Source organism: Streptomyces sp. LHD-70 (assembly GCF_031157275.1).
GTDB lineage: Bacteria > Actinomycetota > Actinomycetes > Streptomycetales > Streptomycetaceae > Streptomyces.
The window spans coordinates 56,370-105,236 of the sequence record NZ_JAVIFW010000026.1 but is presented as its reverse complement, the minus strand read 5'-3'; the positions used below and the strand labels follow the sequence as shown (position 1 = coordinate 105,236).

The 48,867-nt window shown below is 69.1% G+C and carries 49 protein-coding genes; 19 read left to right on the top strand and 30 right to left on the bottom strand.

Going from position 1 to position 48,867, the window contains the following annotated elements; translation table 11 throughout:
• Positions 1-329: 329 nt before the first annotated feature.
• From RCO28_RS34725 to RCO28_RS34710, 4 genes are read right to left on the bottom strand one after another with little or no spacing between them, the layout of a single operon-like run.
• Entirely contained in the window at positions 330-614 is a 285-nt protein-coding gene (locus RCO28_RS34725; RefSeq protein ID WP_308945350.1) for a hypothetical protein, read from the bottom strand.
• Complete coding sequence (locus tag RCO28_RS34720; protein ID WP_308945349.1) at positions 611-901, bottom strand: hypothetical protein; 291 nt, start codon at positions 899-901, stop codon at positions 611-613. The genes RCO28_RS34725 and RCO28_RS34720 overlap by 4 nt, the downstream gene beginning before the upstream one ends.
• Before the next feature lie 50 nt (positions 902-951).
• Complete coding sequence (locus RCO28_RS34715) at positions 952-1,461, bottom strand: DUF6573 family protein (protein ID WP_308945348.1); 510 nt, start codon at positions 1,459-1,461, stop codon at positions 952-954.
• A 57-nt stretch (positions 1,462-1,518) separates the two neighbouring features.
• Positions 1,519-1,923 (bottom strand): DUF3846 domain-containing protein, encoded by a 405-nt coding sequence (locus tag RCO28_RS34710; RefSeq protein ID WP_308945347.1) that lies wholly within the window; start codon positions 1,921-1,923, stop codon positions 1,519-1,521.
• A gap of 867 nt (positions 1,924-2,790) precedes the next feature.
• On the opposite strand from RCO28_RS34710, the gene RCO28_RS34705 reads away from it, so the two are divergent.
• Positions 2,791-4,185: an exonuclease domain-containing protein gene (locus RCO28_RS34705; RefSeq protein WP_308945346.1), complete on the top strand. Its 1,395-nt coding sequence runs from the start codon at positions 2,791-2,793 to the stop codon at positions 4,183-4,185.
• 151 nt (positions 4,186-4,336) lie between these two features.
• On the top strand, positions 4,337-5,908 hold the full coding sequence (locus tag RCO28_RS34700) for a hypothetical protein (protein WP_308945345.1): 1,572 nt from the start codon (positions 4,337-4,339) through the stop codon (positions 5,906-5,908).
• A 97-nt stretch (positions 5,909-6,005) separates the two neighbouring features.
• On the opposite strand, the gene RCO28_RS34695 is transcribed toward RCO28_RS34700, so the two are convergent.
• The 4 genes from RCO28_RS34695 to RCO28_RS34680 all read right to left on the bottom strand — a co-directional run bounded on the left by RCO28_RS34695 (position 6,006) and on the right by RCO28_RS34680 (position 9,482).
• Entirely contained in the window at positions 6,006-6,632 is a 627-nt protein-coding gene (locus tag RCO28_RS34695; RefSeq protein WP_308945344.1) for a hypothetical protein, read from the bottom strand.
• Between the two features lie 297 nt (positions 6,633-6,929).
• Positions 6,930-7,955 (bottom strand): DUF6292 family protein, encoded by a 1,026-nt coding sequence (locus RCO28_RS34690; RefSeq protein ID WP_308945343.1) that lies wholly within the window; start codon positions 7,953-7,955, stop codon positions 6,930-6,932.
• 155 nt (positions 7,956-8,110) lie between these two features.
• Positions 8,111-8,359, bottom strand: coding sequence for a hypothetical protein (locus RCO28_RS34685; RefSeq protein WP_308945342.1), 249 nt, complete (start codon positions 8,357-8,359; stop codon positions 8,111-8,113).
• Positions 8,360-8,798: 439 nt separating this feature from the next.
• On the bottom strand, positions 8,799-9,482 hold the full coding sequence (locus tag RCO28_RS34680; RefSeq protein ID WP_308945341.1) for an ATP-binding protein: 684 nt from the start codon (positions 9,480-9,482) through the stop codon (positions 8,799-8,801).
• Positions 9,483-9,562: 80 nt separating this feature from the next.
• Between RCO28_RS34680 and RCO28_RS34675 the strand changes: the two genes are divergently transcribed.
• Positions 9,563-9,811 carry a hypothetical protein gene (locus tag RCO28_RS34675; protein ID WP_308945340.1) on the top strand — a complete coding sequence of 83 codons (249 nt, stop codon included), beginning with the start codon at positions 9,563-9,565 and terminating at the stop codon, positions 9,809-9,811.
• Positions 9,812-9,821: 10 nt separating this feature from the next.
• On the top strand, positions 9,822-11,600 hold the full coding sequence (locus RCO28_RS34670; protein ID WP_308945339.1) for a zeta toxin family protein: 1,779 nt from the start codon (positions 9,822-9,824) through the stop codon (positions 11,598-11,600).
• Here RCO28_RS34670 and RCO28_RS34665 read toward each other — a convergent pair.
• Positions 11,587-11,868 (bottom strand): hypothetical protein, encoded by a 282-nt coding sequence (locus RCO28_RS34665; protein WP_308945338.1) that lies wholly within the window; start codon positions 11,866-11,868, stop codon positions 11,587-11,589. The genes RCO28_RS34670 and RCO28_RS34665 overlap by 14 nt on opposite strands.
• 116 nt (positions 11,869-11,984) lie before the next feature.
• On the opposite strand from RCO28_RS34665, the gene RCO28_RS34660 reads away from it, so the two are divergent.
• The 3 genes from RCO28_RS34660 to RCO28_RS34650 all read left to right on the top strand — a co-directional run bounded on the left by RCO28_RS34660 (position 11,985) and on the right by RCO28_RS34650 (position 16,544).
• Entirely contained in the window at positions 11,985-14,636 is a 2,652-nt protein-coding gene (locus RCO28_RS34660) for an ATP/GTP-binding protein (protein ID WP_308945337.1), read from the top strand.
• A gap of 127 nt (positions 14,637-14,763) precedes the next feature.
• Positions 14,764-15,393: a hypothetical protein gene (locus RCO28_RS34655; RefSeq protein WP_308945336.1), complete on the top strand. Its 630-nt coding sequence runs from the start codon at positions 14,764-14,766 to the stop codon at positions 15,391-15,393.
• Positions 15,394-15,677: 284 nt separating this feature from the next.
• Positions 15,678-16,544, top strand: a complete 867-nt coding sequence (locus tag RCO28_RS34650; protein ID WP_308945335.1) for a hypothetical protein — start codon at positions 15,678-15,680, stop codon at positions 16,542-16,544.
• A 111-nt stretch (positions 16,545-16,655) separates the two neighbouring features.
• Here the strand turns inward: RCO28_RS34650 and RCO28_RS34645 are convergent, their stop codons facing one another.
• The 4 genes from RCO28_RS34645 to RCO28_RS34630 all read right to left on the bottom strand — a co-directional run bounded on the left by RCO28_RS34645 (position 16,656) and on the right by RCO28_RS34630 (position 19,936).
• The gene (locus RCO28_RS34645; RefSeq protein WP_308945334.1) at positions 16,656-17,267 is read right to left on the bottom strand and encodes a hypothetical protein; all 612 of its coding nucleotides are present in this window, start codon (positions 17,265-17,267) and stop codon (positions 16,656-16,658) included.
• Positions 17,268-17,393: 126 nt separating this feature from the next.
• Positions 17,394-18,668 carry a hypothetical protein gene (locus tag RCO28_RS34640; protein ID WP_308945333.1) on the bottom strand — a complete coding sequence of 425 codons (1,275 nt, stop codon included), beginning with the start codon at positions 18,666-18,668 and terminating at the stop codon, positions 17,394-17,396.
• A gap of 267 nt (positions 18,669-18,935) precedes the next feature.
• Entirely contained in the window at positions 18,936-19,457 is a 522-nt protein-coding gene (locus RCO28_RS34635; protein WP_308945332.1) for a hypothetical protein, read from the bottom strand.
• A 2-nt stretch (positions 19,458-19,459) separates the two neighbouring features.
• The gene (locus tag RCO28_RS34630; protein ID WP_308945331.1) at positions 19,460-19,936 is read right to left on the bottom strand and encodes a DUF6166 domain-containing protein; all 477 of its coding nucleotides are present in this window, start codon (positions 19,934-19,936) and stop codon (positions 19,460-19,462) included.
• Positions 19,937-20,169: 233 nt separating this feature from the next.
• Here RCO28_RS34630 and RCO28_RS34625 point away from each other — a divergent pair, with 233 nt between their 5' ends.
• A complete protein-coding gene (locus RCO28_RS34625) occupies positions 20,170-21,390 on the top strand; it encodes an IS110 family transposase (RefSeq protein ID WP_308945330.1) in 1,221 nt (406 codons plus the stop codon).
• Between the two features lie 152 nt (positions 21,391-21,542).
• Here RCO28_RS34625 and RCO28_RS34620 read toward each other — a convergent pair whose 3' ends face one another.
• The gene (locus RCO28_RS34620; protein WP_308945329.1) at positions 21,543-22,877 is read right to left on the bottom strand and encodes a competence protein CoiA; all 1,335 of its coding nucleotides are present in this window, start codon (positions 22,875-22,877) and stop codon (positions 21,543-21,545) included.
• Positions 22,878-23,155: 278 nt separating this feature from the next.
• Positions 23,156-23,695, bottom strand: a complete 540-nt coding sequence (locus tag RCO28_RS34615) for a hypothetical protein (protein ID WP_308945328.1) — start codon at positions 23,693-23,695, stop codon at positions 23,156-23,158.
• A gap of 293 nt (positions 23,696-23,988) precedes the next feature.
• Here RCO28_RS34615 and RCO28_RS34610 point away from each other — a divergent pair, with 293 nt between their 5' ends.
• The 6 genes from RCO28_RS34610 (at position 23,989) to RCO28_RS34585 (ending at position 27,100) form a co-directional block, all read left to right on the top strand.
• Positions 23,989-24,195: a hypothetical protein gene (locus RCO28_RS34610; RefSeq protein ID WP_308945327.1), complete on the top strand. Its 207-nt coding sequence runs from the start codon at positions 23,989-23,991 to the stop codon at positions 24,193-24,195.
• A 169-nt stretch (positions 24,196-24,364) separates the two neighbouring features.
• Positions 24,365-24,664: a hypothetical protein gene (locus RCO28_RS34605; RefSeq protein WP_308945326.1), complete on the top strand. Its 300-nt coding sequence runs from the start codon at positions 24,365-24,367 to the stop codon at positions 24,662-24,664.
• A gap of 66 nt (positions 24,665-24,730) precedes the next feature.
• Positions 24,731-25,294: a hypothetical protein gene (locus RCO28_RS34600; RefSeq protein WP_308945325.1), complete on the top strand. Its 564-nt coding sequence runs from the start codon at positions 24,731-24,733 to the stop codon at positions 25,292-25,294.
• Positions 25,295-25,502: 208 nt separating this feature from the next.
• Entirely contained in the window at positions 25,503-26,471 is a 969-nt protein-coding gene (locus RCO28_RS34595; protein ID WP_308945351.1) for a hypothetical protein, read from the top strand.
• 5 nt (positions 26,472-26,476) lie between these two features.
• Positions 26,477-26,824 (top strand): DUF6233 domain-containing protein, encoded by a 348-nt coding sequence (locus RCO28_RS34590; protein WP_308945324.1) that lies wholly within the window; start codon positions 26,477-26,479, stop codon positions 26,822-26,824.
• 54 nt (positions 26,825-26,878) lie between these two features.
• Positions 26,879-27,100 carry a hypothetical protein gene (locus RCO28_RS34585; protein WP_308945323.1) on the top strand — a complete coding sequence of 74 codons (222 nt, stop codon included), beginning with the start codon at positions 26,879-26,881 and terminating at the stop codon, positions 27,098-27,100.
• 884 nt (positions 27,101-27,984) lie between these two features.
• Here RCO28_RS34585 and istB read toward each other — a convergent pair.
• From istB to RCO28_RS34565, 4 genes are all read right to left on the bottom strand, one after another.
• Positions 27,985-28,794 (bottom strand): IS21-like element helper ATPase IstB, encoded by an 810-nt coding sequence (gene istB / locus RCO28_RS34580; RefSeq protein WP_308945322.1) that lies wholly within the window; start codon positions 28,792-28,794, stop codon positions 27,985-27,987.
• The gene (locus tag RCO28_RS34575) at positions 28,791-30,131 is read right to left on the bottom strand and encodes an IS21 family transposase (protein ID WP_308945321.1); all 1,341 of its coding nucleotides are present in this window, start codon (positions 30,129-30,131) and stop codon (positions 28,791-28,793) included. Before RCO28_RS34575 ends, istB begins: the two co-directional genes overlap by 4 nt.
• A 283-nt stretch (positions 30,132-30,414) precedes the next feature.
• A complete protein-coding gene (locus tag RCO28_RS34570) occupies positions 30,415-32,106 on the bottom strand; it encodes a hypothetical protein (protein WP_308945320.1) in 1,692 nt (563 codons plus the stop codon).
• A gap of 64 nt (positions 32,107-32,170) precedes the next feature.
• Positions 32,171-32,674 carry a DUF6166 domain-containing protein gene (locus RCO28_RS34565; protein WP_308945319.1) on the bottom strand — a complete coding sequence of 168 codons (504 nt, stop codon included), beginning with the start codon at positions 32,672-32,674 and terminating at the stop codon, positions 32,171-32,173.
• 539 nt (positions 32,675-33,213) lie between these two features.
• On the opposite strand from RCO28_RS34565, the gene RCO28_RS34560 reads away from it, so the two are divergent.
• The 5 genes from RCO28_RS34560 (at position 33,214) to RCO28_RS34540 (ending at position 38,319) form a co-directional block, all read left to right on the top strand.
• Entirely contained in the window at positions 33,214-33,702 is a 489-nt protein-coding gene (locus tag RCO28_RS34560) for a hypothetical protein (RefSeq protein ID WP_308945318.1), read from the top strand.
• Positions 33,648-34,529 carry a hypothetical protein gene (locus RCO28_RS34555; protein WP_308945317.1) on the top strand — a complete coding sequence of 294 codons (882 nt, stop codon included), beginning with the start codon at positions 33,648-33,650 and terminating at the stop codon, positions 34,527-34,529. Before RCO28_RS34560 ends, RCO28_RS34555 begins: the two co-directional genes overlap by 55 nt.
• A 226-nt stretch (positions 34,530-34,755) precedes the next feature.
• The gene (locus RCO28_RS34550; protein ID WP_308945316.1) at positions 34,756-34,992 is read left to right on the top strand and encodes a hypothetical protein; all 237 of its coding nucleotides are present in this window, start codon (positions 34,756-34,758) and stop codon (positions 34,990-34,992) included.
• Positions 34,993-35,583: 591 nt separating this feature from the next.
• Positions 35,584-35,847, top strand: coding sequence for a hypothetical protein (locus tag RCO28_RS34545; RefSeq protein ID WP_308945315.1), 264 nt, complete (start codon positions 35,584-35,586; stop codon positions 35,845-35,847).
• A 354-nt stretch (positions 35,848-36,201) separates the two neighbouring features.
• Complete coding sequence (locus RCO28_RS34540) at positions 36,202-38,319, top strand: tetratricopeptide repeat protein (RefSeq protein ID WP_308945314.1); 2,118 nt, start codon at positions 36,202-36,204, stop codon at positions 38,317-38,319.
• A gap of 46 nt (positions 38,320-38,365) precedes the next feature.
• On the opposite strand, the gene RCO28_RS34535 is transcribed toward RCO28_RS34540, so the two are convergent.
• The 11 genes from RCO28_RS34535 to RCO28_RS34485 form a co-directional block, all read right to left on the bottom strand.
• Positions 38,366-39,034, bottom strand: coding sequence for a recombinase family protein (locus RCO28_RS34535; protein WP_308945313.1), 669 nt, complete (start codon positions 39,032-39,034; stop codon positions 38,366-38,368).
• Between the two features lie 14 nt (positions 39,035-39,048).
• Complete coding sequence (locus RCO28_RS34530; protein ID WP_308945312.1) at positions 39,049-39,438, bottom strand: hypothetical protein; 390 nt, start codon at positions 39,436-39,438, stop codon at positions 39,049-39,051.
• A 101-nt stretch (positions 39,439-39,539) separates the two neighbouring features.
• Positions 39,540-41,705, bottom strand: coding sequence for a hypothetical protein (locus RCO28_RS34525; protein WP_308945311.1), 2,166 nt, complete (start codon positions 41,703-41,705; stop codon positions 39,540-39,542).
• Positions 41,706-42,149: 444 nt separating this feature from the next.
• Positions 42,150-42,398 carry a hypothetical protein gene (locus RCO28_RS34520; RefSeq protein ID WP_308945310.1) on the bottom strand — a complete coding sequence of 83 codons (249 nt, stop codon included), beginning with the start codon at positions 42,396-42,398 and terminating at the stop codon, positions 42,150-42,152.
• On the bottom strand, positions 42,395-42,703 hold the full coding sequence (locus RCO28_RS34515) for a hypothetical protein (RefSeq protein ID WP_308945309.1): 309 nt from the start codon (positions 42,701-42,703) through the stop codon (positions 42,395-42,397). Before RCO28_RS34515 ends, RCO28_RS34520 begins: the two co-directional genes overlap by 4 nt.
• A gap of 262 nt (positions 42,704-42,965) precedes the next feature.
• Positions 42,966-43,385 (bottom strand): hypothetical protein, encoded by a 420-nt coding sequence (locus tag RCO28_RS34510; RefSeq protein ID WP_308945308.1) that lies wholly within the window; start codon positions 43,383-43,385, stop codon positions 42,966-42,968.
• A 52-nt stretch (positions 43,386-43,437) separates the two neighbouring features.
• A complete protein-coding gene (locus RCO28_RS34505; protein ID WP_308945307.1) occupies positions 43,438-44,130 on the bottom strand; it encodes a hypothetical protein in 693 nt (230 codons plus the stop codon).
• A gap of 859 nt (positions 44,131-44,989) precedes the next feature.
• Positions 44,990-45,562 (bottom strand): transcriptional regulator, encoded by a 573-nt coding sequence (locus tag RCO28_RS34500; protein ID WP_308945306.1) that lies wholly within the window; start codon positions 45,560-45,562, stop codon positions 44,990-44,992.
• A gap of 202 nt (positions 45,563-45,764) precedes the next feature.
• On the bottom strand, positions 45,765-47,255 hold the full coding sequence (locus RCO28_RS34495; RefSeq protein WP_308945305.1) for a hypothetical protein: 1,491 nt from the start codon (positions 47,253-47,255) through the stop codon (positions 45,765-45,767).
• Positions 47,256-47,793: 538 nt separating this feature from the next.
• Positions 47,794-47,937, bottom strand: coding sequence for a hypothetical protein (locus RCO28_RS34490; protein WP_308945304.1), 144 nt, complete (start codon positions 47,935-47,937; stop codon positions 47,794-47,796).
• Positions 47,938-48,377: 440 nt separating this feature from the next.
• The gene (locus RCO28_RS34485; RefSeq protein ID WP_308945303.1) at positions 48,378-48,605 is read right to left on the bottom strand and encodes a hypothetical protein; all 228 of its coding nucleotides are present in this window, start codon (positions 48,603-48,605) and stop codon (positions 48,378-48,380) included.
• Positions 48,606-48,867 lie beyond the last annotated feature (262 nt).

Sequence of the window (48,867 nt, the reverse complement as noted above, 5' to 3'; positions counted from 1 at the left end):
TCCGGGGCTCGAATTGCTCCGCAATTCGGCCTGCAGTAATTCGCTCCGCGAATTACTGGGGCTGGCTGTGGGGTTGAGGGTCGCTTGCTTTTCATCTTCCCGCATTTTACTGATAGGCCGTCACAGACGGTCCCAACGGGTTGAATTGAAAGACCCTCAACCCCACAGCCCACTATCGAATTTGATAACCCCCACTATGCCACGGCACTACAGCCCTGACAAGTGGTCACCATAATCCCCTGTGCGCTGTGTTAGGCATCGGGGAACGATGTGCCTTCGTACTCCGGCTCGTGGTGCATCCGTTTGTGCACGTCAGAGGCATGGAAGGGTCAGGCCGGCGCCTCGTGGGCTCGGATGATCTCGAAGGCGTCTCGGTCGACGAGGTCGGCGGTACGGTCGCCGTACAACTCCATGAGGATTACAGCGCCTTCCTCGCCTTCCCAGAGAGAAGCCGGGGTGTGGAATTCCTGAAGCTCAGGAAAGTGCGCTAGAAAGGCGTGCGCAGCGCTTTTGAGGGCTTCAGTGTAGGTGGCTGCTTCGGTGACGATGGCGAACCTTTCGCCTACGAGCGGCGTGGAGTATGTGGCCCAGTCGCCAAGGAATGTGTACTTCATGGGGTCTGTCCTTCGTCTTCTTCCTCTGCCACTTCTTCGTCGAAATGGCCGTGCCCGGCTCGCGTGATGGCCTCTGGTGCTACGTCGTTGCGGCGTGCCAGGTGCAGGAGGTCCGCGACGAGGTCGCCGCTGATCTCGACCAACTCGTGTGGTTCGACGTCGAGTTCGCCGGGGGTGACGTAGCGCTGGCCGGTCTCGCGTCCGAAGGCATCGAGTGCGGCGGTCGCCCACAGGGCGCGGCGGGTGTTGGCTGCGGCTGGGCCGTTCGCGTAGAGGCTGGGGCTCATGCGGTTCCTTCCGGCCGGGGCCCCTCGGCGGGGCCCCGGCTTGTGGTGGCTCAGCTCTCGTCGGGGAGCATCAGGGTCATGACGGGCTCGGCCTGGTCGCCGGGGCCGACCTCGGCGACCAGGCGGGCCAGGGTGGCCCGTTGGGAGTGGCCGTCGCGCGGGACGCGGTTGAGTTCGACGGTGACGCGGTTGCCAGTGCCGGAGCTGCGGGTGATGGCGAAACGGGTCATCCAGAGGACGTCCCACAGGCGCCCGGTCTCGTCCTGGAGGGTCTGTGTCTTGTTGTCCTCGCTGGTCCAGGCGACGCAGTCGGCCCAGGCTGCGGCGGTGAAGGCGAGAGGGACGCGGAATCCCGCTTCGCGCACGATGCCGGTGGGCGGCTCGACGAGTGCGCCGTCGGCGATTGCCTGGGCGCGGGTGTAGGTGTGGATGACGGGGCCGAACAGGTCGGTGAGGTCGTTGTGTTCGGGGCCGTCGTGGTGGGGGGTGTTGCGCATGGCGTCGCTGCTGACGGTGAAGTCGTGGCGGGCGGTTCCGGGCGTGATCGGCTGGTCGGTCATGGTGGGGTCTCCTTCCGGCCGGGCCCCGGTTGGGGCCCGGCCTGCCCTGCGGATGGGTTAGTTGGCGGTGCGCTGGGCGGGGATGAGGAGTGCTCCCGTGAGGTGGTGCTCGATCAGGTCGAGGACCTGGCTGGGGGTGAGTCCGGCGCGGCGGCCGTGGCTGTCGGTGCCGCCGGTGAAGACCGCGTTGCCGTAGTAGGCCTGGGCGGTGTGGCCGTTCAGGGCGTGGAGCTTGGTGGCGTGCATGTTGAGGGCAGCGCCCTTGGCTGGGGCGTCCTCGTCAAGCCACAGGGTCAGGGCGGGGGTGATGGTGACGGGCTCGATCTGGTCGCAGTTGATCGCGGTGTAGATCGCTTCGAAGGGGATGGGAGTGGTCGGCCAGTCCAGGAGCGTGAAGGTGCCGTCGGTGCGGAGCAGGAGCGCGAAGGCGCTGGTGCCGTTCGTGGTCTGGGTGTTGGGCATGACTGTCCCTCAGTTCGTGTGGGTGTTCTCGGGTTTGTTGGTCGGCTGCCACCGCCGACCAACAAGAAAACTGTACCGCATTTAGATGCCTTGTGGGGGATTTTCGGGCAGTTTCCGCTGGTCACCCCGATGGGTGACCAGCGGTGACGCTCCCGTGGTGGGCGGGGCCGGGGGCGCGTCGCCACCCCCTGGCGCGGTGCGCCAGGGGCAAGGCCTCTGGCAGCGCGGAGCGCTCGCGGGTCGCAGCGCGGAGCGCTTCGAAGGGCGCGGAGCGCGGAGCGCTTCGAAGGGCGCGGAGCGCCCGGCCCGCGCCTGCCAGAGGTCGCAGGCCGTGAGAGCGCGGAGCGCTCGCCCCAGGGGCCGCGGAGCGGACCCTGGGCACGGCGGGTGGCGCGGCCCCGGCCCCGCCCACCACGGTCCTGAGAAGGGCATTCCTGCGCCTCGTTCGGCGCCGCGCCCCTGATGGCGGCCTCATGCGCGGCACTGCACCCTGCCGGGCTGCGCATCAGTCGGGTGGTGATGTCCTCGACGGCTACTGCTCCTCGTGTGTTCGCGTCCGCCCTCCGCCGTCGAGGTGTGCGAGCGCCGGCCTGCGCCGTGAGCCGCTGTGCGGGTTCGAGGTGGCCCGGTTGGGTGGTTCATGCCTCGCGTACGCGGGCGTGTTCTTATTCGTGTATGCCCAACTTCGTTTATTTCAGGGGTACTTGACAGCTTTTCAGCATCTCTGCCACGTTCTTGATTGTTCGGCCGGGACACCTGAGGCGCCCGGTATCCGAGTGGGAGGAGCTCGTCGTGTCGGACGTGTCGCAGTCACCGCCGGCCAGGACTTGGTCGGCGCAACAGCAAAGGAGCTCGGCGATGATGCGTGTGAAGGCCGGCACCGCACCGGCGGTGGCGGATGAGGACCTCGCCGAGCGGGGCTCGCCGCGGGGGTACCTCGGCGGGCTCCCGGTGTACGTCTGGGAGCGTGCGCCCCGGTACCTACGCACGAAGACCCAACTCGCCGGTCGGAGGCTCAAGTTGGCACCGGGGCAGGATGCCTTGGCGTATCTGTACATCGCGCGGTATGGGACGTTCCCGCTGTACGACCCGCGGGACGCGGTGAAGATGCGACCGCTGAGCTCTCGCGTGAAGCGTCGGATGACGGCGCGGCGCACCTGCCCGCAGTGCAGCCAGGTGCGGGAGCACATCATGTACGGCGGGCAGTGCGCAGTGTGCCGGGGCGCGGCGCAGCGGGAGCGCGCGCGGCTCGAGGCACGCACGTGCTGGGGGTGCCGGGCAGTGGGGAATCGGCCGCGGCCGGCCGCGCATCATCGCTGCGGCGCGTGTCGCCGGGCCCAGCTCGAGCAGCTGCGGACCAGGGCAGCTGAGTGGATCGAGCGGGTAACCGTCTGCGCCGAGCCCGGCTGCACTGCGGGGGTAGTGACGAAGAAGGAGGCCCGCGCCCAGCAGAAGGCCCAGAGGCCCGGCTTGTGGAGCCGGGCTGTGCACTGGCCGCTGCGGTGCCCACCCTGCACGGAGGTCGAGGCCGAGCGCGCGGTGGAACGGCGGGCGCAGCGGGAACGTGAGGCACAAGACGCCGCGGAAGCGCGGGCCCGTCAGCAGCTGGAGGCGGCCGCGAGGCGCCAACAGGAAGTCGAGAGGCTGCAGCAGTGGGCGCGCTCGGTGCTCGCCGACGATCGGACGGTGATCCTCGATACCGAGACGACCGGCCTGCACTCATCGGCGCGGATCGTGGAGATCAGCGTCATCACCATGCGAGGCGAGGTCCTGCTGGATACGCTCCTCGACCCCGGTGAGCCGATCCCCGCCGACGCCACCGACATCCACGGCATCGGCGACCAGGACGTGTCCGCGGCGCCATGCTTCAGCGCCGTGTTCGACCAGCTCGCCCAGGTACTCAACGGCAGGCGAGTGGTCATCTACAACGCGCCGTACGACACCGGCCGCCTTCGGCACGAGGCGCACATCCACTTCCGCCAACAGAAGTTGACGCTGACCAAGGGCGTTCACCCGCTCGCAACATCCTGGATCGACAGCCTCGACATCGAAGACGCGATGATCCCGTACTCCGACTGGTTCGGTGACTGGCACGACTACTGGGGCAACTACACCTGGCAGCCCCTCGACGGAGGCCACCGCGCTCTCGACGACTGCCGGACTGTGATCACGCGGCTGACGGAAATGGCTGGCCGCCCCCAGTGCCCCGACGAGCATGCGGGGCGTGGCGCGCTCGCCCTGGCCGGCGCGGCCACCACCTGACAGACGCGCGCCGATCCTGCTGCCCAAGGGCGCTGCTTACCTGAAACGGGCTTCGGTCGGGGCGTGTTCGGTGAAACACGCCCCGCCGCCGCGGCGGCTCTGGCCCGCTTAAGGTGAAGTTGGAAAATGCCCTGCAGGAAGACCGGGTGAGATGAGTCAGCCCCACCGCACCGACGCGGCCGCACAGGTTCTGGACGTCCAACCGGAAGATCTTCCGAAGGCGTTGTGTGCCTTCGCCGGAATGCGGCCGGCCGAAACGCCCGAGGCCCTCGCCCTCGTACGTGAGGTACTCGACGCCGTCGACCACGCTGCGTGTGCCGGCATGGCCGGGTGGATGCTCGACCACATCGCCCGCGACTGGCCCGAGCCACCCAGCCCCGCTGCTCCGCTCGCCGACGGTGTGCTGGAGCTCGGGGACCGGCTCGCCGCCTGCGTCACTGCCCGTACCCCAGCAGAGCTGAGCGCCGTCGCGGCCGGTCTCGGCACCCCACGCCACCACATTGCGCGCGGCGTGGCCACGGCGCTGGACACGCTGGCCGCCCAGGAGCGTTGGCTGGAGATGCAGACCGGCGCACCCGCACGCCCATTGCGCGTCTGGGACGGCACAGCGGAGGCCCTGGAGTGGAATCTCCGAGACGACCACATCGAGGACTTGACCACCGCGCTGGCTGCCACCGAGCCGGAGCAGTGGCAGCAGGCCCAGCAGCGGGGCGTGGAGAGCGCCGTGCTGGGCGCCATGTGCACGCTCGCCGGCCACGTCCTCGACCTCGCCCAAGGCCCGCGCCCGCCCCGGATGGACTGGCATCACGAGGACGGCGAGAACGAAGGGCTCGTCGCCCGTGTCAACGTCCCCGGCGGCCTCGAGACGCTGATGGTGCGCGTGCACCCGGTCGAGGCCCAGGCCCGCGTCCGGCCGTTCAGCAGCGGTGAGCAGCGGGATATCAGTGAGGTGGCACCGTTGTGGCCGGGTAGCAGCCTGGATCTGCGGTTGTGGGCGTGGGAGGTGGCATGGCCGGCGCCCGACGGGGAGCTGGTCAACTACGAAGCGCAGCAGGGCTCTTCACGTGAGGCTGGGTGCTGGGCGGCCGGGCAGATCGTCACCCGCATCCTGCAGAGCCCCGCAGAGGTACGCCAGCCGCTGACCAACCGGCTGCTTGTTCCTCGCTCCCCGTCCGCACCGGGTCCCGTGGAGGTTGTGGACCTGAGGATGGTCCTGGAGGCGGTCTATGCGACGTGTGCGAGTGACCTGGACCCGCGGCATACACCGGATGAGGCGACGCAGTGGCCGATGCTGCCGCACTGCGACAGCGACGGGCTCGTCAGCCTGCCCGGCAACCTCATGGACCACCTCGGCCTGCCCTGGCCCCACACCCACGAGAAGGTGGCACAACTCCCCGTCGACCACCCCGAGTTTGCCACCCACCTCGCCTCACACGGCTTCACCCTGACCCCCGCCGCCTGGGCCTACTTCACCGGACTTGCAGCGCCCGGCGACGATCCGCTGCCGCTGCGAACGCGCCATGAAGCAGCGATGACAGCTGTCCTGGCACTGCCGACCACCGACACCGCCCACCTCACCGCCGAACTCGGTCCCCTCCCGGCCGGCATGCACTGGGCGCAGCTGCTCATCCCGTTCCGCCTCAAAGACTTCCTCTACCCCACCGACTACGAAGACGGCGAAAGTCCGGACGACGAGCTGCCGCCCGGTGATGGGGTTCCGTGAAAACGGTTCTGCCCTGAATTCCGTGATTCCCAATGGCTCCGGGATCGACATCACGGGTGGGGGGGCGGCCAGGTGGGCCGCCCCCCAGGGAGAATCTCTATGCCTGTGTCCAGCGCCTTTCCAGGTCGACGATTTCCGGCTCGTGGGCTGCGGCCCACCGCATGGCGGTGGGTTCGGAGGGCCGGGGGTTGTCGGAACACCGCCGCAGGACCGCGAGCAGGAGGTCGCAGGCTCGGGCTGCCGACTCCATGGAGTATTCGACGAACTGTGGGGCGGTGTTCGTGCCCAGAGGGTGGGGCACCGTTTGCCGCGGGCTCTCCTCTGCGTGCGCTGCGGCATCCCGGAGGTTGAATAGCCATTCGAATTCGGTAACCCATTGGGTTTGCACGGGGCCGGTCTCGAAGAAGAGCTTCAGCGCCTCGCGGATCTTCCCGTGTCGCCGAGTGCGCCTTCCAGCCCATTCGTCACGCTGGGCCTGGGGTACGGCCGTGGATCCGTAGAGGGCGTCGAGGGCATGGGCTGAAGCCGCTACCGCGACCAGCGACGCGTCGAACTCCTGACGCATCCGGTGAGACACGTCTGCGCTGTCACTCGCCCGTAGCGCCGCATCACGGGCACGACGTGCCGTGCGCGCCTGATCGAGAGCGACGCCGGCCCAGATCAGCCAGAGGTGGGTCAGTGTCTGGATGGAAGCCCCTTCGGCCGTTGCCGAGGCTTCCGCCACCCCAGCGTGCGCCTGAACGTCTGGGCCGTCGGCTGAGGACTGCTGGACCTCAGCGTCCTGGTGCTCATCTCCGCCTGAACCGCGTCGAATCATGAAAGCACCGTAGTCAGCAGTTACGCGAGGATTCACGGACCTCCGGCCAGAGCGTTTTCGGAGAGCGCCACCACGGGTGACAGACATCGGGGCCGGCCGTCGGACCTGCGGCAGGCTCTGCGTACGGGAGAACGGAGTCGTCTGGGCACGCATGGCCACGACGCTTCTCCGCGACTCGCTCACACGCGCTGGTTGGCGGTCAGGTCACGGGTGCTTGTGACCCCTGCGTCCATCCTGCAACTGGACGACGACGTCATCCGCGTCTGGGGTCGTTCCGGTGCCGAGGTAGCGGATACCGGGCCCGGTCGTGGGTGCACCGGTGTCCTTGCCGATCGGATGCCGACGGTTCATGGCCGTACGCCAGCCGTACCGCTCGTCCCACACCAGTGCCGGCGCCTCGGCCGCGGCGCCGAGCACGAGGGCCGCGGCGACGTGCTGCTCCCCCACCACCTGAAACTCGAGCTCCCCGGCCAACTCAACGCCCGCGGCCTCGAGCGCGGCGGCCACGCCCTCGAGGTATGGGCGCGTCTGGCGGGCGCGCAGCTCGACGGCGGCGGCGGCCAGGGAGCGGCGGTGAGCCGCAGCCGGGTAGCCCAGCTGCAGCGCCGCCTGGCGCGGATCCAACTGCGGTTCGGCTTCAATGAGTTCGGCGATCCTTTGGCCGCGTAGCTGGGCGAGGGCGTTCTGGGCCGTGGCCTGGTGCACGCCGAGCGCGTCGACGACGCCTGCGGAGCTGATCGCCGGTTCCTCGTCGAGGAGTTCGGCGACGCGCTCCAGGAGCTCCTCGCGGGGAATCAGGTCACCGGCCCCCTTCGGCCGGCCAGTTGCCGCGGGCTTACCCGGGCGCGCGCTCTGGAAGGCGTGCACGATGCGGCGGGGCCAGTGCTCGACGCCGCCCACCACGACCAGGTGCTCGCGCAGGGCGGGGTCCTTCTTGTAGCCATCCCAGGTCTTGGCGCCCACGCCGATCTCGGCGGCCGCCTCGTTCCGGTCGAGCAGGTCCTCGTCGCTGTCGATGCTGGGCAGTTCGGGAACGGGCTTGCCGGCGTAGTACGCGTCAGTCTGCTCGCCGTCCCAGAGCTGGACGCGGGCGCCTTCGGAACTGACTGGCGCCGGATGACCTTCCTCGGCATAGGGGCGCTTCTTGCGGTAAGTGCCCAGGCTCAGGCCGCAGCCGACTGCGAGGTCAGCGGTCGTTCGTACGTGTTCGCGGCGGCCGGCGCGGATCATCGAGAACTCCAAAGATGCGTGAGTCGAGCATGGTGGGAGCTGGCACCCGGGGCGGATCATCTGGGTGCACGGTTGCGGGGCGGATCGAGCTCAGGACGAGGCGCTGGCGGGGACGATGCGTACGGCATGTCCAAGGCCGAGCGCCTCCCCAGGGTTCATGTCCTCAGGAGCCGCGCTGGCGGCCGCGGCGGCGAGAACAGGTCCGCCCGCGCGGAGCGCGTGCTCAACGCGGGCCGGGAGCGCGGCCGCTCCCGGCTGTCCTCCGGTGCCGTCGTCACCTTCAGCAGGACCTCGTCGGCTCCCGGCCACACGTCGACTTCTGCGCCTTGACGCAGTCCCGCCGCGCTCAGCACACGTCGTACGTCGCGTAGCGCGGCTTCGGTATGGGTGTCCGTTCCGGGCATGGCCGCTCCTCCGAGGGCGTGATCGGGCCGAGCCACAGTGGAACTCGGTGAACTCGTCGGTGTGCCGAACACGTTGAAGGCACAGGCGCGCACCCACTCCGGCGAGAAAACGCTACCGGCATTACATTACCGACGGCAAGCTGTTCACCCTCAGCCCGGCGATGGCTACACTCGTCGTGGATCACGCGGCTGGTTTTTCTGACGTGTGTGTTCTCGGATGCCGGCGCCCTTGCCACCCGCCTCCCGCGGATTGGGCGCCGGCGTTTTCTTGCCCCTCCCCGCTGCGCCCTCGTGCAGCAGTCCAGCGCTGCGTCACCCGCATACGTACCAACTCAACTTCCTCGCCGGTGAGTTGATCCGCCGCGGTGGGAGTGTGGAGACACGTGAGCGCTCGCAGCTACGAGGGCTGCGGGCGCTCCGTCGTGCGGCCAAGGGCGAGTCAGCCGACGTCGTGCACGGCTGTGAACCCCTCTGCGAGGAGCACCGCCTCGGTGGCGTTCCGCGCGCCGACGTACTGCCAGGCCAGTACGTCTTCCGGGACTCGCCGAGAATCCTGCCGGGCGGCGTTGCGGACCTGGCAGATGGAGAGACCGGGCAGGAATCGCAGCGCGACGACCGTGCGGCCGTGACGCCGGGCCTGCTCGATGAGGCCGGCGCGCACGTGCCCTTCGACGTTGGTCGAGTCGAGGTACACCGACTTGCCCGCGCTCAACGCCTCGTCGAACAGCGCGTTTTGGGCGGCGACGGCGGGCCGGGTCGCGGACTGGTCGCCCGCGTCCCGTCTCGGGCTGACCTCCCGGCGTAGCTCGTCCAGAGAGATCACGGTGTATCCGAGGGCGCGGGCGGCTGCGGCCGCGGTCGACTTGCCAGACCCGGCCGCCCCGATCGCGACGACCGCGCTGCCCTCGTCCAGGCCCCGCAGGAGCTCGCTCACGTCACCGGGCACGGCGTCTCCCATCTCGCGGTCGAGTCTCGCGGTCGAGGTAGGCCCCGGCGAGGGCCACCATCCGGTCGTGCGCGTCGATCGCGGCACGGCGTAGGTCTCATGGTCGGTGCCGGCGGTGAGGTCGGCGGCCATCCTGCGTACTTCGGTCTTCGCCTGCTCACGTGACTCGACATTCATGTGCTGCCCCTCCCTTGGTGGCTTGCCACCAGGCTGCCAGAGTGCTTGCATGGTGGCAAGCCACCGGACAGGATTGGCGAATGACCACAGAAGACGACCGCCGCAGACAACACCGCCACCGCCACAAGCAACGCGTCCTGCGTGGCATCGACGACGAGTTGACGGCGGACTTCGACGCCGCCACGCAGCGCGCGAGCAGTGATCGCAGCAAGGTCACTCGCCAGCTCTGGGAGTGGTACGTCCGCCGCGACGGCGCCGAACTCCCCCAACGACCGGCCGCCCCGCAGCAAGCCGCCGACGGCGACAGCCAAGAGAGAACCAAGGAGTAGAGGCCCCAGAATGACCGACCACGCCGGGCAGCAGGACGTGTTGAGCGAGGAAGAACACCAGGACGTGCTGCATCGGCTCATCCTCCCGGCGGCCACGCGCAACGCCGTACCGCAGAAGCGGCCGGTGGTAGTGGTCGTCAGCGGCCCGCCCGGGGCAGGGAAGACCGAGGTCAGCGACCTGGTTCAGGCGGCCCTGGCACGGCGGGGTGGCGCCGTACGCATCTGCCGCGACCTCTACAAGGCGCCCCATCGCCACTACCCCGCCCTCCTGAGGGAGGACGTCCGCACGGCCGGCGTGCGGGTCCGCCCCGACACGATCCGCTGGCAGGACGAGGTCGAGGAGTACGTCCGAACGCACCGTCTCGACGCGGTGGTCGAGTCCGCGCTCGCCTCCGAGCAGGAGTTCCGCGCCGTCTCGGCCGCCTACCGCTCCTCGGGCCACCGGATCGAGGTCGTGGCGATCGCCACCGCCGAGGCACTGGCCCAGCTCGGCGTCCTCGACCGCTTCCTGGCCGGGGAGTTCCGATACGTGTCGTGGGAGAACCAGGACACGTGCACCGCCGGGATGCTGCGGACGCTCGCGATGATCGAAAAGGAACAGCTAGCCGACCGGGTGTCCGTAGTGCGGCGGGACATGGACCCGGTGTACGACAACGAGCTCACCCGCGGGGGCAATTGGGCCCGGTCGGTTGCCGCGGCCACCACGGCGAGGGCCGAGCAGTTGCGCCCGTGGAGCGCGAAGCAGACCCGCATCTTCCGCCGGGAGCTGACGCGTGCCGAGGTGCTCGTTCACGACGAGCGGCTTCCGGCCGACGCGCGGCTCGCGGTATCGCGGGACACGGAACGCGCAGCCGCGGCTGCCGAGCCGGTGCGCCGCATCGCCCAGCCGCTGCCCGGCTCGCCCGGAACCGGCTACCACCGCCTCAGTACGGCCGAGCACCGGTGGGCCTTCGACGAGCTGATCGCCCCGGTCCACCTGCGGCGCGCAAAGTTCCGTCCGGATCCGGTCGTCGTCTACCTGGTCGGGGAGTACGGGGCCGGGCAGCTGATGGCGGGCCGGATGGTGCGGCGGGCCATGCGCCCGCGACCTGTACGTATCGAGCCAGACCGTCTGCGTGGCGCGCACCCGGACCACTTCCAGCTCGTCACCGACAGCCCGCGCATCGCCGACGAACTGGTCCGCCCCGACGTGGAGGAATGGCAGACCGTGGCCGAGGCGTACGTGCGCGAGCAGCGCAGCGACGCCACCATCGAGGCCGACTACCTCAACGTGGACGACTTTCGTCTCAGCGCGGCCCGGTTCGCCCGTGCCGACTACCGGATCGAAGTCGTCGCCCTCGCCGGTCGGGCGGCGGACAGCAGGCAGAGCACGTTCGTCCGTCACGCCCGCGCCCTGGAACTCGATGTCATGACCACGCTGCCGACCCAGGCCGCGCACGCCCGGGCCAGCCGGGTGGCTGCCGAGGTCGTGGAAGCCGCGGCCGCCGACCCGGACATCGCCTCCGTCACGGTGCTCGACGCCGACCTCCAGGCCCTCGGACGCGACCGCGCAGCGCCGTGGGCGCTGACCGCCGAGAGCCTGCGCCCCTACACCGAGCGGGAGGCCGCCCGCTTCCACTCCGTCCAGCGGGCCCTGCATGGGGTATTGCCGAGGATGAGGGAGGAGATCGAGGGCCTTGCCGTGCAGGCCCGGCCGCTGATGCCTGCCGGGTGGCAGGCCCGGCCGGTGGAGCACCGGCCCGGGCCCGCACGGCCCCTGCTGCCCGCGGCCTCGCTCAGGCCTGCGTGAGCTCCTTGTAGCGGGCGGCGTAGGCGAGGGCGATCTGCACGGTCTCGTCCTCGTCGGCGTCCTCCAACTGGTCCAGATCGTCGGCTGCCTGGTCCCGGCCCGAGCGCCAGGCGGCGAGCTGCTCCGGTTCGCGGTTGCCGGTGCGGGCTTCGGTGAGGCGGGCCTCGTACCAGCTGAGGACCCGCTGCACGAGCATCTCGGCCTGTACGGCGTCCCCGCCCGCTTGGTGGAGCGGCTGGGGGTCTTCGGGAGTGAGCGGGTCGGTCACGGCGGGTACCACCTTCGGGTCGTGCTGGGTGTGTGACCGGCCATTGTCCGTGACACGTCGTCACCTGCTCCGACCTGGGCATAGGTTGGACCTTGTCGATCACCAGGGGGTTTGTCATGGCGGGGCGGGACCTGCGCGCGCTGTTCAGCACGAACGACCGGCAGCTGGAGGCGGGCGAGGCGTTCACCGACCGGCACGGGCAGTGGGAGTTCGTCCAGAGCGCGCTCAGCGAGCACCTGGCCCACGTCACGGCGCCCGGCTTCGACGTGGAAGACCTGGAGGCGCCGCGCACCAACCTGCTCGTTTTCCACGGTGTTGGCGGGATCGGCAAGACGACGCTCTCGCGCACCCTGGAAGCCGCGCTCGCCGACAGTGCCGGGCGTCCGGCCCGATGGGGCGAACCGACTTGGCCGGACCGGCCCGCGCTTCTGCCCGTACGGATCGACCTGGCCCGCTCCGCCGGCACCGACTTCGAGCGGGTCCTACTCACCATCCGTCTCGCACTCGCCGCCCACCTCGGCCAGCCGCTGCCCGCCTTCGACATCGCCCTGCGCCGCTACTGGGAACACCAGCACCCCGGCGAGAGCCTGGAGGAGTACCTGGCCCGCGGAGGCCTCGCCGGACGCTTCGGCAAGTCCCTGCCGCAGCAGGTACAGGCCGCGCTCAGCGACGTGGCCCAGGCGCTCATGCTGCCCGGCAGCATCGGCAGCGCCGTCGGCCAGCTCACCGGCGCCCTCACCCAAGCCCTGCGCGAGCGGCGGCAGACCGTACGGGCCCTGGCCGGCTGCGCCCGGCTCGCCGACCTCCTCGAGGCCGAACCGGACGTCGACGCCCTGTCGTACTACCCGCACCTGCTCGCCTGGGAGCTCGCCCAACTGCCCGCCGACAAGCAGGTGGTGCCAGTGATCCTGCTGGACACCTTCGAAGACGTCGGGACCCGCACCCACCGGGACCTCGAGCGCCTGCTGCAGCGGCTGGTGTGGCTCATGCCGAACGCGTTCTTCATCATCACCGGCCGCGGCCGTCTGCAGTGGGCCGACCCCGCTCTCGCAGGACAGCTCGACTTCACCGGCCCCGCCGCTTGGCCCGGGCTCGCTCAGCAGGCCGTCCCCACCCCACGCACCGCGGGCACCACCACCAGTGGGCGGCAGGCCCTCATCGGCGACTTCAGCGCGGACGACTGCGACGACTACCTCGCCCGCCGCCTCGTCAAAGACGGCCAGCCCCTGATCGGCCCCGAGCTGAGGGCCACCATCACCGCCCGCTCCCACGGCCTGCCCCTCTACCTCGACCTCTCCGTGCTCCGCTTCCTCGAACTGCGCCGCGCCGGACACACCCCCACCCCCGCGGACTTCGACGCCGACTTCCCCGCGCTCATCACCCGCACGGTCGCCGACCTGACCCCCGACGAGCGCCACATCCTGCGCTCAGTCAGCCTGTTCGACGCCTTCGACCTCGACCTCGCCACACACGCGGCCGGCCTCCCCCACCAGGCTGCCGCTGCCCGGCTCATCGAGCGTCCCTTCGTCCGGCACGACCCCTTCGCGCTGTGGCCGTACAACCTGCACGCCCTCATCCGCTCCACCCTGCGGACCGCGGACGACGCCACCGACGACCGGTGGACCGACGCCGACTGGCGCGCGGCCTCCACCCGGGCCCTGGCCGCACTCGGCGACCAGTGGCGAGCGGCGGCCGGCCCCGACCGGCGCCTCCTCGTCGGCTGCCTGCGCCAAGGCCTCGCGATCGCCCGCGACCACCGCCTCGACCTCGACTGGCTCACCGACGCCGCGCACGCGTACACCGACGACTACGTCTGGGAGCCCCTCCCCCTGCCCGAAGCCGCCGAGGGCCCGGCCACCGCCGCTGACGCGCTCGCCGAGCTCCTCTCCGCACTCGCCCGCCGCCAGCACGAACACCGCTCCCACACCGTCGAACGCCTCACCACCGCCCTCGACACCAACCTGCTGCCCGCCGAACTCGCCGAGATGGCCCGGTACTTCCAGGCCAAGGCCCACCGCGACCTCGGCAACACCAGCGCCTCCCGCGACGGCATGCAGCAGGTCGCCACCGGCGGCGGACGCTACGCCCCCGACGCCGCCCGAGGCCTCGCCCACCTCGCCCGCGCGGCCGGCGACTTCCCCACCGCCCTCACCACCGCCCAGACCCTCGGCTGGCCCGGCCGCGGCCAACGCGTCCTCGGCGACATCCACTTCGCCCACGGCGACATGACAGCCGCCGCCACCGCCTACACCGCAGCCCGCACCGAGGCAGAACAGCACGGCAACAAGGGCGAGCAGGCCATCGCCCAGGCCCACCTCGCCCTCACCACCGCCTTCACCGACCCCACCCGCGCCGAAAGCGAGATCGCACACGCCGAACAGCTCCTCGCAGGGCTCGACCAACGCGCCACCACCCTCACCGCCCAAGTCGCCGAACTCGTGCGCACCGCCGGCCGCGACGACGACGAGTTCACCGACCGCACCAACCAGCTCCAGGCCGAGATCGCCGCCGGCGGCCTCACCTCGGTCGCGCTCCTGCTCGACCTCGCCGTCGCCTTCCACCACGCCGTCCGCGACCACGAAGCCGACGTCCACGAAACCCTCCGCCGCCTGGCCGAACGCACAGCCGGTGGCGACTACACCTACTACCTGGACATCGCCCACCACATGGCCGGCCTGACCCTGCCCACGCCGACGACGGTGCGATGGGCCGGTGACACGGACGCGGTGCCCGCACGCTGGCGAACCCTGGTCACCGCACGCCGCTGACCTGCCCTCAAGGACGGAAGTCGTCAACGACCAACGGGCACAACCCAGTTGAGCTTGGGACAGTGCGCAGCGCCCGATTCCCCTGCTCTGCCCGGCCGTTGTCAGTGCCGCACCTAAGAATCGCCTCATGGCCCCCGAACCGACGGCGAATGGCGAGTCCGAGATCTTCGCCACCGCTTTACGCGCACACCTGTCCGAGACCCGATTCGCCTTCACCGGCCTGACCGGCAAGGAGGCGACCCGGTCCATCACCCGCGCAGTAGCAGAGTGGTCTATGGCCTCGGGCTGGAGGACCAGATGCGAGGCGCCGATGCGGTACATCGACCCGCCCCGGTTGCAGACCGGCGGGTGCCGCGGATACTGGTCGCCGCCCTGGTGCGCCTACCTAGATCTCCGCCTGCGCCGCAAGGATGGCCCACCGATCGCTGTGGAGATCGACCGCTCGGACGACAGCACCGCCGTGGACAAGCTCCGTGACGAGGCCCTCCGCGGGCGTCCAGCGCTGTGGATTCGCTGGCACGGTGCCCTGCGTGCCGAAGTCCCGGCCGGTGTCGCCCGCCTGCACCTGCCCACCCGGTCCAGCACATCTCCCGTCCGCTACTCGCGGGCCCCCGTCACGGACACAGCGTCGATCACCCTCGGTGCAGACGTCACCCCCGAGGCTCGAGCAGAAGCCCTCAACCGGGACCAACAGCGCAAGGCCGAAGAGAAGCGTGCTGCCGCACGACCTCAGGCCCCAGGTCCCATCCGATGCTGAGCCTGATCAACCTCGCGCAGTGCCAGCCCGCCCACGGCACCGGGTAAGCACGGCGAGCAGCAGGACGAGGGCCCGAGAGCGTGTGGGCGCCCACCCCGCCGGGTGGACGCCCACACATTGCTCGACCCGTTGAACGGGCCGACAGAAAGGCGGCCCCGGCCGTACTCCACCCGTCACAGCGGGGCCGGTGCCTGCCCCGCACGCTCCACTCCGGTGCGGGACACAGAGATCGTAGACGCGGCCACGTCACCAGGAACTGCCTATTCCAGAAGGACGATGGACAGGTGGAACGCCCTGTTCAAGTCGCCCTTGCCAGCGCCGTCACCAAACTGCCCGTTGATGATCTATATCGGTACGAGCCGAAGTTCGACGGGCACCGGATCGTACTGTTCCGCGACCCCGACGACGTGGTGCTGCAGGCCCGCACAGGCCGGATCGTGACGAGCGCATGGCCCGACCTCGCGGCCGCCAGCCTCGCCCTGGCGCCGGGCACCGTCCTCGACGGAGAGGCGGTCATCTGGAATGAGGGCGCTCTGGACTTCGCCGCCGTGCAAGCCCGCGCCGCCTCGGCCGCCGCCCGCGCGCGGCTCCTGTCCCTCCAACTCCCCGCGACGTACGCCGTGTTCGACCTGCTCGCGCACCCCGAACTCGGCGACATCCGAGCGCGCCCGTACGACGAGCGCCGCGCGCTGCTCCTGGAGGTGCTCGCCGAGGTCGGGCCCCCGCTGCAGGCGGTACCTTCCACCGCCGATCCGGAACTCGCGCTGCGCTGGTACGAGGCGCTACAGGCGCAGAACATCGAGGGCCTGGTGATCAAGCGAGGCGACGCGGCTTATCGCCCTGACAGGTCGTCCTGGTTCAAGCTGAGGCACTCCGAGACGGTCGACATCGAAGTCGTCGGCTACACCGGAAACGCCGCCCACCCCCGGACCGTCGTGGTCCGCCTGCCCGACGGGCGCCGCGCGCAGTCTCAAGCCCTCACCGCCGCGCTCAGCAGACGCCTCGCCCAGCACATTGCAGCGTCCGGACCGGGCCGGCGCGCCAGAACCGACGACGGCGAGCGCTACACCACCACCGGCAGCGGTCTCATCTTGGAGGCACTCGCCGGTACGACTCGGCACGCCGTGGTGACCGTCGTGCGCGCCCGATGACGGCTACCAAGGACGGCGCAGGGTCCGTTCCTGAAGTCTGGGCCCTGTGACTCAGTGGCGCACCCGGCTCGCAGACGGAGCCTACGTCGGCGCAGCGACCTGTCTCCCAGATCACGCGTCCTTCCACGCCTGGACGAACTCCTGCTGCTCTTCCCACGTGCCGCTGCACTGGTAGGCGTGGAGGATCTGCCAGGCCGCGCTCTCGACGTCCCGCAACCACAACTCGCCGATGTAGCTGGCCTCATAGGCGAGGTAGTCGGTTCCGATGGCTTTGCCGATGACCTCGGCGGCCGCAGCCCGCTGCTCGGTGTTCATGCCCGAAACCACGGTCAGGAGCTGGTCGGCGAGGGCGACGCCGTCGCCCTCCACTGCGCGCAGCAGCTGGCCGCGGAGGTTGCCGGGCAGCAGAATCGGGTTGTCCGCCACTTGCCACAGCTCGAACCAGAAGTCGCGCGGCTCATCGCTGGGCACCGGCAGGCTCGACATCAGCGAAATGAGCCGGGCCGTGGGGGCATGGGAGCCTGCGTGTGCTGTGGCCAGCAGCGCCAGGTCGGCGACCTGCTCCGCACTGAGATTGCTGGCTTCGAACTCCGGCGTCATATTCAACCGGCGTGCGAGGAAGCCTGCAAACGACTGTGGTTGATACACGCGGGGGACCAACAAGGACTCCACCTTCCCGTTGAGACGGCCTGAGGGTGCGATCGTCTCAGGAACGATCTCCATCTCGCCGTGCTCTCAAAGGAGTTGGCTCGTTCTGTGAGGAATCGCGCATCCCCGTCGGGGTGACCGACCCGAAGTGCAGCCCGAGGCAGGGCACGCGGGCGTGGTTGATCCCGGCGGGCGGGTGGCTTACGCGTCGCGCAGGGCTTCGAGCTCGGCGCGGGTGAGCGTGAAGGGAGGAGTGCGGCCCTTCCACCCGACTTCGGTCGCGTAGCCCAGCCCGGCCGGCGGACGCTGTGCGGTGTGCCCGGGCGCCGGGTTGGTGATGTCCTTCAGCAGCAGGTCGATCAGGCGGGCCAGCGCGGTCGGCCCGCCGCCGGCGTATCCGTACGTGTAGCCGCTGGCGACTTGCGGCGCCACGAACACGGTGCCGTCCTCGCAGGTCACCCAGACCGAGCCGCGGCCGATGGTCAGCGCGGCGAGCGGCGAGTGGGCGGGCAGGCGCTGTGGCGCGACAGTCTCGATGGTTCCCCCGCCGATCCGTACGGCCGGCATGTCGGTCAACGGGTCGACAAGGAAGTCGCCCTCGGCGACGTCGAGCGGTGCGGCCAGCGCTGTGCGCGGGGAGGGCAGCAGCCGGGAGGCCCATGTGGTGGCCTGTTCACAGCCGAGGTCGACGGTCACCTTGTGCAGGCCGGGGAAGAAGCGGCTGGCCCCGTGGATATCCGCGACCTGGGCGCACTGCGCAGCGAGGATGTCGGTACGCGACAGGATCGTCCGCCAGCCGTCGCGGAGGATCTCCTCGGCGACCGGCTCCGGCCGGTGGGGCAGGAGCGGGCGAGCGGCGACCGCGATCGAGTCCGGGGCGTCCATGGTGTCGACGTGTTCGGTGATCTCTCGGTGCGCGTCTTCTGCGGTGTCCCACATGGCCTCGCGGGCGAGGCTGAGCGCTGCGATGGCGGCGTGGGATCCGTCGGGCTCCTCGGCGGCCAGGCGCAGCAGCGGCGCCGGGTCCGGGACGACGACGACCGGGACATGCTGCTGAGGGGCGCCGGGCCGCCAGTTCATCATCAGCTCGGGGTCGCGCAGGTTCCAGTGCCAGTACGGGGCCGGCATACCGAGTACCCGCTCCAACTCGCGCCAGTTGATGCCGTAGTGCTGGTCCGGGCCCGCGGCGTCGACGGCCTCGATGTTCGGACCGTTGATTCCGGAGTAGTCGGCCGCGACAACGGCCAAGGAGGCGGCGCCCTCGGAGAGTTCACGCAGGAGCGCGTGCGTCGGGAAAGTCATGCCCATCTCGCCAGCGACCGTGTGCGCGAGGACGACGTCGCCGAACTCGGTGTTCCAGCAGTGCAGGACAAAGCCGGTGCGGCGCCGCGGCCCGCGGTAGCGGGAGGGCCGGGTGGCCACCGCGTTCCGCAGCAGCTTCTCGGGCAGATCGGTCCTTCCAGAACGCTGAAACACCAGCGCCTCCCCCTCCCGTGTGTCGATGGTGATCACGCTACTCCCGGGCGCCCAGAACGCGTTCGCCGTTTGCTGAACCTGACTTGTTCGGGTCGAGGTGAGACGCGGCCGATGCGGCATCACCAACGGAGCCAGCAAGGGGAAGCAACTGTCCCCTGGCGGCTGCCATGTGGAGGCTGCGCGCCGAACAGGAGGCCCCGCACAACTCAGCCCCGGTCAGACCTGTTGGACTAACGGGTCCACCGGGACTGACGTGTGCTCCCAGCCTCAGGCGGGCGGCGGCTCGATCCGGTGAGGCTGGGAGCGCCGGAGCCCCCTCGCCCGCATGTGCTCGCACCGTTCGGCCTGCCGCGGGAAGGCCACGCCCGTTGCCTTGGCGAGGGCCGGGAAGAACGCCTGGGCGTCCTCCGACTGCGGCGTCGTGGTCCAGCGGTACCCGCCATGGCCGCGCAGGGCGAAGCGCACCATGCGGCTGCCGTACCCGTGGCGTTGCCACGGCTCGGTGACCCGGATCTTCACGATCAGTCCGAGCCGACACACCTCGCAGGCTTGCCAGACCAGGCGGGCGAAGTCGTACTCGTCGGGTGCGCATCCCCGGATCTCCTGCATTCCGGCGGGGCCGCCCGGCGGCAGGTGCCACCAGGTCTCCGTGTCGGGATCGACCTTCCACTCCAAGCTGTTCGGGGCGACGGGCGACGCTGATGGCGCTGCCGCGTCCCGTCCGTGGAAGGCGTCGACCAGGCGGGCCCACAGGGAGCCGCCCGGCCGTGCCGTGTTCGAGTCGCCCATGGTCAGGTCTGGCTCTGGAGCGGCGGGAGCTCCCGCAGGGCGGTGGGTACCTCGTCGATGCCGCGCTGCAGGTACCAGGCCAGCGACCAGCGCAGGATGATGCTGCGGCGAAGACGCCACTGGTCGCAGAGCTGGGATAGGACGTCGTCGCAGAAGTCCTCTCGGAGCTGGACCAGCACCTCGTCCTCGAGGTAGGCCGTGTATCCGATGCCGGCCTTGTCCGGGTCGCCCAGGTCGAGGGCGTCGGCAAGGATCGCCGCGGCCGCCGCGCTGGTGCCGCCGCCGTTGTATCCCCAGCCGAAGCCGCTGGCCTCCGGTTCGGCGAGCTCACGGAGCACCGTCACCCCCATCTGCCTCTGGGTGGGCCCGAACTCGGGCTCTTCGACGAGGATCCGGGCGGGCTTCCACTCCTCGTCGTCGCCCCGGTCTGTCTCCGGGCCGTACTGGATGCCGTGGTACGTGCAGTCCTCGTAAGCCATGCTGTTCCATACCTTTCTTCACGTGGGTCTGAGCTGCTCATTCGTAAGATCAGCGGGCCCAGGGACCCCGGGTGTGGCTGCCATGTTGTTGCCGCTGTTGTGGCTTGGAGGGATTGGCCGCCCGGGGTCCCGCGACGACCACGGCCACTCATTGGGATACGCGAACTGCATCGCTTCGTATGGACACGTCGGCGAGGTCGTCTGCTGGGTGAAAGAACGGGACGACTTTGGAGGTGACCGTGCCCGAACTGTGGGCCGGTACGGATGCGGGCAAGGGCGAGCATCACTGCACGGTGATCGACACGGACGCCACGGTGTTCCTCACCCGCCGGGTGCCCAACAGCGAGACCGAGCTGCTGGAGCTCCTGGGCGACGTCCTGGACCTGGCCGAGGGCGAGCCGGTGACGTGGGCGGTGGACCTGAATTCCGGCGGCGCTGCCCTGTGGATTGCTCTGCTGGTCAACCACGGACAGAGGCTGCTCTACATCCCCGGCCGCACCGTCCACCATGCGTCCGCCGCTTACCGCGGCAGCGGGAAGACGGACGCGAAGGACGCCTTCGTCATCGCGGACACCGCGCGCATGCGCCGTGACCTGCAGCCGCTGCATGCCACCAGCGAGATCGCAGTTGACCTGAAGATCCTCACCGCCCGTCGGATGGATCTGGCCGCGGACCGCACCCGAGCGATCAACCGGCTGCGCGCACAGATGCTGGAGTACTTCCCCGCGCTGGAGCGAGCCTTCGACTACAGCACCTCCAAGACCGCGCTCATCCTGCTCACGAAGTACCAAACCCCCGCCGCGCTGCGTCGGATCGGCCGGGCCCGGCTCTCGGCCTGGCTGAAGAACCACGGAGTGCGCACCCTCACCACGGCGAAGAACGCCGCGGACGTGGCTGTGACCGCCGGTGAGGCCCAGCACACGGTGGTGGCCGGCGAGAAGACCGCCGCGAAGATGGTCCACACCCTCGCCAGGGAGGTGATGGCCCTCGACCAGGAGATCGCGGAACTCGAAGCCCTGATCGAGGGCCGGTTTCGCGAGCATCCCGACGCCGATGTGATCACGTCCATGCCCGGCATCGGCGACACGCTCGGGGCCGAGTTCATCGCCGCGACCGGCGGTGACATGAAGGCCTTCGGCAGTCCTGACCGCCTTGCCGGCGTCGCCGGACTCGCCCCCGTCCCACGCGACTCGGGCAAGGTCTCCGGCAACCTGCGCAGACCCCGCCGCTACAGTCGGCGGCTCCTGCGAATGTTCTACATATCCTCCCAAGTCGCCGCCGTCCACTGCCCCGAATCCCAGCGGTTCTACCAACGCAAACGGACCGAGGGAAAGAACCACAAGCAGGCCGTCCTTGCCCTCGCCAGGCGCCGCCTCAACGTGCTCTGGGCCCTCATACGCGACCACCGCACCTTCGACACAGCCGTGTCCGGCACCAAGACCGCAGCGGCATGACACCCTCACGGCGTGTCACCGTCCCAGCTTGACAATGTCATTGGGAATCCCTCCCGTTGATCTCCTGTAGCGGGATCAGACTGCCCCACTGAACGGATCGGCAACAGGGCGCGATTGGCTCGTTAGACGAGCGGCGAACCAGGTGACGAGTTTCAGTTCTCTGGGCTGCTTGTCCGGTTGATGGGTGCGCTGCCGATCCGGCGCCACGGCTTCTCGTACTTGCCGCCGCACGCGCGGCACTGGGGCCGGAAGAGAGCGGCAGCGGGACCCATCTGATCGCTGGGCTCGGCGGGGTACTCGGCGTTTTGGATTCTCGCGACGAGCTGCGGGGTCGTGCAGGTGCAGATGAGCACGCTCGACGAGATGTGCGGGCGGGGTCTGGCGGGGCCGGAGGGCGGGGCGCCAACGAAGCCGGTCTGGTATCCGTCGATCGGCCTGCGCTTGGCGCGCTTCGTGGCCTTCTCGAAACGCCGTTGGCTGGGCTGGCTGGGGAAGATCAGGAGGAGGCCGGCCAGGAGCCGGAAGGCGTGACCGCGGACCCGCCCCGGGTCAGGGTCAAAGACCGCGACCGGGACGCCGTTCTCGTCGACGAGGGGAACGCCGCCGGCGTACCGGGGATCGCCTGTACTCCAGCCCACGGTCGCGGTGACGCCGTGCTCGTCGGCGAGTTTTGCCAGGGTCGGGTCGATGCCGGGACGGAAGCGGATGGCAACCTCCCTCAGCCTCCCGGTCTGGGCGGTGCGGGCGGCTTGCTCAGCCGCGGTCGCCTCCTCCAGTGCCTTCGCGCGGGAGATGGCGTTCTTGGCACGGATCTCGTCCCGCTTCTTCTCCTGGGCCGCCCGTAGCGCGGCCCTGCGGGTCTCGTACTCGTGCTGCCGGCGTTCTTCCTCGAGGAGGTGGGTGTCCTCGGCGGCGATGTACTGCGGTGCCGTCCACACCGTGGCGAGGGAGCGCTGCGGGTACCACAGTGGGGTCCGCGGGGTGTGCGTGACGATGCGGCCCGCGAATGCCCAGGTGAGGAACTGGGGCAGTCCGGCCGGGACGGGCCTCCAGCCGCGGGCGGAGAACTTCACCAGGCCCTCGGCGACGGTCAGGTTCTTGGTTCCCTCGGGCCGTTCCAGGCGTACGGAGGGGACGGTGCCGAGCCAGGGTGGGCGAGGCCGGTCGCTGAACCAGATCGAGGTGACGCCGTCGGTGTGCATCTTCTCGGTGCGGGCGGTGATGTCGGCGCTGGTGATCGGGGCGAGCTGGGCTTCCAGGGCCGTCCTCCAGTTCCCGGTGGGGTCGGTGGCCAGGACGTCGGCCCGCCAGGTGCGGTCGGGGCCGGGGACTTCGAGTTCGGCGTGGGCGCCAGCCTCTCGGGCGGCGGTGGCGAGTTCGAGCTTGAGGAGGTGGTGGGCGACGGATTCGAGGCCGAGTGCGCAGGTGGGGGCGCCGGGCGCGTGGGCGAAGAACCGTAAGCCGCTGTGGGAGGTCTTCGCGTACATCGAATGTAGGCATTCGTCGCAGGTCAGGGGGGCGGGTGGCCGGGTCTTCCAGACCGCTTCCCAGCTGCGTCCGCACCCGAGGTCGGGCAGATGTGCGAAGACGGTTCCCCACTCGGCGTGTATGGCCCTGAACGCCACGCTGGCCCCCCTGCTGGTCGGCGAGGAGGCCAGTGTGGCGCGGGGCGCTGACATCGCGTCAGGCCGCAGCGGCTCTGGCTCGGGGCCCGCTTCACCGCTTGGGCGGACGCGGTGTTCTCAGGTACCGGGTCTCGCCTTCCTTAGGCTGGCTCATCGCCCAGCGTGCCGACGATGACCCGGCCGATCTCCCAGTTGCAGCAGGAGCGTTCGTCGGGCGCTGGCCGTCCCATGGCTCCGTCCAGGAGGTCCAAGGCCGGCTGCGTGACGTAGCGGTTCAGGTCGGGGGTCTGGAGGTACCGCCTCACGTCGCACTCTTCCACGCCGGTCTGCTGTAGGTGGGCAGCGATGGCGCCGGCGAGGGTGAACGTGTAGGCGCAGGTGTCAGTGAGTGCGTAGAGAACAAGGCGCTGCCACTGGCGCATGTCGTGTGCATGGGTGCGGTTGAGGTGTAGGGCCTCGGTGATGTTCTTCTTCGCCCAGTGGCCGTAGTCGGCTGTCAACGCGAGCAGGGGCTGGGGAACTTCGGTGCGCATAGCGGCAGTTGTCTGGCTCTGGGCTGTGCGGCGGGCCTCGAGAGCGGGTGGCAAGCTGGAGTGGAGATCCTGCAGCGCAGCTCGGCGGTTGGTGTCGAGGAGTTCTTGCCGACGGCGGGCATCGTTCTTGCGGGCATGGTGGGACACGAAGGTTCCTTTCGGCGCCAGCCCCCAGGCCGCCTGCGCTGTCCTCAGCCACGGTCGCTGCGATGACGCGGTGCGTCTCGGGCCTACTCATCCGTCGCCGTGGGAACGGAAGATACTTCAGCCGGGCACCGTCGCAGCAGATTCCTCAGCGGCGCCGAACCAACAACGAGCGCCGCCGAGATCGGTCACACCAGGGGGCGAGAGGGCTTTCGCGAGCCACAGCGTGCGCATGGGCGTGCCGGCGCCCGTGGCAGGAGACGTAACCATCGCCAAGCGACAGCCGTTCGCTCTGCATGCATCAACCCGACCTGGATCACGCCGAATACGACCCGGAACAGGACCTCGCGCGGCAGCCGCTGCTCACCTTCACGGAGGCCCGAGAGCTCCTCGACCTCCTAGACGACGTCGCGCGCTCCCACGCGCCAACGGCTGTCGAGGCCCGTCGTCTGGCTCACCTCCTCGCGTATCGCGTACCCGAACGGCAGGACGCTGAAGGCTGATCTGTGGTGTCAGCTTTGGCCAGCGAGGGCGCTCTAGTAGGCGGTAGCGCCCATCGACCGTTGCCTCCCGAACTGCCTGTGTGCGGTGTCGGTGCTCGGTGACATGTTTCCCGGGCCCAAGCGGCATACGACGCGGCATTATGAGGATTCTGAGCGGGAGGGGTGCTTCGTGGCAGGACATATCTTCGTGGACGAGACCAAGGCACGCGGCTACGTCATCGCGGCCGCCGCGGTCCTGCCCCGCAACCTCAATGCGTCCCGGACTGCGCTACGAGGACTACTCCTCGGTGGCCAGAGCCGTATCCACTTCACCAAGGAGCGCGACTCCCGCCGGCGCACGATCCTCTCGCGCATGTCCGAGCTCGACGTGAGCGTCGACGTCTACGACGCGTCTGCCCTGGCCTCCGCGCGCGAGGCCCGCGCCGCGTGCCTGGATGCGATCGTCAGCGACGCGGTGGGGTGCCCGTAGTCCGCCAGGGTGAGGGCGGGTTGGTGCCTCCCCGGTCCAGGAGCCCGGGCCGCCTAGCGTGCGGACATGAACCCCACCCCGATGCCCGAGGCCTTGCGCCTCGCGGTTCACCAGCTCGTCTCCGAGGCCTCGCTGAACTGCCAGGAGGTCCTGCGCTACACCGAGCCCGACGTCGCCGACCGCTGGAGGCGGATGACGCTCTACCGCACCACGGACGCCGCGGACACCATGGACATGGCCGCCTTGCTCATCGCCGCCTACTGCGAGCGCGAGGGCATGCCGAAGGAGACCCTCGACACCTACCTCCAGGTCAACCAGCAGCACATCCGGGCTGCCGGACCACAGGAGTCCGACCGGCACGAAGCCGCCGGGCTGTGCGGCGATCCTGCCCCCGAGTCCGGTGATCCGGAGGCGCGGCTGCAGTTCTCCTGGGGGAGGGTGTTCGCGAAGCGCACCGGGACACCCGATGAGGAACCGCAGCGGCTGCTGACCCAGGCATGCCTGCACGGGCTGCGGGCCCGGCTCTGCGACGACGTCGACTCCCTCGACCGCCACCTGCCGCCGCACATCGCCGCCATGGCCCGCAAGGTCGCCGACGCATTGGAGATGCCACAGCCTGCCGTCACGTGAGGCCGGCCGCGCGCTCCTTGTCCGACCTTCCAGGGCGTATGGCACCACCGGCCAGCGTGACCTGGCGCTGCGGCTCCGCCTCTTCACGCAAACTCACACACCGCCAGCGCGCGCGAGCCTCCCGCGACTGGCTTGTTCGAATTTTCGTTCGATAATGTGAGTGTGGGAGGTGAGCAGGATGGCCAGTACAGGGAGCGTAGCGTCGGTGATGCACGTGCGTGTGCCTATCGGGCTGCCGGAGCCGACGTACCGCGAGGTTCTGGAGGTCCTCTCCGAGGTCTCCCCCGTCGTCCAGGCCGTGCCGCCGGGCGCGGCCGTGGTCGAGCTGCGGGGCGCGCTGCGTTATTTCGGTGTTCCGCCGCTGCGGCTGGCCGAGACGATCAGGGTTCGGTCGTTGGCTCGGCTGTCGGTAGATCTTCGGATCGGTCTCGCCCCCACGTGGGCGGTCGCGGCCACCGCGTCCGCGCTGGCACCGGAGCACGGCGGCATCGTCCTGGTCGAGCCGGACCAGGTCTCCGACTTCCTCGCGCCGCTGCCGGTCGAGGCGGTGCACGGGATCGGCCCGATGCAGGCGCGTGCGCTCAACACGTACGGAATCCACACCGTGGCAGCGCTCGCCGCCATGCCTCTGGGCACGGTCCAGCGTCTCCTGGGCGGCCGCGCGGGCCGGGTCGCCGCCGAGCGAGCGCGCGGGGTCGACCCGCGTCCCGTGACACCGAAGGCCTTGCCGATGTCGGCGGCGGTGCGGCACCGCTTCGCGCAGCAGGAACTCGACGGCGCCGCCGTCCGCGCTCGGCTGCTCGACCTGGTCGTCGAACTCGCGAGCACGCTGCGCCGGCGCGAGCAGATCGCACGCGGCCTCACGCTGCAGCTGGACTTCGCCGCAGGTACCCGCTGGTCCAAGACCTTGCGGCTGTCCGAGCCCTCTGCCCATGACGAGGACCTGCGCACGGCGGCCTACCGGCTGATGGACGCTGCAGGGCTGCAACGCGGCCGGCTCACCGGCCTGCTGCTGCGGGCCGATGACCTCGTCGGCGCGCATGCGGCCGCCGAGCAGATCACCTTCGATCGCGGACGGGAGATGCGACTGCGGGTCGAGTCGGTCGCCGACCGCGCCAACGCCCGATATGGGAAGGGGACCGTCGGCCCGGCCTCGCTGCTGCGCAAGGCGGCTTGATCACGATGGGATCCGAACAACCGCCGGCAGACCGGCTTTCCCAACTCCGGTTCCTGGAACGCGTGCAGACGCGGGACCTGGACCGCACGCGACGCTGGATCGCGGACGAGGAGCGCCGACGCACCGAGCGGGAACGCGGAAAGGCCGCCCGCCCCGCTCCCCCGGACTGGCTCCTCGAGCTCGGGCTGTCCGGCCGCTCCGCGATCTACGTGCACACCGGCGACTGCCACATGGCAGGCAAGCGGATCCGCCAGATCACGGCCGAGCAGGCACGCGAGGCCCTCCACCACGGCCCGGTCCCCGCCTGCAGCCACTGCCGCCCGGACACCGCCCTCGGCCTCACCGCCTCATGAGACTTTCGCGAATTCGTCCAATTCGCCTGCAGCCGACCGTGGGAGGCTCTCGACGTGCGCACGTATGAAGTACGAATCCGTTTCCGGGCCGACGGGCCGGCCGTGATCGGCTGGTGGACCGACAAGGCCGTCGCCGAGGCGAAGTTCACAAAGGACATCGGGCGCTACGGCTCCCAACCGGGCGTGATCATCACTCTGTCCGTCGAGGGCGACGGTGACGTCAGAGTGCTGGAGACCTGGACCAGCGGGCACGGCCGGACCGTTTCCTCATCCTAGGAAGGGCCGGCGCCGGTCGCGGTGTACTCGGGCGGCTGCCGGATGAGCCGCAAGCGCGTCTGGCCCATCGCCCTCTGATGAGGATCGGCGAAAACGGCCGGTGATGCTCTTCGCCTCAGTTGGTCAGTGGTTCAACTGAGTGGGGAATGTGGGGAGCGAGAGCGGGCGGGCCCGCCGACCGTCAGGTCGGCGGGCCCGGTGAATCAGTGACCGGCAGGTGTGCTCATGGCGTTCGCCGGATGGGGATCGGGTCGGTGGGGCCTGGAGGCACTGAAGGCCGGGCCGCTTCAGGGGTGGCCAACAGGGCGACGATGGTCACGGGTTGACGGCAGTGAGGGCATTCGCGGGTGGCGGTGGGTTCCATCGGGTCCCGTTCCTGGACTGTTCGGACGATGGGCCTGATGGTCTGCGGCCGTGGTTGCGGCGCCTGCGGCTCGACCGGTGCCGGGATGGGCCGGCTGACAGCGGGTTTCGGCGGCTCACCCAGACGCCGTGCCCGGTCCTGGTCCCGTGCCTCGTCTCGCCTTTTCCCCGCGGTGCTCCGGCACTGGGAACTGCAGTAGACCTTCCGCACGGTTTTCGGCGCCTGGAAAGAACTGTTGCAGACCGGGCAGTTCCGGCTCTCCTGCTCTTCCTCACTGTTCCGAGCGATATGGCGACATTCCTTCGAGCAGAAGACGCGGCGAGGACTGACCGTTGTGGTGAAGTCCTTCTTGCAGACCGGGCAGGTTCGCTCGACGGGGGTTTGCCGACGAGCGATTTCGCGGCAGGTTCGCGAACAGAAGACCTGCCGACTGGTGCTTCTCTCGACTGTGAAGACGGTTTCGCAGCCGGGGCATCGGCGGGCCAATTCGTCCTCCGTCTGGGGCGTTTCGACGGCGAGGTCAGGAGACACGAGAGTTCACCCCAGCTCGCATCGCTTCGGCCTGGTTCTGGTGCCCCCGCAGGCGATAGGAGGGGCCGTCGATGCCGGCGACCGCGGCCCGGTGCAGGAGCCGGTCCAGCATGGCGGCCGCGACCGTGGCGTCTCCGAACGCGCCGGCCCAGTCCGCGATGCCGACATTTGTCGTGAGGATCGTGCTGGATTTCAGATACCTCTGATTGATGACCTGGAACAACGCGGACGCCCCGTCCTCGGGCAAGGGGAGATAGCCCAGTTCGTCGATGATGAGGAGTTTCGGGCCAGCGAAGAAGTTCATGCAGCTCTTCCAGCGGCCTTCGAGAGCGGCTTTGTGGCACTTGGCCGCGAGTTCGGTTGCGGTGGTGAAGTAGACGCGATGGCCTGCTTCAACGGCGGCTCTGCCGAGAGCGACGGAAAGCATGGTCTTGCCGACGCCGGGCGGCCCGACGAACAACACGTTCGACGCGTCGTCGAGGAAACGCAAGGTGGCCAGATCGCGGATCAGCTTCTCATCGACGCCCGGCTGGGCAGCGAAGTCGAAGTCGTTGAGCGTCCACGGTTCCGGCAGGCAGGCGAACCGGAGACGGGCGGCGAGTTTGCGTGCCTCGGTGGCCTCGACCTCGATCTCAAGCAGTCGCTCCAGAGCCGCGGTGAGGGACATGCCTTCGGCTCTGGCCTGGTCACAGACCCGGTTCAGGGCCTCGGCGGCGTTGTTGAGTTTGAGGTAGGACAGGTGGCCCCGCAGCTGCTGGAAGCGTCGTGCTTCGCTCATCTGCATCGGCGTCGTGTTCACTCCGTGCTCTCCTCCTTGGGTGAGGGAACGCTCCGCAGCCGGTCGGCCACGGCGGCATAGTGGTTGAGGTCGATCACGACCCGCTCGGCCGGGTTCCCGGCCGCGGTCGGGTTGCCCCGCAGCCGTTCGGCCTCGGCCAGAGCGGCGTCCGAGAGGGGCTTGCGGACCTTGGTCTTGCAGGGCGCCCGGTCGGAGAACGCGGCCAGAACCTCGCGTTCCAGCGCGATGACGTGACCGGAGTCCCGCACTGTTTGCCCGGCGCCTTTAGGCGCCCGCCGGTGCCGGGCGATCACCGCTCGGCCCGCGGTGGCGATGCTCAAGTGGTCATCGCCCAGGCGGAGTTCGACGCTGACCTGGGCTCCCGGGAGGCCCGGCGGCACCGAGTAGAAGTTGCCTTCGAAGGCGACCAGGCTCTGCGGGCTGACGGTCCGCTCGACTTCGAGTTCCGCCGGGAATGGCCGGACGGGAAGGTCCAACAAGGGTTCGTAGGCGGCCAGTTCGCCGACGGTGACCTTGATGCCGTCGACGACGCGGCGGCGCTCGTCCATGCGGATGGCGAGTTTGTCGATGCCGGACTGGGCCTGCAGCATCGTCAACGCGTCTGGGACCGTCCGCCACCAGCGTTGAGCCGCCGAGTGGTTGGCCTTCTCCACCACTCCCTTGCGGTTCCCGCGGCGGGGCGGGCAAATGTCGACACCGGCGCCGTAGTACTTGGCGACCGCGGCGAACGCCGGCGTGACCTGGCCGCTGCTGGGATAGCAAACGGTCGACATGCGGTCGAACCGCCAACGTCGCGCGGTCCCGCCGAGCTTGCGCATGACCTGGTCCAGCGAGGCGACCAGGTGGGCGAAGTCCTCGCTCTCGGCCAGAACGGCCCGCCAGCGGCCGGAGTGAGCGAGGGCGCCGACCAGCAGATGCGCATGCGATCCGACATCCCAGGACGCGGGGGCGTCGGGCAGCTCGAGCCAGTCGAACTGGATCTCCTCGCCTGGCGGGTGGGCGATGACCGCGACGTTGCGGCCGCTGGCCGCATGGCATGGCTCGCAGTGCGGACGAACCTGATAGCGGCGAAGAGCCCGTGTGAAAGTCGAGTAACCGCCTTCATATCCAAGGGCTTTGAGCTCGTCGAACAAGGTCGAGGCCCACAGGTGCGGATCGTCGGCGAGCCGCTGCCGGCAGTAATCCAGAAACGGGACGAACGCGTCCGGGCTCTGCCGACGTCGGCCCGGCTCCTGTTCGCCGTTCAAATAGGCCCGGATGGTCTTCCGGTCACGACCCAGATGTCTCGCGATCGCCGAGATCGACCAACCCTGACGACGCAATGCATGAGCATCCACGTCTTCCTCCCGCGTGAGCATCCAGGCCCCCGAACAGGCCGAACACAGTGCCCACGCAGGCTCTCCGCAACTCAGTCACCCGAAGCCGACACACCGGACAAGGTCACACGAAGGGTGGGGAGATCAACTGAGCATGTTTGTCCCCAACACAGAGCGGATGGTGGGGAAGTTCAGAGAGCGCCATCACCTCGGCCAGGCCGTCCGCGCCCTGGCCGAGGGGGTCGAACCGTGCTCGCACTGCCGTACCGGAACCGACCTCGGTGTGCTCGACTGGCCGAGCCGTTCAGCCCTTGCTGCGGCGCAGCAAGCGGGACAGCAGCTGGCGGGGGCCGGATGCTCGTGGAGCTCGGGGACGCTTGGCCTCCGGGCTGGCGGCATTTCCCTGCGGTGGGACGCCGACCGTCGGCGGTGCGGACGGTGGCGGCGGCACAGCGGGTGGGAGAGGCACCGGCTGATCCTGTGCCTCTTCACCGCCGTGTCCTGCCGGCAACGGCGCACGGAGCGGCGGAACTTGTGAGGTCTCCGGTGCCGCGTGGTCTGGGGCGCTGACGTCCACGGCCGGCACCTCCCTCCGGGCGCGGGCCATCGGCGCGAGGTTCCGCTCGGCGGATCGTGTGGCTGCGGGAGGCTCTTCGCGCTGCGGGGGTTCGAGGACGTCATCGTCCTCGTCGGGATCGTCAAGTTCGGCGGGCGGTTCGGCGGCCCAGCGTCGGCGGAGCTCGGCGAGGCGCTGCTCGGGGGTGGACGGTGCGGGAGCCCCAGCCTGTGCTGCCGCATCGGTCGCCGCGTCTTCCTCCGCGTCCGCAGGGGCCGGCTCCGGATCGTGTGCTTCATCCGGAGTGAGGGATGTGCTGTGCGGATTCTTTTCGGGTGTGGGCTCCGGCGGCGTCGGCTGTGTGAAGGAGCCGGCCTCTTCCGGTTCCGGTTTCGCCGTCGGTGTGGGTTCTGCGGGCGGAAGGTCACGGGCGTCGCGAGGCGTGGGTTCGGGCTGCGTTCGTGTTGGCGTGGGGCGCGCGGGCCGTGGGGGTGGGGCGGGGAAGGTCTGGGTGGTGCCGTTGGTGCCCCAACGGGCCACCTGCCACGGCTCGTTGATCCACAGCTGGAGCTCGATCCGGCCCTGGACGTTCTCAGGCTTGGGGAAGAGCGACCAGTAGCCGTACCCGAGGAACTTCCCCGAGCGGGTGGTGGCGCCGATCCAGTCCGCGTCGTTGCTGCGGACGGTCACCTGCAGCGGCAGGCGGCGGCCGGCGACGAGGACCGGGTGCTGGGCGACGTACTTGACCACGTAACTGCGGTTGCCGGACTTGCCGTCGACGGCGCCCGCGGTCGACACCGGCCCCCACACCGCGTGCGGGATCGGCGCGGCGGTGCCGTCGATGAGGGCCTGGGCGAGCAGGTGGACGTCGTCGCGGCCGCGGCAGAACTCCGGCCATGCGATGTTTCTGCGTCCGCCGGGAACGGTGGCGGCGAACTGGGCCACGGCGTCAGGATCCTGGCCAAAGGCCTCCAGGAGTCGCACGATCCGCCGAGCCGACGCGATCGCCTTGCCTGCCTTCTCGCTCGTCTTCCCCTTGCCCGACCCGGTCGCGCTGCCCCCTGCCGGGGCACCTGGCCGGGACGGGCCGCCGCCTCGCGTGCCGGGGCGGCCGACGGGCGGGCAGATCAGCCGCCACTGCCCGCCTTTTCGGACCACGGTGTGGGAGTCCACGAGTTCCTTGCCGCGGCGCTCCAAGTCGTACAGGCAGCGCGGGCCGTGGTCCTGGCCCGGTTTCTTGGCGTAGTGCGACGACGTGGAGTCCGGGTCGTCGGCGTTGCCGTGGCGGGCATACACGGCAACGCCGCACTCCCAGCAGGTGAGCGGCTCCACGTACGGTGGGTGCGGCTTCACGTCGATCGCGTCCCGGTCGAACCTCAGTCCGCGGTCGTCCCTGACGTAGGGGATCCGCACCTTCCCCTTCTTCGCTGGCTTCGCCATGCCGCCCCCGGTGTTCTCCTCAATGATCTTGCCGTGGCCTCTGAAATGCGGGAAGCCTCTGTGGCTAGGCTGGCCCGCTCGTTCCGGGGCGCCGCAGCCTCTGCTGCTCCAGACGGCTGCTGGCCAGCTCAGGAAGATCAGCCAGGGCTTCGGGCAGGTCCTCGATGCCCTGCTGCGCATACCAGCCGCGGCACCAGCGCAGGACGGTGGCGCGGCTGATGCGCCACTCCGCACAGCACTGGCTCAGCACATCGGCGACGAAATCCAGGCTCAGGGCCTGCAGTACGGGGTCGACCGGCCAGCCGTTGAAGCCCGATGCCCAGGGATCACCCAGGTCCAGGGCATCGGCGAGGATCGCGTCGGCCGCCCGCCCCGGCCCCGACCCGCCATACCCCCAGTGGAATCCGCCGAGCGCCTCGGCGTCCTTCGCCGTGAGCTCGTACAGCACGCGGCCTCGCAGCTGCCGCTCGGTGGGCCCGGACTCCGTCGTCTCGACCAGAACGCGGCGCTTGGCTTCGCCAACATCATCGGTGTGCACCCCGTGGTAGGTGCGGTCCTGCTCCGTCATGTCTCCCCCTCCAGATCCAGCCTTGCCTCCCAGATGATCACATCCGGCGCCCCTGTGGCAGGCGAACTCAGCCCTGTCACAGAGCTGTTGGCGCCGTTCACGAGGAAAAGCAGCGACGTCGCTGCGTGCTGCCGCGCTTCGGCGCTGGGATCCGTGATGATGGGGGCCGCCGCGGAAGATCAGGCTACGGAGAGGGTGCGCCCATGGCGGTGGAAGCCGGCACACGGCGAGACGAGCGGGTCGCGGGCCGCGTGTGGACGGTGCGTCTGGACCCGTACGGCCGTCCTTCGGCAGGTGCGGTGAAGCTGTCCTGCTCGCGCCCGGCCTGCGCCGAGGAGCGCTTCCCGGGCGGGGCCGCCGCGGGACGCAAGGCCGCGGTCGCTCACGTCAATGGACACCTCGCTCACATCCGTGCGAGCGGCGGGCCGCGCCCAGCAGCGTGGTGTGCCTGCCGCGCCGCTGCCTGTGCCTGGCACACCCCCGATCCCGCAGCCGGACCTCGTAGCGGTGTGCCGGGGGCGGGTCCGTGCGGGGGCCCGGTGGTGCTGGCCGCGTACGCGGACCGGGCCGGGCGCCTGTGGCGGATCGCGGAAGTCTGCGCGCGGTGCGCGGCCGCCACCCCCGGCTGCCGGGTCCTGGACACCGCCCAGCCCGCACAGCACACCGCCCCGGCCGGGGAGCAGCGCGCGACGGCACCGACCGCGATCGACACGGGAGTTGGGCACGAGGGGGCGGTGGCGCTGTTCTCCGACCAGACCCGCTCCCCCACTTCCGGGGCGTCGCTTCCGCGTGCGCGTGCCGCGGCGCCCGCGGCCGCCGGGGCCCGGCCAGCGAAGCGGAAGGGCCCGCAGCCGCGGATCGCGCAGCGGATCGTGCCGCAGGACCTCGAGCCCGATGTCCTGCGCCTGGAGCTCATCGAGCTCGGGGACGCGTTCCGCGCCTATCAGCAGCGCCCTGAGCCCGACTTCTACTGTTGGCCACGCTCCACGAGCGCAAGGCGCGCGCGTTCGCGCTGTGGGCGCAGGTGAGCGGCGACAGCTCGCTGCGGCGGGAGGCCAAGCGCGCCGAGACGGCAGCGCAGACCACCCGGGAGATGCACATCAACCGCACCGCCCGCGCCTCCGGCGGCAACACGGCAGGCGAGGACCGGCCGGAGACGCAGGACAGGCCGGCGGCCGAGGACGGGCTGGTGGTGGAACGGCTGCTGACGCGAGGCCAGGCCGCGCACGCCCGCGCGGTGCTGGAGTACGTCGCCACGAACACGCCGTGCCCCGAGCCGGAAGTGCGCCTGGCGGTGCTCATGCTCGTCCTGCGTACCGCCCGCGCCGGCACCGGGAACCTCACCGGCCAGGACCTGACCGGCTGGGTCCAGGACGATGCCGCACGCGTTCTCGAGCAGCTGGTCGCAGAAGACTGGCTGCGCCTGCCCGGCACCGTCGCGGACGTGATGGCCTCCCGGCCCGAGGACCCCACCCCGATCACGGTCCCCACGTTGCTGCCTGAGCAGCCCCGGCCATTCAAGTTCGGCAAGAACAACCGCTCGAGGATCTCCGGTTGGGCCCAGAAAGTCGCAGGGGACCGCAAGCTCCGCAAGAAGAAGGCGGGCGCCGCCACCCGGCTCCTGGCGCTGTGCACCGCGGCCCACTCCCGCCCCGACGGCTGCCTCGGCTCCCTCCAGGACGGAGGACTGCCCCTGGACCGGGTCGCCGCGTTCTGCGGAGTCTCGCCCGAACACGTCGCCGAGCACGCCGACCTGCTGGTCACTGCGGACTGGCTCACCGAGACCGTCACCGACCAGGGCCAGCTACAAGGGCAGCTCACCGAACGCGCCCTGCCACTGTCGGCACTCCTTTGACGCGCTCCCCTGCCCGTACCGGACATCGGCCCTGAGCCTTCTGCCCGAACAAGCGATGCGCAGCGTGATCACCTTCTACGGGACGGGCGTCCGAGGTCGGCGCCCGAGCGCTGATGCCCCGGCACGTCACGAATCGTCGAGGTCCGAACCGTGTGAACTCCAAGATCGCGCGGTCGTGTGCGCGGCGTCGAACGCCTGTCGCACCTGCGGCATATCATCCCTGGATGTGGAGATCCCCGACGAACTGATCGAACTCGAACGCGCCGCCGAAGCCGCGCGTGAAGCACTCACCGGCCTGGACGGCGACGAGCACGCAGCCCAGTGGCAGCGCTGGTACGAGGCCGCCGTCGCCGTCCAGCACTCGATCAGCGAGCACGCCGCAGGAACCGACCGCTACGAACTCGAGATGGCCGTGAAGAAGGCCGTCCGACACCCACAGGCTCCGCCGGCCGCAGCCGCCTAAGAACCGCCTGCACCGCCCGCGCGTGCGTCGGGCACTGCGATTTTCCGCGGAATATCCGGCTCCCATACGACTGCCCCTCACGGCGGGCACCAGGCCATCTCTTCGGCTCGGCTTCCCCCGAGGAACGCCCGCGGCCACGTGCCACCCGAGGTGGCGACCGTCGCCGGGGCGCGCGTTGGCCGGTTTGTGGCCACCTCTGCGTGAGGCCGACCGAAACTGGTCATGAGATCAGTACGCTGAGGCTGCCGGAGCAGTGCAAGAGAGCATGTGCCATGACGTACAGCGGACGTTGCAACCTCACCATCGGTGATCACCGGCTCGAGGGCGTCGAGTATCTGTGGGGAGGCCCCGGTGTCCTATCCCTGGCCCACGGTGCAAAGTAGCTGAGACTGATCAGGGCCCCGGGGTGGCCGACGACGTCGCCCGCCTAGTCGGCCCAGTCCTCCCGAAGCTGCGGCGAAGTGACAAGTAGCTGGGAGCTTTGGGTTCTGCTCTCCCGGGTCGGTCTTTCCCCAGTAGCTTGCCGCTGGAAGACCTGACAGAAGGGGTGGAGCGGTGGCGAAACGGTGGGTCCGGTACGTGGTGCCGGTGATGGTCGAGGTCGATGTCGATGTCGACGACGACAAGGTGACCCGTGTGGTCACGCTGCCGGAGGAGGTCCGCGAGGACCGCGACGACATGGGCCACTTCCTCATCTACGACGAGGAGTTCGTCCGCCGGTCTGGTGACGACCAGTTCCAGGTTCACGCCTTCTGTGTGGGAGAACCGCGGTGGGCGGACGACCGATTCCGCGTCGGCGGCCCGTCGAACTGGCGCGGAACGCTGGGAGGCGAGCTTCGGTCTGGAGGAGTCTGACGACCGGTACGAGGAGATCAACCCGTACGAGCTGCGCGAGCGGTAAAATCTCGCTGGGCCCGCAAGATCACCGCCGTTTGCGGCTGGTGACAGCGTTCTTACCGGCACCCGTGGAAACCGGCGATAGGCCGCTGGCCACCGGGACAAGATCCATCTCAGCGCAGGCGGCCGGCCGGTCGGGAGGCCTTCAGTGGCCTGCCGGCGTCCGGGATACTGCTGCCTCCGGCGATCACGAATCCCCGATCGGCACGGGGGAGTTGGTGGCGGTATCGGGGCGGTACGAGGGCGGGCGGTCACAGGGTGAGGATCAGGACGGTTCTGAGGGCGGGTGCCGCCGTGCTGGCATGCGTGAGCGTGGCCAGCGGTGTAGTGCTGGTCGGGCTGGAGACGGCCGATCAACTGGCGAGCGTGATCGGGGGGACTTCAGGGGTGGCCGCGCTTGCGCTCGCCGGAGTCACCGCACGGCAGTCCGCATCCCGGCCGCCTGCCGCAGCGGAGGAGGGGCCGGTGGTCATCGGGCCGATCCCGCCGACGGCCGTGGCTTTCGAGCCGCGCCGGGCCCTGCGCGAGCGCATCGATGCCGCCCGTATCGCCGCATCCGGCGGGTCGGTGGTCCTCACTCAACTCCTTACCGGCGGGGGTGGGGTGGGCAAGTCCCAGCTGGCTGCCGCCTATGCCCGCGACGCCCAGACACGAAGCAGACACCGTCGACACCGGGTGGAGCTGGTGGTGTGGACCGACGCCGCCGGCCTCCAGGAGATCGTCGCCACCTACGCCCAGGCCGCCCGAACTCTGGCCGTCCCGGGAGCAGTGGGGGAGGAACCAGAGGCCGACGCGAGGGCGTTCGTCAACTGGCTGCACCACAGTGAACGGCGCTGGCTGGTCGTCCTGGACAACGTTGACAACCTCACCGAGACCGACCCGTGGTGGTGGCCCACCAGCGACACCGGACACGGGTGGGTGCTGGCCACCACCCGCCTGCGCGACGCCCGCATTACCGCCCAGGGCAACACTGTCGATATCGATGTCTACACCCCCGAGGAATCCGCCGCCTACCTCCGCCGCCGCCTCGCCGACGCCGGCCACGCCCGCCTCCTGGACGAGAAGACCGACGCCTTGTGCGAGGAGCTCGGGCATCTGCCGCTCGCGCTCGGCCATGCCGCCGCGTACCTGGTGAACGAGAACATCACCGCCACCGAGTACCTCCGCCGTCTACGGACCACCACCCTGGAGCGCGCGGTTCCCGCCGAAGGGCACGGCCGTGAGGTGGCCGCCACCCTGCTGCTCACCCTGACCGCGATCCGGGACCACGACGGGGACGGCATCACCCACCCGCTGCTCGGTCTCCTCGCACTCCTGGACCCGGCCGGCATCCCCGAACAGGTCTGCACCGCAGAACCCACCCTGGTCCACCTCACCGAACACCGGCAGCACGATGTCGAGCCTGACGGGGGCGACGGGACGCTCGGGCCTGTCACGGCCGAACAGGCACGCTCGGCCCTGCGGCTTTTGCACCGCTACAGCCTGATCACTCACGAAGACAACGGAGACGGCCCGGCAGCTATCCGCATTCACGCCCTGACCGCACGCGCCATCCGCGAACAAACCGCGTCCCACACCCCGGCTGCCGCCCGAGCTGCCGCCGATACCCTCGTGAACGTCTGGTGGAGGGAGACCCTCCTAGACCGCCGCGACCTCATCGCCACTCTCCGCGCCAACACCACGCAGCTGACCGCTCACTCAAGCACCGCTCTCTTGAGTCCCAACGCGCACCTCCTCCTGTTCGTTGCCGGTCGCAGCCTGACCGAGGACGGCTTGTACCGGCTTGCTGTCGAGTACTGGGCCCACCTGGCACGCGAGGGGGAGCGGTTGCTGGGGGAGGAGCACCGCGACACCCTCGTCGCCCGCAACAACCTCGCCAACTCCTACCGGGAGGCGGGGCGCACGGACGAGGCGATCGCGCTCGCAGAGGAAGTACATGCCGTGCACGCACGGTTGCTAGAGGACGAGCACCGCGACACCCCCCACATCGACGACATCCTCGCCAACCTCAACACCCTCGCCCTGTCCTACCTGGAGGCGGGGCGCACGGACGAGGCGATCGCGCTCGAAGAGCTGGTACTTGCCACCCGCGAAGAGTTGCGAGGGGAGGACCACGTCCAGACTCTCGACGCCCGCAACAACCTCGCCAGCTCCTACCGGGAGGCGGGGCGCACTGAGGAGGCGATCGCGCTCGAAGAGCGGGTACTTGCCACCCGCGAGCGTGTACTGGGAGAAAACGACCTTGCCACCCTCACCGCCCGCAACAACCTCGCCCACTCTTACAGCGCGGCGGGGCGCATGGATGAGGCGATCGCGCTCGAAGAGCGGGTACTTGCCGCCCGTGAGCGTGTACTGGGCCGCGACCACCCCGATACGATCGGCGCACGCGAAACGTTGGCGGTGTGGCGTGACATCTCCGGGCGTGAGTAGTTGCGGTACAGAAAGTGCCGCTGAGATTGATCTTGCTGAGGCTGGGCTACTTCGCGGGGGCTTCAAGCTGCCGGGGCATGGCTCCGGCGCGCAGTTCCCGCAGGTCAGGGATGTGGTTGTAGAGGGTGCCCGGGGAGACGCCGAGGAGTTTGGCGATCGATGTGATCGAGCGGCCGGGGTCGGGCAGCAGGTCGCGGGCGGCTTTGATGACTTCCTCGGTGGCGACGGTGGGGCGTCCGCCGATCCGGCCGCGGGAGCGGGCGGCGGCCAGACCCTCGTTGGTACCGATGATGATGAGTTCGCGGATGAACTCCGCGAGGGCGGCGAAGACGTGGAAGACGAGTCGGCCGCCGGGGGTGGTGGTGTCGAGGTTCTCGTGCAGCGAGGTGAAGCCGATTCCGCGGTCACGGAGTTCGGCGACCATGTTGATGAGGTCCTGGAGGCTGCGGCCGTAGCGGTCAAGTGAGGGGACCACGAGGGTGTCGCCGGCGTCGAGGAAGGCGTGGCAGGCCTTCAGCTCCGGGCGGAGCGCGTTCTTGCCGGACTTCTTGTCCGCGAAGATCTTCCGGCATCCTGCGGCGGTGAGTGCGTCGAGCTGTCGTTCGAGCTTCTGTCCGCCGGTCGAGACCCGGGCGTATCCGATCTTGATTTCGGTGCGGACGAGCGGTTCGGCGACGAGGAGGTCCGGCCCGTCGGCCGGTTCGGGGGCGGTCATAGCCCCGGATCATGTCAGAAAACGGTGGTCTCGGGTTGTTGAATGGCCCAGGTTTTTGAAGGGGTTTTTGAAGGCCCTGCGGGCTCCGGGCGGTTCCCCGCAGCGATCTTCAGAAAACGACTCGTCCTTCTTCCCGTGCAGGAGCGCGTCCATCCAGGCGACCAGGGCGTCGTCGAGGTCGCGGCAGGAGGCGTCAACGGCTGCGGCCAGCCGCTCCGCGGCCCACCGCCGTGCCCACCTTCAGGAAGACCGTCGACGACTTCCGCGAGTCGGGCCGCGAGGAACGTCCCGAGCGACGTGACGTTCTCGGAGCGCAGGTCGTCGGAGAACTCGAGGACGAGCGCAGGGGCTCGCAGCACGCTTTCCTCGAGGAGACGCAGATCAGGTACGGGCTCGGGGGTCACGGTCTGCTCCCTTCCGGCCCTGACATACCGTCCTGACCGTTGTGTCCAACACTGGCAGGCTAGCGAGGTGAAGGGCGTCGGCGGGACGGAACCTTGAAGGCTCACCCCCAGAGTCTGCGGGTGAACTCCCTTGCCCATTCGGCCCGTTCGGTGTGCATTCCGTTCGGCGTGCACTGGGTGTTGGGCCCGGCGCGACACCGGGGACATGTGACCTCCTCGGCGCTCCAGGTGCGCACTGCCGAGCCCGCGGTCCCTCGCGCTTCCCGTTCCGCCCGGCGCCGACGAGGGGGCCGAATTTCGGCCGGGGCTGGCTGCGGGGCCTGGCGCGGGGGTTCGTCGCTGAGGGCTGCCGGCTTCTCGGGGCCGCCGCGGTCGATCCTCTGCAGGACGCTCAGCAGGCGTTCGTTGTGCGGCAGTTGCCGTTTCTCGCCGGGGCCAAGCCGATCGTCGTTGGCGCACAGTTTCGTCGGGCCCGCATCGCAGCGCGGGCACACCTCGCTGTACCAGTCGCCGCGTGGCACCTGATGGTGCAGCCGGCTGGTCGGCTTCTTCCGCTCCTTCTGCGTCTCCTCCCCGTTGGCCTTCTGCGCCTCCTGGACACGACGTTCCAGGCCGGCCTCTCGCTCCTTGCTGACCAACGGCATCGGCTCGGCATGCCCCGCGACTGGCTTCCGGGCCTTCTGCTGTTGCTGGGCCAGCTTCTGCGCGGCTTTCCGTTCATCCACGATCGGCCGCAGCCGCTCATTGTGGGGGTCCTGGCGCGCCTTTCCCTTGTCAGGCCCGTCGACGAGAACACAGTTCTCGCCCTGGTCCACGAGACAGCGCGGACAGCTCCGCTTGATCCAGTTCCGGCGCGCCACCTGCCGGGATAGCGGAGCCTGAGGCCCGTTGGCCGCACGGCTCTTCCAGACCTCCACACGACGCGTTTCGCCACGCGTCAGCCGATCTCCGGCCAAGGCCGCGAACCGCAGAAGCCCCTCCACCTGGGGGCGCAGATCGGAGGTGTACGCGTCGTACCCCCGCAGGGCGTACAGGGCGCTGCGAGTGCGAGAGGCTGCCGTCTTCTGCTCCTTCTCAGTGGCAGCTTCCGCTTCGACTGCTTCCCGCGTTTGGTCGTCCAAGCTCGCGAAGTACCTGACCGCCCGCTCGTAGACGACGGCCTCGGCGTCCGTGCGATCCTCCGCGGCGGTCGCGTTGATGCGGATCAGAAGCCTGCGTACCTGCCCAGGCTTCTGATCCGCCACTGCCTTCTTCAGCTTCGCGAACAACCCGCGGCGTGCGTCGTCCTGTTCGACCAGCCAGACCTTCGCGTGGCGAACCGCGGCCTCGAGCTGCTCGCGGAGCTCCCCTTCCACACCCGTCAGGTCTTCGATCTCCAGGCACACCTGCTTCGCCAAGGAAGCGGACTCGATCCGACGCGCATACACCAGCCGGCGCAGCAGCGCCTGGGCGCGCGCCTCCGGCGCCGGTACCTTCTTCGTCTTGCCGGGCGCCCACAGCGTCGGGCGCGGCGCGTTGTGGCCTTCGACGACTTGTTCCACCGCGGGCGTTGACAGCCCGCGCTCGGTCATCTCGCACTCGTCCAGGGCGAACCACTCGGTCGGCCTGGCGAACGCCTCGGTTCCGACTTGCACGTGGCGAGCGGTTCCCACGCTGCCCAGGCGGATCCTGTGTACGTACCAGCGGCGGATCAGCGTCTCCCGGTCGACCGGCACCATCGTCCCGAGGACCGGCTCCGCATCGTCATCCCACACTGGCGCCACCGCCTGGTCCAGGTGCACCCGCAGAGCTCCTCGTGGCCAGCGGATGTCGACGACGGAGCCGAGCGGCGCCCCGCCGGGGCGGCTGTACTCGATGCTGGCCTGCTCTCCGTGGTGGGCGAGCCAGGCCGCGGCCGCCGACTTCACGTAGAGGTGGTCGGCGCTGTTCACGCCGCGGGCGCGGCGCCCGCACACGTGCGGCAGCCCGTCCGGGTCCGGGTGATGCGCGAAGTGGCAGGCTCTGTCCGTGTAGAGCTTCGTGGTCAGCTGGCCGCCACAGCCGCCGAGCAACGTCCCGCACCAGAAGGTGTTGCTCTCGTGGGCATGGCGGAAGGCGTCCAGGGCGATCGCCTCCATCGGCAGCATCAGCGGCTCATCCGAGTCCGCGCTGCCCAGCACCGCCGTCTGAATCCGTCGCCTGTCCCGCACGCACTCCCCCATCCCCGTCACTGCCAACTCATCGTGAAACCAGCGCAGTTCACTGGGCCAGGGCAGCTCCCGGCTCATGCCGGACGCGCTGCCCCAGCCGGAAGTGCGCCTTGCGTACGCTCCGGCCCCCGTTGATGCTTGCCCATCGGTGGACCCGGGACATGCAGTGCTCACCGCAGACCTTGTCGACAGCGTCGACTGCTGCCCGGTTGGTCATGATCTCGCGTGCGTAGGTGGGCCTCAGCGTCTTCTCGCCCGCGCCTTCTGCACTCCCTGCCCTCTTGTGCGCCACCTGCTGGCCCCGCCTGCGTGCCTGACAGAGTCGGCGTGAGCCCCCGTCGTATCTCTCATGATCCACGCGGGGACGGACATGTGGAGGGGGATCTACGCCACGTCCCTCACAGTGGGAGACGGTCTGTAACTCCGGTCCGGCGTACGGGATTCGGTACCCGGCAGACGGAGTGGCCTGCCCAGAGGGAGCAGTGGGGTGTCCGCGCTCTCGACGGAGCGGACTTCTCCGGTTCAGCCGGCCCACATGAACGACAGCGGCGTGATCCGCATCGTCAGCGGGTTCACGAACATCACGAGCAGCCCGTACTCACCGAAGGCGGCCTCGCGGGTGAGCTTGTCGTCGATGCCGTGGGGCTCGGTCACGGCGTACGGGTCAGCCTCGAGTGCGTCGAAGAGATCAAGGAGCGCAAGTTGGGCGTCGACGGGCAGGTCGAGGATGGCCTGCATGGTGTGCTCGGTACGGGAGATGCGCCAGTTCACGCGGCGCCGCTCTGTCGGCGCAGGGCGCGCATGTTGTCGCGCCACGCGTCGAACTGCTCGGCCGACTCGAGGGTTTCTTGGTGCTCGGCGGGCAGAGTGCCGGCGCTTTCGAGTTGGGCTCGCGCTTCCGCGATGCGCGGGGCGTCCACGGTTACCCAGCGCTCTGCGAGGCGCTGCCACTTGGCGATGATCTGGTCGAGTTCGTGAAGCGGGGCGAGGTGCACCTCGCGGAGCGCCTTCTGCCTCATCTCGGGGGAGGGCAGGGCGTGGATGATGGTGTCGATCGTCCAGTCGTGGCCGCTCACCGTGTGCTCCCTTCGCGGCGAAGCAGTATCAAGTGGCCTTGATACTGCCAACCGTAGCGTTCCCATACGGGCGCAGGGCAGTGCTCGACGAAGGTGCCTGTGCCGGTACGGGGAATGAGGGGGCGGGCTGGCGCAGTCCGGGTTGGCCGCGGGTGGCCGAATGGCGTGGTGGTGCTTGCGGAGGCAGTGCTGGGTATAGTCCGGGTATCTACTCAGGCATGTGGGGCCCCGCCGTTTTCGGCGGGGCCCCACATTTTTGGGTTCAGGCGACCTGCAGGGTGGGGCCGACTCCTTCGGAGGGTGGCGCCACGGTGTAGCGGGGCAGGTTCAGGTTGGGCAGGATGCCGGCCTTAATGTCCGCGAGGGCCTGGCGGAAGGCCTTCTCCATGTCCTCGTGGCTCTCGTACTTGGCCGCGAGCGGGTGCAGGCGGTAGCTGTTACCTCCACGTTCGCCGCCTTCGGGGCGGATGACGAGGGCAAGGTCGCACAGCTGTGACATCAGGGCGCTGATGGCCTGGGGAGTCTTTCCGTGGTACTCGCGCGCCATGTCGACCTGGCGTACGGGCAGGTGGCCGCCGAAGTCGCTGCGGGAGATGAGGTACTGAAGGAACTTGACGGCACTGCCGGACAAGGGCAGTGCCCAGATGCGTTCGGCGACGATCGGGGACAGGACCTGTGCCATCAGCGTTCCCCTTTCCGGGCGGTGTGCGGTGCGGTCCAGTATCGCTGCTGTATCACCCGGCGCGCTCCTGCCTGTGCTCGGCGCCGCCGTCCTGGTCGAAGTCCATGGGCAGCTGCTCCTGCCTGAGGACCGGCCCGACGAACTGGCCGAAGGACTGTGGGGTGTTCCCGTGGTCCTGTTCGATGCCGGCGATGGCGTCCTGCTGGGCGGTGCTGTTGCCGTTGAACCAGAGCTTCACGTTCATGCGGATCTGGCCGTTGGCGTAGCGCTCGAGCCAGCCGTACTCGCACAGGGACTTCACGGCACGCGTGACGGTGGAGCGGCTGATCTGGGTGGCGCCCTTGGTGCGGCGGGCCTCGCGGTTGAGGCCGTCGGTGATCTCCTGCTGGGTGTAGTGCGTGATTCCGGTGCCGCGCATCTGGCCGCCGGCGATGTACAGGAAGACGCACATTTCGCTCTTCGTGACGCGCTTGGCGACGGCCAGTTGGGCCAGGAACTGCACGAACCAGTTGCTGGTGATGCTGTAGCCGGCGTCGCCGGCCATGTCGTGCACGGTGCGCGGGTCGTGGTCGTACTCGAAGGAGACGCCTTTGAGCTTGCGGCGCCTGCCCTTGTTCTGGTCCTCGACCGTCTCGCCGAGCTGCTGGCCGAGCACGGTCAGGATGTCGTCGAGTCCGAGGTCGGACGATTGGGCGGGGATGACGCGCGGACGGTGGTACTCCACCTCCGGCGGATCAGAGGTCACAGTGGCTCCCTTTCTACTCAGGCGGAGCCGACACTACCCCAAAAGACAACTGCTACTTGTGTTTTGACGCGCCGTCGCACACGCCTGAGCGCTGCACGACTGCAACAGCGGCCACGACCCTCAAAACTAAACTCCTACTTGACTTCCTCGGCATGGGTGCGCCATTTCTCAAGCCCTGTTTGTCTTTCGGTGTCCTCGAGGGCACAGTCCGACCTCTGCACGGGTGCCGAGTTACCTCCCCCCGCTCTCACCTGACCTGCGGAAACGCCTACACCAGGAAAGTCAACTGTCCCTTGAGTTTCAGGTCGAGTTGTCGGCTCTCCGGCACACCAAAGCACGCCAAATGTGTCGGCCACGACACAACGGTTTCCGCGTTTCCGCAGGTCAGAGAGCAAATCAGGCGCGGCGCCTCTTGTAGTTAAGAGGATCCTCTACCAACCGTCGCCACTCGACCTGTTCCCCCCTGCTCCTTCGAAGGGGCCCCAGCACCACACCATGTTGACGGCATCCGATCTCCCTCGCCCGTACTTCCTCAGCCCTCGAAAGTCAGCCACGACGTACCGGCACTCGACGTCCTACCCGCCACGTGTGTCTCCATCAGCCCCTTCCCAGGCTCAACCACGCTTCGAATTTCCGACCCACCAAGTTGCTGCAGTCGCCAGCGGTGTTGCCGTCCCCGACGGAGCCTCCGGAGGCCCCCAGGGCCGTAGGTGGCTCCGGCCCTGGGCGTACAAGAGGGCACCGCAGTCGAGCTCAGGACACAGGTTCGTGGCGACGTCGGGCTCCGGGGCGAGGACAGCCATCGGTGATAGCGAGCTCCAAGTAGTCGTACGACGCGAAGCCAGGCACCACGCGTCACTCAGGCGGCGAAGCCCACGTTGGTGACGTACTCGTACTGGCCCCACTGCGAGCCGAGGTCGACGAGGTGGTCGGTCCACGCTTCGTCGAGGGCCTGGCCGTCCTCTTCCTCCCAGGCCTGCACCACGCGGTCCCAGCGGTGGATGTTCAACGACCGGTACTCGGCTACTCGTTGAAACGGCCTGGGTACCTGGGACTGGTTGATGGGGTGTATCTCCACGCGGGTGCCGCGGCCGGATCGGTTGAGCCAACCCAACAGGTAGCGAGCAACGTTGCGACGCCTCACCACGGTGTAGGCGGCCTCGATTCTGGCCAGGTTCTTCTTCGACGGACGGCGCTTGCCGTCCTGCCAGGCTTTCAGAGTGCGGTCGGTGACCGTGAGGCCAGCCTCCCTCGCGGCGGAGCGGGCGTGCTCGGTACAGGTCAGGTATGCCAGCCGGGCCTGCAGGCCACGCTGCGCCGTGATCGGGGTGGCGATGCCGCCGGCGAGTTGGTCGAGCTGTCGGGCAACGGCGTGACTGCCGCGTATGCCGCGGGCGCCGAACTTGCCGAAGTCTTGAGTGTGCTCAGGCACGGGATCTCCTCTCGTTCATGAATCCGTGTGTGGCCCTTTGAGGGGCGATCGACGCATCCGGGGTGGATGTGGTCGGAGGTGTGGGTGATCGTTGATCTACGGGCAGCCAGAGGGCCTTCCTGCCCCCTAAGCGATGCTTAGACGCCTCCCCGGGGCCGGGCCCCACTTGGGCGCCGGCCGTGCGGGGAGGAGTTCTTGACGGTCAAGCAGAAAGCTCCGCGCGGACTCGAGCCATCAACTCGGGCCCAGACAACGTCGAGGCCCCGGCCTGACCACGCAGCGACGGATCGGGGCGGGCGTCGACCTTGGCAGGGGCGGCATCAGAGGTAGCGCGAGATGTGTCCTCGTGACGGCAGACAGCGACCCGGCCGTCGATCTCGTACTGGCCGTACTCGTCACACCGCGAGCACGCATCGATCGCGGCTTGCCGCGGCGACGTGTCCCCCGGCGCCGCCTGGCGTACGGGCTTCTGCCGGTAGGGCAGGCGACCGATGCGGTGCGTCTCCAGGATCAACTCGTAGTTGTGAACCCCACCGGGATTCGTCATCAACTGAGTGCGCAGCGCCTCGTCGAAGTCCCATCCCCGCTCGAGGGCCTTCGCAGCCAGAGCAGGCGCCAGGCGGTCCGCGGTTTCCGGCCCCAGCGCCCAGGAGCCAGTCAGCGTCAGCAGCAGTGCACGAGCCTTCTTCACCACCACAGGGTCGACCTCAACACCATCCGAAAGGACGGGGATGTCGACGGCCTCCGGCTCGGACAACGGCAGCTGCCGCGGCTGCCCCGGCACCCTCGCACGGGCCGCCTTGAAACGGGGCAGATCTGCGACCCGCTCCCGCAGCGCTGTCATCGGTTGCTTCCGGGACCGCTTGGTCAGGTGAGTCACCAAGTCGGGGCCGAGGTCCCACCCCTGAAGGCGGCAGGCCTCAGCAAGCCGCGGAGCAAGCCGACCGGCCGACTTCAAACCACACGCCCACTCCCCCGGCAGTTCCAGAAGGAACTCAGCAGCTGCAGAGACGGCCGCGTCATCAACTCGTCGATCGGATGCGCCTGCTGTTGCGGGTGAGGGGTTTGGGGAGGAGGAATCCTCCTCCTCCCCTAGGGGGGGAGTGGGGGGGAAACCGTGATTGGAGGCATCAGGTGTGACCTGTGGTTTTGCCCCATCCACCTGCCTAGGTGATTCACCTGACCTGGTGATTGGAGGCATTAGGCCTGACCTGCGGTTTTCCTCATTCGAGGCATCAGGTGACTGCCTAGTGCCTCCAATGAAGGCATTAGGTGTGACCTGCGGTTTTGCCGAGTCCGCGGAGATGTACTCGATCTGCTCCTGTGGCTGCCTCGGACGCTTGGAGATCTCGTACCGGGAGCCACCGAGGTGGCCGCTCTCGAGGCGGACGCGGTAGGCCTTCACGTAGCCGGCCTTCTTGATCAGGGCCAGCTCCCGACGTACCGCATCCTCGCCCAGGGGCTTGCCGTTCGCGGACTTCCACCCCAACTTCTTGAACCAGCCGACAAGTTCGGGCACGTCGAACTCCATCCCCGGCGGCATGAACCACAGGGCCTGCAAGACAGCGATCGTCAGCGGCTGCCAGCCGTGCCCGAAAAACGTCTCCTCGGTGATCGTGACCGAAGGCTCGGACTCGATCGCCCGAGCCCACGTCTCCCCCATCGGCGGCAGCGCGGCCGCGTTCTCGCTCATCGGGCCGCCGCCTTGGCGGTCTCTGCAGTCGTGATGCTCCCGCAGGTGGGAACGCCGAAGGCGTCCGCGGCGGGGCAGGGAGAGGAAGTCAGAAGATCCGGGTTCCGCATACCAGCCCTAAGGGCGAGCAAAGGCCAGATCGTGACATCAGAAGCCGAGAAAATCCTGCCCGCGCCGGAAGGGCTGGGCGTACTCGCGGCCGCGATCGTGCGGCAACGGAGGTTGTACATGTGGTCTCCCCTGTTCGGGGAGTCGCGAACGGCGCGAAGCGACCAGTCGGAAAGCCGACAAAACCGGCCTACCTAGGGCTGCGCTCTGGAGTTTCAGCGCATCACCCTTATTCTGGGGGTAGGTGACCACGGGGCACCCTAGGGCAGCCTAGGGTCCACGGGTTTCACCCGGCAGACGAGGTCACCTCGCTGCACGCGACTCGGTGGAATTCAGGCCTGCGAGTCGGATTTGCAAGGTGGGAAGCCGCTCCCTGCGCCAACAGGGGGCGGCTTTTCGCTTTATGGAGCGCGCGGATTGGAGGGGCTCATCAGTCCTCCTCCTGCTCGGAGCTGGTGAGGGCTTCGGGGTAGCGCTCGGACCAGCCGCGCAGGAGGTTCAGGTACGCCTTGCGCCTTGCGCCGCGAGGCTCGGACTTGCCGTTCTCCCAGCGGAGCACCGCCAACCAGCCCACACCGAGAGTGTCACCGGTTTGCTGCTGCGTCAGCCCTGCTGCCCTGCGGAGGGCTGACCGTACGGATGGCACTGGCAGATCCTCGGAACCAGCAAGCACCTGCTCTACCGACTCCATCAAGTTGGCCATGCTGCTGCCCCCTTCCCTCTGGTCATCAGTCCAGCAAAACGATAGCTGAGACGATATATAGAAGTGACCGCTGCAGTCCAGGAGATGACGAAGAGTCAACCTCCGTGTCTCGCCGGAGCAGTTGACGCCCGGCTGTCGCGACCGGGTCAGTGGAGCGCGGCCGCCGAAGTCCTGCAGCACCTCTCTCGCCGTCGGTTCTCAACGTTAGGACGGCATACGCGCATTGGTTGAGCCTGGAGCGGCGGCCATATGCAGCAAGGGCCCCGCCGGCGGTTCGGCGGGACCCGAGAGGACGAACGGGCGAGCAGGGGTCAGGCGTCAGCGGCCTTCGAACTCTCCGGCAAGCGGGGCGCCTCCTCGGCGGCGGCGCACAGGCGCAGGTACTCGGCCCACGGTACGAGCATCGCCCGAGGTGTTCCGCCCCTGGTGTCAACCCTTGTGTAAGCGCCGGCGAACCGGGCCGCATTCAGCCGGTCACTCAGCGAGCCGCGCAGGGCGCTCGCGGTCATCGCCTCGTCGGTCAGCTCGTCCTCAGTCATGCGCTGAAGCGTACATGTGCACCCTCTTGCCGAACAGTCTAGATGTACATCTAGAGCGTCTAGACATGATGTACGTCATTGGGTTAGCGTCTTCGACGTCGGGCCAAGCGCCCAACACCCGCCAGAAACGGGCCTCTTAGCCCTGCTCTGACCTGCACAAAGCGCCCGGAAGCGTCTGCCATCACGGGGTCGACGAAGGAAGCGTTCGCGCCTTGAGAACTGCACATCGGACAGCACCGGCAGAGCCATGAGCACCGCGATG

Bases quoted from the DNA above. Each gene is read 5' to 3' on its own strand.
- RCO28_RS34725 (WP_308945350.1), bottom strand. From the start codon at position 614: ATGAAGTACACATTCCTTGGCGACTGGGCCACATACTCCACGCCGCTC.
- RCO28_RS34720 (WP_308945349.1), bottom strand. From the start codon at position 901: ATGAGCCCCAGCCTCTACGCGAACGGCCCAGCCGCAGCCAACACCCGC.
- RCO28_RS34715 (WP_308945348.1), bottom strand. From the start codon at position 1,461: ATGACCGACCAGCCGATCACGCCCGGAACCGCCCGCCACGACTTCACC.
- RCO28_RS34710 (WP_308945347.1), bottom strand. From the start codon at position 1,923: ATGCCCAACACCCAGACCACGAACGGCACCAGCGCCTTCGCGCTCCTG.
- RCO28_RS34700 (WP_308945345.1), top strand. From the start codon at position 4,337: ATGAGTCAGCCCCACCGCACCGACGCGGCCGCACAGGTTCTGGACGTC.
- RCO28_RS34690 (WP_308945343.1), bottom strand. From the start codon at position 7,955: ATGATCCGCGCCGGCCGCCGCGAACACGTACGAACGACCGCTGACCTC.
- RCO28_RS34685 (WP_308945342.1), bottom strand. From the start codon at position 8,359: ATGCCCGGAACGGACACCCATACCGAAGCCGCGCTACGCGACGTACGA.
- RCO28_RS34680 (WP_308945341.1), bottom strand. From the start codon at position 9,482: ATGAATGTCGAGTCACGTGAGCAGGCGAAGACCGAAGTACGCAGGATG.
- RCO28_RS34675 (WP_308945340.1), top strand. From the start codon at position 9,563: ATGACCACAGAAGACGACCGCCGCAGACAACACCGCCACCGCCACAAG.
- RCO28_RS34670 (WP_308945339.1), top strand. From the start codon at position 9,822: ATGACCGACCACGCCGGGCAGCAGGACGTGTTGAGCGAGGAAGAACAC.
- RCO28_RS34660 (WP_308945337.1), top strand. From the start codon at position 11,985: ATGGCGGGGCGGGACCTGCGCGCGCTGTTCAGCACGAACGACCGGCAG.
- RCO28_RS34655 (WP_308945336.1), top strand. From the start codon at position 14,764: ATGGCCCCCGAACCGACGGCGAATGGCGAGTCCGAGATCTTCGCCACC.
- RCO28_RS34645 (WP_308945334.1), bottom strand. From the start codon at position 17,267: ATGGAGATCGTTCCTGAGACGATCGCACCCTCAGGCCGTCTCAACGGG.
- RCO28_RS34635 (WP_308945332.1), bottom strand. From the start codon at position 19,457: ATGGGCGACTCGAACACGGCACGGCCGGGCGGCTCCCTGTGGGCCCGC.
- RCO28_RS34630 (WP_308945331.1), bottom strand. From the start codon at position 19,936: ATGGCTTACGAGGACTGCACGTACCACGGCATCCAGTACGGCCCGGAG.
- RCO28_RS34620 (WP_308945329.1), bottom strand. From the start codon at position 22,877: ATGTACGCGAAGACCTCCCACAGCGGCTTACGGTTCTTCGCCCACGCG.
- RCO28_RS34610 (WP_308945327.1), top strand. From the start codon at position 23,989: ATGCATCAACCCGACCTGGATCACGCCGAATACGACCCGGAACAGGAC.
- RCO28_RS34600 (WP_308945325.1), top strand. From the start codon at position 24,731: ATGAACCCCACCCCGATGCCCGAGGCCTTGCGCCTCGCGGTTCACCAG.
- RCO28_RS34595 (WP_308945351.1), top strand. From the start codon at position 25,503: ATGCACGTGCGTGTGCCTATCGGGCTGCCGGAGCCGACGTACCGCGAG.
- RCO28_RS34590 (WP_308945324.1), top strand. From the start codon at position 26,477: ATGGGATCCGAACAACCGCCGGCAGACCGGCTTTCCCAACTCCGGTTC.
- RCO28_RS34570 (WP_308945320.1), bottom strand. From the start codon at position 32,106: ATGGCGAAGCCAGCGAAGAAGGGGAAGGTGCGGATCCCCTACGTCAGG.
- RCO28_RS34565 (WP_308945319.1), bottom strand. From the start codon at position 32,674: ATGACGGAGCAGGACCGCACCTACCACGGGGTGCACACCGATGATGTT.
- RCO28_RS34545 (WP_308945315.1), top strand. From the start codon at position 35,584: ATGGTCGAGGTCGATGTCGATGTCGACGACGACAAGGTGACCCGTGTG.
- RCO28_RS34535 (WP_308945313.1), bottom strand. From the start codon at position 39,034: ATGACCGCCCCCGAACCGGCCGACGGGCCGGACCTCCTCGTCGCCGAA.
- RCO28_RS34525 (WP_308945311.1), bottom strand. From the start codon at position 41,705: ATGAGCCGGGAGCTGCCCTGGCCCAGTGAACTGCGCTGGTTTCACGAT.
- RCO28_RS34510 (WP_308945308.1), bottom strand. From the start codon at position 43,385: ATGGCACAGGTCCTGTCCCCGATCGTCGCCGAACGCATCTGGGCACTG.
- RCO28_RS34495 (WP_308945305.1), bottom strand. From the start codon at position 47,255: ATGAGCGAGAACGCGGCCGCGCTGCCGCCGATGGGGGAGACGTGGGCT.
- RCO28_RS34485 (WP_308945303.1), bottom strand. From the start codon at position 48,605: ATGACTGAGGACGAGCTGACCGACGAGGCGATGACCGCGAGCGCCCTG.